Here is a 46,784-nt window from a genome sequence, read left to right as displayed (position 1 = left end):
GTACGAGGGGGGGTGGCCGGCAGATCTGCCGGCCTCCCGCCGTCGTGGTATAGCGGAGAGGGAGCTAGCCCGCCAGCCCGGCCACCAGGAAGATGACTGCGGCGATGGCGAAGCCCATGACGCCGATGAAGGTTTCCATGACCGTCCAGGTCTTCAGCGTGGTCTTGACGTCCATGCCGAAGAATCGGCCCACCAGCCAGAAGCCGGAGTCGTTCACGTGCGAGACCACCACGGAACCGGCGGCCACGGCGATCACCATGGCGGCGATCTGCATGCCGTTCAGTCCCGCGGATGCGACGGCGGGGGCGATGAGCCCCGCGGTGGTGGTCAGGGCCACGGTGGCGGAACCCTGGGCGATGCGCAGGATCGAGGAGATCAGGAAGCCGGCCAGGATGAGCGGAATGCCCATGTTGCCCAGCACGTCGGCCAGCGCGTCGCCGATGCCGGAGGTGCGCAGCACGCCGCCGAACATGCCGCCGGCACCGGTGATCAGGATGACCGAGCAGACCGGTCCCAGCGAGGATTCGAGCAGCTTCTCGAGGGCGCCGTTGTGAACACCGCGGCGGGCGCCGAGGACGAACATCGCCACGAGGACGGAGATCAGCAGGGCCACCGGGGTTTCGCCGAGGGTGCGCAGCACCTGGAACCACTGCTCTTCCTTGACGGTCTCGGGCAGGACGCCGGAGGCCGCGAAGGTGTTCAGGCCGGTGTTCATGAAGATCAGGACCAGCGGCAGGAGCAGCAGGCTGATGACGGTGCGGAAGCGCGGCGGGTGTGATTCGGCCTCGGCGGAGGCGTGGCCGAGGAGCTCCGGCACCGGAAGCACCAGCTTCTTGCCGGTCCACAGGCCGTACAGGTAAGCGGTGACGTACCAGGTGGGGATGGCGGTGAGCAGGCCGGCGATGGTCACCAGGCCGACGTTCGCTTCAAAGAAGGCCGACGCCGAGACCGGGCCCGGGTGCGGCGGCAGGAAGATGTGCATCACGGAGAATGCGCCGGCGGCCGGGAGGCCGTAGCGCAGCACTCCCCCGCCCAGCCTGTGGGCGACGGCGAAAACGACGGGGAGCATGACCACGAGGCCGGCGTCGAAGAAGATGGGGAAGCCGAAGATGAGCGAGGCGAGGCCCAGCGCGAAGGGGGCGCGCTTCTCACCGAAGATGCCGATCAGGTAGTCGGCCAGCACCTTGGCGCCGCCGCTGGTTTCCACGATGCGGCCGAGCATGGCGCCCAGGCCGACGAGCAGTGCCACGGTCCCGAGGGTCGTCCCGAAACCGTTGATCAGCACCGGCACCACCTGGTTGGCGGGGATTCCGGTCGCGAAGGCCGTGGCAAGGCTGACCACGATCAGGGCGAGCAGCGCATGCATGCGCAGCCTGATGATCAGGAACAGCAGGACGCCGATCGCCGCGGCCGCGATGAGCAGCAGCGGTCCTGCGCCCAGCGTTTGAGTCCATCCTTCGATGGTCATGGTTCTCCTTTGAAACAGATTTCTTGGGGGGTGGGGATAGAAAGAGAGTGAAGGGGCGACTAGTTGGCAGGAGGTGCCTGGTCCGGGGAGAGCTTGAGCGCGGCCAGGATGGACTGGATGAGTTCCTCCGGGGTGCGGGTGATGTCGAGGCGGAGGCTTCCGGCCTCCACTTCCGCGTCGGTGAGGGGCTCCAGCGTGGCGAGCTGGCTGGGCAGGAGCGTGGGCGGCATGAAGTGGCCCTCACGTCCCTGCATGCGCTCGCTGAGCAGGTCCGCCTCGCCGTGCAGGTGGAGGAAGATGACGCGGCCTTCGGCCTTGGCCAGGAGCTGCCGGTAGCTCTGCTTGAGCGCGGAGCACGTGAGTACGGTGCTGTGGCCGTCCCGCGCCTGGGCGGTCATCCAGTCCTGGATCTGCTGCAGCCATGGCCAGCGGTCCTCATCCTGCAGCGGAATGCCCTGGCTCATCTTGTCGATGTTGGCCTGGGGGTGGAATTCGTCGGCCTCGGCGCAGGCCCAGCCGAGGTGCTTGGACAGGGCCGCGGCGATCGTGGACTTGCCCGAACCGGCAACGCCCATGACCACCAGATGCGTGGCTGGATACTGCATGTTTTACCTCCGAAGAAGACGTCTTTGGCTTGTGGAAGAAGCTCAATCTGCAGCCCTACTCGGTCTGCGCTGGGAATAAGGTATCACCAATTCATCCAAAAGATACTATCTTTTCGTGTCACAGGTCATACCTTTTCTTTTTCTTCCGGTACTCTGGAGAGGCGCTCGGCGCGCTGAGGGAAGGCAGGATCATGTCGACGGCGACAGAAGACCACGCGGATAACGCGTCCGACGGCGGGTTGTCACCCGCCATGCATGAACGCGTGCTTGACGCTGTGGGCGTGGCCATCGCCTCCGGCAGCCTCGCGCCGGGAAGCCGCCTGACCCTCGAGGGCCTCCAGCAGGAGTACGGCATTTCCCGCACTGTTGCCCGGGACACCATGAAGGTCCTCGAATCGATGAACCTCGTCTACTCCCGCCGGCGGGTGGGCATCGTGGTGCAGGACCCGCAGCTCTGGAACGTCTACGATCCCAAGCTGGTCCGCTGGCGCCTCGCGTCGGAACGCCGCGCCCAGCAGTACGCCAGTCTCACGGAGCTGCGCATCGCCGTCGAGCCCATTGCGGCGGCCGGTGCCGCCCGCCGGGCCAGCGCGGCAGAGCGCAGCCAGCTCGTGGCCTTGGCCGCGGACCTGCGGCGGCTGGGTGAAGCGGGCGAGCTGGAGGCATTCCTCCAGGCCGACATCGCCTATCACCGGCTGCTCCTGAAGAGCTGCGGCAACGAGATGTTTTCGGCCCTCGACGAGATGGTGGCCGAGGTGCTGACCAGCCGGACGAAACAGGGCCTCATGCCGTTCAAGCCCCGGCCCGAAGCGCTCGACGCCCACGAGAAAGTGGCGGCGGCGGTGGCCGGCGGGGACGCCACGGCTGCCGAGGTCGCCATGCACCACATCCTCGACGAGGTGCGTGAGGCGATGGGGCTGCATCTGGCCCCCGCCGCTGGCTGAACTTTTGAAACCGAGCCTGTCGAATCTCCTGGGCCGGAACATAATTTAACCCCGCTCAATCTTTCACGTGCCGTGCACGCGGGCGGGTAATTCACCGGCTGGGCCCTAAGGGGTTGCCGGCATCCTGGCGAAGGTGGGCCGGGCTGGTCCACCGCCTCGCACCCTTACCGAAATGGAAACACCGGTCTCAGAGGGTTGGAAGAAAATGTTGTGCAGGACCAGAACAGGATTGATGTCCCTGGTCGCGGCTGCTGTCTTGGCAGCAGGATCCTTGCCCGGGACTGCCGCCGGCAGCTCCGTGCTTCATGACGATGATGATGATGACTCCAAGCTGACCTCCCAGCAGCGCGATCTCGTCGAGACGCTGAGGGATGTCACGGAGGACTACCGTTCGCTGGATGAAGCGATGGAGGACGGCTACAAGAAGGTGACGGGATGCGTCGAGAAGGCGCGTGTTGGCGCGATGGGATTCCACTACGCCAAGAACTCCCTGATCGATGCCAAGACTGACGCACACCATCCGGAAATACTCGTGTACATGCCCAACAGACATGGACGGTACAAGCTGGTTGCCGTTGAATTCCTTTCCACGGCGAAGAAGCGCCCCGTGATTGCGGGCGTGAAATTCGACAACGGGCCGTTCCCCAAGACTTTCGCCCTGCATGCCTGGGTGTGGCGGGAGAATCCTGACGGCATGTTTGCTGCCTACAATCCGGACCTTAAATGCCGCAAGTAGCCGAATGCCGTAAATAGCCGAGTGCCCTAGATGACCGAAACTGACGGGAGGCCGGCAATCTTGCCGGCCTCCCGCCGTCGTGCTTCCAGCTGGCCGGCGGCCGCGCTACCAGAGCCGTGCGCTGGAGTACGGAACGCTGGGCAGGTCACCGGCTTCCCACGACTTATGGGAGCGGATGCTGGGGCTGTGTCCCCGGCCGTCGGTGAGGACGGATCGGACGGTGGCCGTGACAACCCAGAGTCCGATGAGAAGCAGGATAACGAGCAGTGCCATGGTGTTTGTGCCTCGTGGTGTGGGCGGATGGGATGACTTCAGTGTCCGGAGCGGGCGTGTGAGCAAGCGTGTGAAGGCCCGCTGACGCCGTGGAGGGCCGGGGCTACAATGGCGCGTATGGCCGAAAGCACCATTCGGCTCCTCGGTCCGCCGGCGATCGAGTCCACTGAAACCGCTCCCCCGCAGCCCCGGGGCCGCAAGGCCTGGGCCGTGCTGGCCTACCTTGCGCTCCAGCCGGACGGCACGGGGCGGTCGCGGCTGGCAACCCTGCTGTTCCCGGATGCGGCGGATCCCCTCGGCGCGCTGCGCTGGAACCTCTCGGAGCTTCGGCGGACACTTGCCGGCGTGACGTTCGACGGCGATCCGGTCCGGCTGGCGCTGCAGCCGCCGTGGCGGTGCGACGCCGTCGAACTGGTCTCATCGGGTGCGCTCCCCCGCCCGGACCCGCGCAGCCTGAACGGCCAGCTGCTGGAGGGCCTGTCCTTCGCCGACTGCCCGGTTTTCGATTCTTGGCTGGCGGACCAGCGCTACCGGCTGGAGAACTGCGCGCAGTCTTTGCTGTACGAATCCTCGGTGTCGGCGCTGGCCTCCGGCGATCCGCGGGAGGCAGCTGAGCTTGCCTCGCGTGTGCTGCGGCGCGACCCCTTCCACACAGACTGCAACGCCGTGCTGGTCAAGGCACTGGTGGCGGCCGGCGAGCACCGGCGCGCACGGCAGCACGTGGCGCAGTGCGCCGACCTGTACCGCGACGAACTGAATCTGCCGCTGCCGCCCGAGATCCGCCGCGCTCTGGCAGGCGCGGAACCCGAGACCGACCCGGGGATCCCCGCCACGGCTACCACGGTGCGGTCCTACCTCGACGCCGGCGGAGCCTCGCTGCTGGCCGGGGCCGTGGACCGGGGGCTGGACCAGCTGCGGCTCGCCGTCGTCCTGGCCCAACGCACGCCGGACAGGCACCTGCTGGCCGAGTCGCTGGTGACGCTGGCCGGGGCGATGATCCACCAGGCGGGCGGCCGCGGTGCGGAGGTGGCGGATTTCCTGCACCGGGCGCTGTCGGCGGAAGCACCGGCGGCCGGCACGCCGCCGGGCAAGCCGCCGTCGGACGCGTCGCCGTCGGAAAAACACGACGGCGCGTCCCCCACGTCCGCGGCCGCCTACCGCGAGCTGGGGTACTTGTCCGTCCAGCGCGGCGTTCCGGACCGGGCAGCGGGCTGGCTGCAGCGGGCAAGTTCGGCCGCTGCCGGATTCCCCGAGGAGCAGGCACGGGTCCTGGCGATCCAGGGCATGCTGGCCTCGGACACCGCCAGGTACGGGGATGCGATAGATGTGCTGACTGCGTCCATCCGGCTGGCGCGGGAGCTGCGGAACCGCCGGCAACTGGCGTTCAGCAGCGCGCTGCTGGGGCGGGTGTGGCTGCTGCGCGGCGAGCTGGAACAGGCGGTCGAGCCGCTGGACCATGCACTGCAGTGGATTCTGGCCGAGCACTGGACGGCGTTCGAACCCTTTGTGGCAGGAGTGCGCGGAGAAACCTACCTGGCGGCAGGTGATCTCGAGGCCGCCGCGGAAATGATCGACAGGTCGTGGGTGCTGGCGGACCTGGCCGGGGACCACTGCTACATGGCCCTCGCGGCGGGGGCGGAAGCCCGCTTGTTCCTGGCACACGGCGACCTCGCCGCGGCGCAGCACTGGGTGGACAGAGGGATGCAGCCCAAACCCTGGTACCTCTGGTATTCGGCCCGGCTGCTGGACGTCGCCGCGGAAGTGGCCATCGCCGCAAGGGATGAGCGGACTGAAGAAGTGGTGGAGAGGCTCGGGGCACTCGCGAGCCGGAGCGGAATGCGTGAGTTCGTGGTGCGGGCGCAGTCCCACCGCGCCGTGCTCGGCGATGAGGCTGCAGCCCAGGCCGTTCCCTGGCTGGCGAAGCAGATCGACAACCCCGCCCTGACCGCATTCCTCGCGGCGCGCGGGCAGCTCTGAAGTCAGCTCAGTCAGCGGTCATTCAGCACTTGGCTGACTTCCAGGAAAAACTTCACGCCGCCGTCGGTCAGCAGCCGTTGCCGCCATCCGGTCTCCCGCGGTTCCATCAGTTGGAGGCAGCCAAGCGCACGCCTGACGGTTTGGTTGATGTCCGATGCCCACGCCTCGGGTATGGCGTGGCCGGAGCGGGTAACGAAACCGGCGGCCTCCAGGGCAGCGCGGATCGCTTCCACCTTTCGGTTCCAGGGCGGGGCGATGCCGGTGAGATGCCAGAACGCGTAGAGCCGGGTGACGAGGTAGACGGCGTCATGTTCCGGCCTGCCGATTTTGTCGATGACAAGATCCCACAGGTCTGCCGGCCGCTCCAGGGCCCGCCTGCCGGCGGGTGTCAGCACCAGCCGGCCCTTCAGTTTCCTGAGCAGCCGCCATTTGATGACGTGCTCCCGGAGCTCCATGACGGGTACCGCGTGCGCCTCCCGGTTCGCCTTGCCCACCACCAAGTCGCTCCAGCCGAGTTCCTCCAGGGCCCGCCGCACCAAGGCTGGTTTCAAGTAGCCGTCCTTGGTGAGTTCCACGCCGTCGGGCGACGCCTGCTCCAGCAGCCAGCGGACCGGCCGCAGCACGGCATCGCGGTCCTCGTCCGTGAGCGGCTGTGGCCACCATTGAAGGCTGAGGTTCCGCAGCTTGCGGTTTACGTTGTGAACGTCAAAGGCTGATGCATCGAATTGGCGGCCGCTCAGGCCGGTCAGCTGAAAGACCCAGCTGTCCGCGTCCGCGTACTCGGCATGGTTCCCGTCCGCCAGGATCTGCACCAGCCGTATGTAGCCGGCCGCACCACCCGAATCTTCCACGGGACCCCGGCTGGCACCCTCCAGGCAGACCAACTCCCCGGCAGCAAGGTCGACGGCGCCCAGAAGTTCCACCTCATGCGTCCAGCAGTCACCAAAGTCGTACTCGTACTCAATGCGGGACCTTCCCGGCTGTTTCGCGTCCAGAAGGTCCGAAAGTACGACGCGGGAAACCGCCGCGGCCTCAGCTTCTTCCGTTTCGTAGTCCGGCCCGGCGAGAACCGCTGGCTTGCCTTTTCGGTCCGCGTACCGGATGCCGTAGAGGTGCCGGTCCTCCCAGCCGAAGGCCGCCTGGACAGCGAGATGGAATTGGGGAACAGTCAGGTCCGCCGGCAGCTGAAGCCTGCGCCAGATCTCCGGGTCGGTGCCCTGAATACTGACGCGCAGGTCGAAGGCGGGGACGGCGTCGGTGGAGTGCATGATGGCCATTCTTCCAGCGAGATGACAGTGGCGTCGAAGCGCTCGATCAACGAAAACAGGGCCCGCCAAATTTGGCGGACCCTGTTCGGAACCTAACGGTCCGGGAACTCTAGGAAATTAGAGAGCCTGGATGTTCACGGCCTGGGGACCCTTGGGGCCCTGCTCGGTTTCGAAGGAAACCTTCTGGTTCTCTTCGAGGGAGCGGAAGCCGGAGGAGTTGATCGCGGAGTAGTGCGCGAAAACGTCCTGGGAAGAGTCGTCCGGGGAGATGAAGCCGAAGCCCTTTTCAGCGTTGAACCATTTGACGGTGCCAGTAGCCATTATTTTGTCCTTCGTGAAGGTGGAGGATGGTTCCCGACTTTCGGGTCCTCCGGTGTGGGGTGTTCAAAACCGCTACTTCAGAAGAACGCGGACTTTCGACCGCGCGTACTGCCTGAACTACCAAATGCAAACACAACAACGTGACTAACTCTACAGGAGATCCGCCCGCCACCGCGCCAAACTTGCAGGAACAACCTTTCGGCCACATCAGAGGTACTGCGTGAACCACTCGGCGGCCAACTCGGCTGCCTTGGCGAGCGTTCCCGGTTCTTCAAAGAGGTGTGCGGCCCCCGGGATGATCTCCAGGCGGGTGGGCGCCTCCATGAGGGCCATGGCCTGGCGGTTAAGGTCGAGGACCTGGGAGTCGGCTCCGCCGACAATCAACAGGGTGGGGGCACGCACCGCGGCAAGCCTCTCGCCGGCCAGATCCGGACGGCCCCCGCGGGAAACGACGGCGGCCACCTGCGCATCGGCTTCAGCCGCGGCCCACAGGGCGGCGCCTGCTCCTGTGCTGGCCCCGAAATAGCCGATCCGGCTCGACGACGTGGCCTGCCTCGCGACCAGCCACCGGCTTGCAGTCGCGAGGCGCCCGGCGAGCAGGGCAATGTTGAACACGTTTGCGCGGTCCGGTTCCTCGGCCGGCGTAAGCAGATCAAGCAGCAGCGTGCCCAGGCCGGCGTCATGGAGGACCGACGCCACGTACCGGTTACGGGGGCTGTGACGGCTGCTGCCGCTGCCGTGGGCGAAGACGACGACGGCCTCACAGGGTGAGGGCAGGTGCAGGCTGCCGCGGAGCCGGACCTCTCCGCAGGGTATGTCCACTTCCTCCTCGATTCCGGCATCCCCCGCTGCCTGAAGAGGCCGGCGCGGTGGCCGGGCCGCGGCGTCGAGCATCCGCAGAACCTCGTCGTCCTCCGTCGGCGCGAAGTCACGGTAGTAATAGCCCACGGAGTGGAACATCGTGGCCGGTACCAGGCACACGACGTCGTCCGGTTCAGTAAGCGAGGCGAGCACCCGGGCGGGAGCAACAGGCACGGCCAGGATCACCTTTGCCGCGCCGAGTTGCCTGGCCCTTTCGCATGCTGCGCGCGCCGTCGAGCCGGTGGCCAGGCCGTCGTCGACGATGATGGCCGTGACGCCGTGCAAGTCACTGTGCGTCCGCCCGCGGCGATACCTGGCCAGCCAGCTTTCCAGAAGCTTCCGCTCCTTGCGTTCGACTGCTCCCACATCCCGTTCAGTGAGCCGGTATGTGGCGATCACGCGCTGATCAAGTACCCGGGCGCTTCCCTCTCCGATGGCCCCCATGGCAACCTCGGGCTGGAACGGAACCCCCAGTTTCCGCACAACAATCACATCCAGCGGGGCATCGAGTGCTTTCGCCACCTCGACGGCAACCGGAACACCGCCGCGGGGCAACCCCAGCACCACCGTATCCTGGCCCCGCAGCCCGGCCAGCCTGTCTCCCAGCCGCCGGCCCGCATCGGCCCTGTCCAGGAACTCGAACATCGAGGGTGATCCCTCCCTTCAGAGGCGGCAACGCGAGTAACATCACCAGCACCAGCAATTCCAGTCAACGCCCTTCCGCCAATGCCTTCAAGGGAAGATCTGGAAGCCGGCCCTACCGGAGGGGGAACCATGGAAATGCCCAAAGCCACCGAGGCCGACAAGGAGCGCTTCCGGGCCGCGCTGCCGCCGGATCCCGAGGTGGTGGTGAAGCCGATGTTCGGGAACCTGGGCGCGTTCGTCAATGGCAACATGTTCGCCGGGCTGTTCGGGCCGACCATCGGAGTCAAGCTCTCGGACGAGGACCGTGAAATGCTCGAGTCGTCGGAGCGGACTGTGCCGTTCGGCCCGGCGGAGCGTCCGATGGGCGGCTATACCGGGCTGCCGGAAATCTGGAACGAAGAGGGCGACGGCGACACCACGCGGGCCAGGGCCTGGGTAACCAAGGCCTTCAATTTCGTGGCAGGGCTGCCGCCCAAGGAACCGAAGGCCAAGGCCCCCAAAAAGTAACGGAGCTAAGGCTGGACCACGTCCACCAGTTCTGAGCGGCTGCCGCTCTCCAGGTCCTCGATGAGGACCAGCGAGCGGACCTCGGGGCAGTAGTACTTGTGCTCCCGAGCGTTCTTCTCCAGCGGCGTCCAGTCGAGGACCTTCACGCAGTCGGTGTATTTGCGGGCCTTGGTGGTGACGGCCTGGCCGGTGGCGATGGTGTCCCTTATGTCCTCCGCGTTATTGATGTAAAACTCCTGGCGGTAGGAATCGCCGACGCGCTGGTCGGCCTTCATCCAGATGCCGGCTTTCGCCCCGTCCTTTCCGTGCAGGAAGCTGCCCGCATGGTGGATCAGGATCCCGTTCCAGTAATTGTTCACGTCCTCCCCGAAGTACCACACGTCCCCGTTTTTATGCTGCGCCAGGTAATCCCTGGTCTCCTCTACCAGCTGGCCGTTCTTGTACTCCTTGTCCAGATAGACCACAGTCTCGAAGCCCTCGATCTGCATCTTCTCCGGCAGGATCTCGATCTCGATCCGCTCGGTGACTCTGCCTCCCGCCGTCGTCTCATACGTCATTTTCTTGCCGACCGGGAGGGCGAAGTACTTGTTGGTGATGTCGGTGGTGAAATCCGCCGGACTGATCTGCGGGTTGTACTCCCCGGCCCTGCTTCTTTTGATGTTGTCGTTGTAAAAAAAGACCGCCCCGCCGGCAACCAGCAGCAGGACGAGAACACCGAGGAATATTTTGGTTCGCAATAACATGACCTTTTCCCACTCCTTCTGAGTAGAAATTCCTGTTCAGGGTCAGAGCACCGTTGCTTGCCCATGGCCATGGGAAAAAGGTAGTGCAGCCCGCCCGGAACCAGAAGACCCCAATGCGGACACCTCCCAGGCCATGATCCCGGCCGGCGCCCACCCCTTGCCTGCCACCCACGGGCATTCTAAAATTAGATAACTTAGTTTTAGAAGGTGCGCCATGGAACAGGCACAAGCACGCCGCACCGGCAAGCAGCAGGGCGGCGGTTGAGATGGACTGGCAAGGCTGGGCGCTGTTTGGGCTCCTCGCCACCACTGCCCTGACCGCGGTGCTGATCGCCTGCCAGATGGCCGGCTGGACAAGGCTCGACCTGCCGCTGGTCCTGGGCAGCCTCGTCACGCCGGATCCGGACAAGGCGCGGGTGGCCGGGTTCTTCATCCACCTCGCGGCCGGCCAGGTCTTCGCCCTCGGCGACGCGGCGGTTTTCGCTCTGCTGGGCCGAGCCACGTGGTGGATCGGCGCACTGCTGGGCCTCCTGCACGTCGCCGTCGCACTGACCGTCATCCTGCCCCTGCTGCCGGGCATTCATCCGAGGATGGCCAGCACCAGGGCCGGCCCGGCCAGCCGTTCAGCCCTCGAACCGCCGGGCCTGCTCGGCCTGAACTACGGGATCCAGACGCCGGCAGTAGCCTTGGCGGCCCACCTGGTGTACGGCTCGCTGCTCGGACTGCTCCTCACCGCTGGCTGACAGGGAGAAGGTGAAGCCACGTGGAAACCAGGATGCACTCCCCCGCCCTGGAGGACTACGGGCTGCTGGGCGACACGCGGACTGCCGCACTGGTCTCGGCCGACGGCGGCATCGACTGGCTCTGCGCGCCCACCTTCGACGGCGATCCCGTCTTCGGCGCGCTGCTCGGCGGCCCCGAAGCCGGCACCTTCCGCGCCGGCCCCGCCTTCCCCGCCGAACGCCTCGTCCGCCGGTACCGGCCGCACACGGCGACGCTCGAAACGGTCTGGGCCGCGGACGGGGGAACACTGACCCTCACCGAAGCGATGGTGGCCGAGGTGTCGGGCCGCCTGCTGCCCACCACCCTCCTGATCCGGCGGCTGGAGGCCGACGGCGCACCGGTCCGGGCCGCCGTCGACTTTAACCCCCGATTCGGCGAGCGCCATCTCCGCCCCCGCGTCCGGCGGGGGCAGCATCTGGTCTGCGAATGGGGCGCCCTGGCCATGTCACTCGGCTGCAGCGGCGGGTTGCGGGTTGAGCCGGGTACGACGGCGGAACTCACCGTTGAGCCCGGCCGTCCCGTGGTGATGGTGCTTGGGTTGGCATATACGGAACCGCTGATCTGGGTGGATCCGGAGACGGCGTGGGACCTTGTGGAAGCCGATGAGGACCGCTGGCGGGAGTGGACGTCGGGCATCAGCCGGGACGTTCCGTTCCGTGAACCGGTGCTGCGGAGCCTGCTGACGCTGAAGCTGCTGACCTACTCCCCCTCGGGAGCACCGGTGGCCGCCCCTACCACGTCACTGCCGGAGGACCCGGGCGGCATCCGCAACTGGGACTACAGGTACGCCTGGCCGCGGGATGCCAGCATCGGCATCGCCGCGTTCCTTGGTCTGGGCAAGGACGCCGAGGCACTGAACTTCCTGAACTGGCTCCTGCACGCCAGCAGGCTGGAGCGGCCCCGGCTGCCGGCACTGCTCACCCTGACCGGCGGGCATGTCCCCCGCGAGCGCACGCTGGAGAACTGGCCGGGCTACGCGGACAGCGCTCCGGTTCGGGCGGGCAACGGCGCCGCGCACCAGCATCAGCTGGACGGCTACGGCTGGGTGCTCGACGCCGCGTGGAACCTCGTGCGGCAGGGGCGGCGCCTGAACTCGGAGACGTGGCGGGCGATGCGCAGCTTCACGGATCTGGTGGCGCGGCGGTGGCCGGAACCGGACGCGGGCATCTGGGAAATCAGGGCCGATGCCGCGCACCATGTGCATTCGAAGATCATGGGCTGGCTCGCACTTGACCGGGCACTGCGGATTGCCGAAACCCACCGCATCAGCGCCCGGCGGCGGCGCCGGTGGGAGACGGCACGAAGCGAGCTCACAGCCGACATCAGGGCGCAGGGCTTCGACGCCGCCCGGAACACATACACGCGCTCCTACGGATCGGCCGATCTCGACTCGGCCCTGCTGATCCTGCCCGTGACCGGCTTCGAGGATTCCGGCTCTCCGCGGCTGCGGGGGACGGTGGATGCGGTGTGGGCTGAGTTGTCGGCCGGCTACCCCTTCCTCTACCGCTACCCGCCCGGCCAGGACGGGCTGCCCGGTGATGAAGGAGCTTTCCTCCCGTGTTCCTTCTGGCTGGCCCAGGCCCTCGCCCTGACGGGACGGGCAGCCGAGGCTGCGGAACTGTTCGAGGCGCTGCTGGGCTACGCGGGACCGCTGGGCCTGTTCAGCGAAGAAGCCGATCCCGCCACCGGAACGCTCCTCGGCAACTATCCGCAGGCGATGACGCACGCCGCGCTGGTCCAGGCGGCGCTGGCCCTCCGCGACGCGTCCCGCCAGCTGGCGCCCCTCCCGCAGACCGCGGGCCCGAAGGAAGCCTGACTCCTCCACCGGCACAGCCCTGACGGGAATTTTCGGGGTGAGCCCCCCGCAAAAGGGGGAACCGTCTATCGGATCCTAGGAAAATCCCAACGTCCGGGCGGCAGGCTCGGCGTGGGGGGCATCAACTACACAAACGCACCATGCGCCCCTCGGACAGGACATTTACCATCAGGGGGGACATCTTGAGTGTTCAAAAGCAGGACCAAAAAGAACGGTCGAAAGTCCGGGTGACGCGGCGCCGGCGGACGATGGGGATAGTGACCCTGGGAGCGGTGCTGGCGTCCGGGCTGACCGCCCTGCCGCCGGCTGTTGCGGCGCTGCCGGCAGGCGGTCCCGTGCTGTCGCAGTCCGCAGTGGCGGGCATGGTGCCAGCGGCGCTGCCCGCCGGCCCTGCGGGCGTGGGCCCGATCGATCCGACCAACGGTTATCCGTACTGGTACGCCGACGGCGGGGACGAGGCCAAGGGGCTGGAGCCCGTCCGGCTGGAGCTGTGCCTTGACGGCTCGGTCTGCCCGGTCATCGGCATCGACTACGATCCGACCCAGCCGCTGGCGATTCCCGGGAACTTCCCGGAAGAGTCATTCTGGTGGTCGGCCGAAACGTCGCTGACCATGCCGGGCGGGGCATCAGCACGGCTGATCATGGCCCAGGAGGCGGCGTTTTCCGGAGTCGGGGACGTGGCGCAGGGACAGCAGAACGGGTTCGCCCGACTGCGGATCCGGCTGGACGACGGCGTACCCAACCAGCGGTACACGTTCACCCACCCGTACGGTGTTGAGGTGCTGACCGCGGATGACCGCGGCCGGATCCGCTTCACCGAAGACATCGGCTGCATGCAGCAGCCGTGCAGCTGGGATGAGCCGTCGAAGGGACGGATCGGCCCCTTCCTGCGGTGGGACCCGGCCGTGGCACCGGCAGCACCGGAAGGTTTTATCGGCGACCCCCTCGTTGAACACAAGGTGGTGGGCAGCCCCAACAACACGGACTACTTCCAGGTCTCCGGACCGGCGGACGCGGGCGGCACTCCCGCGAGCGCCCGGACGGACCTGTTCGCCGTGCAGGGCAAAATCGCCACGCTGAAGGCAGGGGTGGACAAGCCCGGGGGCGTCTACAACTCCAAGCAAACGGTCAAAATCCAGGCGTCCCTGCCGGACAAGGCGAAGATCATCTACACCACGGACGGCACCGATCCCGGGTTCAACGAAGACGGCACCATTAACGGAACCGAAGTCGTGCCTGCCGCGGGCGACATGTCCGCGGTGGCCGCCGTCGAACTGGCCACACCGGGCCTGACCACGCTGAAGTACATGGCGGTGGACCTCGAGGACAAGGAGAAGGCCACCGCCATCTACACCGAAGAGTATGAACTCGACGCCACCCGGCCGTGGCTTGAGGCCAGCCCGGACGCGGCCGCTGGTCCCCTCGCGGGACCGCAGACGGTCACCCTCACAGGGACCACGAACGACCCCTCCGTTGCGCCGGACATCTACTACACCACGGACGGATCGGCCCCGGGCCTGACGGAGGATGGGGAACCGGCCGGCTCCACCCGCGAATACAACGATCCATTCCGGCTCGGGATGTCCACCACCATCCGGGCCGTCGCCATCGACCCGGCCACCGGAACTGCCGGCGAGGTGCGTTCCTTCCCGTTCAAGGTCCGCAACCTCTCTGAAGTGGGCCCCCTCGGCGACCACGGCTTCCCGGTGTGGCTGAAGGACAACGGCTGGGAAGGGCAGGATCCGGTCCAGCTGGACCTGTGCCTGGATGACCCGCTGTGCCCGGTGGTCGATGACCGGCCAGACCCGACGCAGCCGACGTCGTTCCCGGACAACTTCCCGGGCGAGGCGTTCTGGTTCGCGTCCGACGCGGAAGTTCCCGTCGACGGCGGGGACGTCCGGCTGACCCTCGGTTCGGAGGCAGCGTTCGGGGCGGATGCCGTGCAGGACAACGCGCAGGTCGGCTTCGGCCGGGTCCGGGTCCGCGGCGACGCGGTCTTCGAGCCGGAGGCAACCTACCGGTTCACACACCCTTACGGGGTCCTGGACCTGAAAGCGGATCTCGACGGCAACATCAACTACACCGAGGACCTGGGCGCCCTGAACGCCACCGGCGACTTCTCCGGACTGCTGGAGAGCAGGATCGGGCCGTTCCTCCGGTGGACCGAAGGTGCTCCCGAAGGCTACCTCGGCGACGGCGCCACGCCGCACGCCGTGACCGGCAGCCCGTATGACACGAACTACTTCAAGATCGAGAAGATTGCTGCGCCCAGCGGCGATGTACTGGATCCGGAGCTCCTTGGCGAGACCGACCAGTTCGTGGTCCAGGGCCGCATGACCGGCGCCACCCCGCCGGAGCCCACCCCCACGGCAACGACGGCGGGCGGCGTGTTCGCCACCGACCAGCTCGTGGCGCTGACGGCCACCCCGGAGAATGCGCAGATCTTCTTCACCACCGACGGCACGGATCCGACGACGGCCAGCACGCTGTACACGGAGCCGATTCCGATCACCGCCGAGGGCACCACCACGGTGAAGTTTATCGCCGTGGCGTTTGGCATCGCCTCCGCAGTGATGACGGAGACGTTCACGGTGGACAAGACGGCACCGGGCCTGAGCGCCAATGTTGACGGCAGCGAGGTCCCGGCGGGCACCGCCGTGACACTGTCCGCCAGCGAGGACGCGGCCATCTTCTTCACCCTGGACGGCAGCGAGCCCACAGCCAACGGCACGCGGTACTCGGCACCGGTGACACTCGCGGGGGGCCAGACCCTGCGCGCAGTTGCCATCGATGCCGCCGGCAATGCCAGCAGCATCGGCAGCTGGACGGCGGCCGAAGGAACCGGCGGTGAGACCCCCGTTGATCCGCCGGTCGAGGAACCTGCCACGAGGGACGGCATCGGCCGGGACTTCAACGGCGACTCCAGCGCTGATCTCGTCTCGACGGACACGCTGGGCAAGCTGTGGCTGTACCCCGGCAACGGCAACGGCGGTTTCGCACCCCGGAAGCAGATTGGGTCGGGCTGGAACGGCATGACCAGCGTGGTCAGCGCCGGGGACACCAACAGTGACGGCAAGGCTGACCTGGTGGCCCGCGACGCGGCCGGCAAGCTGTGGCTGTACCCCGGCAACGGCAGGGGCGGTTTCGCCGCGAAGAAGCAGGTCGGGCAGGGCTGGAACGGCATGACCAGCGTCGTTGCCCCCGGTGACTTCAGCGGGGACGGGAAAGCCGACCTCGTGGCCCGCGACAAGGCCGGCTACCTCTGGCTTTACGCCGGTGACGGGCGCGGCACGTACGGCGCCGCAAAGAAGATCGGCCGGGGCTGGAACAGCATGGCGATTGTCGGCGTCGGCGACACCACCAGTGACGGCAAGGCTGATCTGGTGGCCCGCGACACCGCCGGCAACCTGTGGCTCTACGCCGGCAGGGGCGACGGATACGTGGCATCCAGCAAGCAGATCGGCACGGGCTGGAACAGCATGACCCTACTGATGGGACCCGGCGACTTCAGCGGCGACGGCAAAAACGACCTGATCGCCCGAGACAAGTCCGGCAACCTGTGGCTGTACGCAGGCAAGGGCGACGGTCACGTCTCTGGGAAGAAGATGATCGGCACGGGCTGGAACTCGATGAAGAACATCCTCTGATCCGTTCCCAGCCAGACTGAACAGCACAACAGTGGTCCCCGCCGGTTTTCCGGCGGGGACCACTGCTGGTTTAAGAACGCAGCGGAGCGTGCCCACACCAAGCCGAGAGTTTTTGTACAGATAATGGCTCCTGAAGCGCCTGGAGAGGCCATTATCTGTACAAAAGCTCCGGGTGCGGCTTCAGAGACGAACAGGCCATCGGCCATTTCGCCATTGGTGAGGCCCTTCGCGCGGGGACTCTTCCGACCCGGATCGCAAACGCCTGGCGGAAATTGGCCCCGCCATACCCGCGTGTGAAACCGATAGCATCTGTCCGGCGGGAAACCGCAAATGCTCGTTGACTTTGGGGGACAAAATGCTGGAACTGAAACGGATCTACTGGACACGGGTGGCCCTTCGGGCCGCTTACTTCGCTGCCACCATTTGGCTGGCCGCTGCCGTCGTCCTTTCCCTCCTGCCGAACGCAACCGCTGCCACCCTCAGTCAGCGGAGCACGTCTCCCAGCGACGTCCTCCGCGGAATGTTCGACGGCGTGATGGCGGCGGTCACGCTCCCGGGGCTCGTCATTCTTGCCCTGGTCGTCACGGTGCTCATCATCCGCTCCCGTGACGTCCGGCGGCGGGACCCTCTACGGCGCTTCACCCGCCAGCAACGCCGCGAAGGGATGGCCCGCGCCGGCGGCCAGTGCGAGATGGAGGCGGGCTTCCGCCGTCGTTGTTCACGTCCCGCCGAGCACGGCGACCACTTTTACCCCTGGTCCAAGGGTGGGTCCACCAGCCTGCAGAACTTCGTCGCGGCGTGCAGCAGGTGCAACCGCGCGAAGGGCGCGCAGATCCCCTCGCCTGCCCAGCAGCAAAGGCTGGAACGACGCCGGCTCTCTTACGTCTTGTCCGACGATGCAGTCCGCGTCGGCGAGCGCAGGGAGTTTCCTTGAGCACAGCCCCGTGCTGATCCGAACCGCACGGCTGGAGGACCTGGAGCGTCTGCGGACCATCGAGCGTGCCGCCGGCGAGGCGTTCCGTTCCATCGGCATGGACGCTGTCGCCGACGATGAGCCTCCCGGCGCCGACGAGCTGGCTGCCTACACGAGGAGCGGCCGGGCGTGGGTCGCCGCCGACGAGAACGACAAGCCCATCGGCTACATCATCGTTGAGGAAATTGATTCCTGCGTCCACATCGCACAGGTCTCCGTGCACCCACAGCATTCCCGCCAGGGAATCGGCAGCAGGTTGATCGATACCGCCGCCTGCTGGGGCGCAGCCAACGGGTTCACTGAAATGACGTTGACAACCTTTGAGCACGTGTCCTGGAACGCTCCCTACTACGAACGGCTCGGCTTCCGGGTGGTGCCGGAGGAGTTGTGGACGGAAGGCATGCGGCAGGTTGTTGAGCACGAAGCTGCCCTGGGTCTGGCCGCCTGGCCTCGCATCGTGATGAAGAAACGGATCTGACGATTCCTCCCGGGCGATGGGTATTTCTGCCCATCGCGGCTCTCGGCCCCCGATAGTAAATTCATTGGGTAAATACTTTCCGGCCTGACACGGCGCGCCACGTTCAGGAGCCGAAAGAGGGCCGCCCAACGCTCGCACCCAGGCAGCCCTCACACCCGCTCGCACACCTCCGCAAAAGGAACACCAATGAGTCACCCCAGTTACCCCCACGCGCCCCAAAACGGTCCATCAGCTCCGCCGATTCCGCATCCACCGTCCAGCTATGGCGGGCAGTACCAGGGCGAATACCAGGGCGCATACCAGCCGGGGCCCTATGGCGACGTTCCCTACGCCAGCGGGCCGGGGAAGTCGTTCATGACCACGTGGATTCTGTCCCTCCTGCTGGGCAGCTTCGGTGTGGACCGCTTCTACCTGGGCAAGGTCGGCACGGGCATCGCCAAGCTTCTGACCGGCGGCGGGTTCGGCATTTGGGCAATTGTGGACCTGATCATCACCCTGACCGGAAACGCACGGGACAAGGACGGGCGGCCGCTGGAGGGCTACCCGGAGAACAAGAAGAAGGCCTGGATCATCACCGCGGTCGTCTGGGTGATCGGAATGGTGGTCGGAGCCCTGTACATGGTGATGTCCTTTGCCATGGCTTCCCAGATGCTTGTGGGACGGAACACCCCGGCTCCGCCGCTACCCGCTGTCTCCGAGGCGGCACCGGCCCCGTCACCCGCTGCCTCCGAAGCGGCACCGGCCCCGTCATCCGCTGCCTCCGAGGCGGCACCGGCCCCGTCATCCTCGGCCACCGCCACCGCCACCGATGCGAACTCCCTGGTGGTTACCGTGTCCGAGGGCAATACGGTGAAAGTCGGGGTTCTGGACTCCCTCTACATCTCTGAAATTCCGCGCATGTCCTACATGAAGCCGCAGAACGGAGGGTTCCTCGCCATCAAGGTTTCCTGGGAGACGCTGACGGGAAGCAGCAGGACCAGCCCTTACAACTTCGAGGTCTACGACACGGACGGCAATGAGGGCGAGCTGATCTCTCTGGACGAGGGGCTGGGGAGCCTGCCCACTGAGGAAGTTGGCGCCGGTGATGTTCGCCGGGGAATGATCGTGTTCGACGTCAGGAAGGGCCCCGTCAAGGTCGTGGTCAAGGATGAGTTCGGGGACGCGGCATCCACCTTCACCCTGACCACTCAGTAATCTGTGACGGGAAAAACCGAGGTCCTGCCCTGTTGCAGCCCGATTGTTGATATTTTTTGATTGCCGCTCCGCAATGTGCGGGCCGGGGGACCCACCATTTGCCATCGAAAGGCAGCATCCATGAGCACACCTCAGTACCAGCCGCAATACCAGGGCTACGCGCCGGCACCGGCTTCCGCCAAGACCAACACGCTGGCCATCGTTGCGCTGATCTCGTCGTTCTTCATCAGCCTGCTCGGCGTCATTCTGGGCCACGTCGCCCTGGGCCAGATCAAGAGGACCGGTGAAGGCGGACGCGGGCTGGCCATCGCCGCCCTGGTCGTCGGCTATGCATCGATCGCCCTCTCAGTTGTCCTTCTCATCGTCGTCCTGGGATCGGCCGCGGCCTCCCAGGCCTGACAGCAGCGCGACAGACCCCCGCCGGGAACTTTCCCGGCGGGGGTCTGTTGCTTTCTGCCGCGGAAAGACGGACGACGGCGGCACTCCCCCGCCGCCGTCCGCTTCCGTTTTCTAAGACTCCAGTCCGCGAAGCGTCTCCCTCGCGCCGTGCTGGTGCAGGCTGGCCAGCGCTTCAGAGTAGGCGGCGACAAACCGTTCGTTGTCGATGAGGTCCCCGAAGACCTCCCGGTTGGAAATGAAGGAGAGCGGGTCCTGCCGCTGGCGTGCGGCCGCGGCCACCAGTGTGTCCTTCAGCCGGTCCACCACCTCGATTGCGTTGCCGTGTTCGTCAACGCCCTCGGCATAGCGTGCCCAGCTCGCCACAATGGCAGCGGACCGGCGGATCTCTCCCCCGTTCTCGAGGTTGATCCGCACCACGGGCAGCAGCCACTTCGGGATCCGGTCGGAGCTCTCGGCGCACAGCCGGGCCAGGGTGTCGCGGACGTATTCGTTGGAGAAGCGCTCGATCAGGGTCCGCTTGTACGTGCCGAGGTCGATGCCCGGCACCGGCTGCAGCGTCGGCGTCGCTTCCCGGTCCATGTAGTCCAGCAGGAACCGCGCGAACAGCGGGTCCTGCGCCGCCTCGTGCGCGTAGCGGTACCCGGCCAGGTGCCCGAAGTAGCACATCCCCTGGTGGCTCGCGTTGAGCAGCCGCAGCTTCATCAGCTCATACGGCTCCACGTCCTCCACGAGCTGCACGCCGGCCTTTTCGAAGGGCGGACGCCCCAGGCTGAAGTGGTCCTCGAGCACCCACTGCTCGAAGGGTTCGCAGACCACGGGCCAGCCGTCCTCAACACCGAACTCCTCCGCGATGGCCTGCCGGTCCTCGTCGGTGGTGACGGGCGTGATGCGGTCCACCATGCTGTTGGGGAAGGGCACGTGCTCGGTGACCCAGGCGCCGAGAGCCGGGTCCTTGAGCGAGGCGAAGGCCGTGAACATCTCCCGCGCCACGTCGCCGTTGCCCTGGATGTTGTCGCAGGACATGACCGTGAACGGCGCCAGCCCCCGGTCCCGGCGCCGGCGCAGCGCCTCGGTGATGAGCCCGAAGGTGGTCCGCGGCGCGGCACCGGGCTGGAGGTCGTGGACCACATCGGGGTTGTCGGCGTCGAAGCGGCCGGTGACGTGGTGGAAGTTGTACCCGCCCTCGGTGACTGTCAGCGAAACGATCCGGACGGCGTCGGACGCCATTTTTTCGATCACGGCCTCGGGATCGTCGGGCGCGAAGAGGTACTCGATGATGGAGCCGATCACCCGGCCTTCCCGCGTCCCGTCGGGGTTCTTCACCACCAGCGTGTACAGGCAGTCCTGCCGGTCCATGACCTGCTTCATCCGGGCGTCGCCGGGCAGGACGCCCACGCCGCAGATGGCCCAGTCGTGGGCGAGGCCGGCGTTCATCAGCTGGTCCAGGTACATGGCCTGGTGCGCGCGGTGGAAGCCGCCGACGCCGAAGTGGACGATGCCGGCGGTCAGGGCCGAGCGGTCATAGGACGGACGGGCCAGGCTGCCCGGGAGTTCGGTGAGTGTCGCATCGGTGAGCATTGCTGTTCCTTTCAGTGCGGGCTCAGCGGCCCGGGTAGACCACGGCTTTGAGCTGTCCGGGCTGCTTGCCCGCTTTCAGTGCTTCTTCGGCGTCGGCCAGGCCGAACCTGCCGGTGACCAGGATGTCCAGGTCCACCTTGCCGTCGGCTATGAGCTGGATGGCCAGGGGCCAGGTGTTGGTGTAGCGGAAGACGCCGGAGAGCCAGATCTCCCGGTTCTGGATGTACGAGACGGGGAGTTCGACGTCGTCCGCCCCCAGCCCCACGAGGATCACCTTTCCGGCGGGCGCCACGGCCTTGATCCCGGAACGGACCGCCTGCGGTGCGCCGGAAGCGTCAATGAACGCGTCGACGTCGAGCCCCTCCACCGTGTCAGTGCGGGCGTTGAGCGCGTGGGTGGCGCCGTGGTCCAGCGCGAACGCGAGGCGGTCCTCGGCGATGTCGCTGATGTAGATTTCGGTGGCGCCGAACGCGCGGGCGGCCTGGGCGGCGATGATGCCGATGGGTCCGGCGCCGGCGATCAGCACCCGGCTGCCGGGGCGGATGCCGGCGCGTTCGCAGGCCCACAGCCCCACGGAGAGCGGCTCGATCAGGGCGGCTGCCTCGTCGCTGACGCTGTCCGGGATGTCGTAGGCGAAGTCGGACTGGATGGTGACGTATTCGGTGAAGGCGCCGTCCACCGGCGGGGTGGCGTAGAACTCGATGTCCGGGCAGAGGTTGTACCGCCCGGCCCGGCACTGCTTGCAGGCGCGGCAGGGGCGCTGGGGTTCGACGGCGACCCGCCGGCCGATGCGGGCAGGGTCAACGGCGCTGCCGACGGCGGCGATCCGGCCGGAGAGCTCGTGGCCGAGGATCAGCGGGTGGTCCACCACGTAGTCGCCGATCCGGCCGTGCTCGTAGTAGTGCACGTCGCTGCCGCAGACGCCGACGGCGGCCACCTGCACCAGGACCTGGTCCGGCTCAAGCGCCGGGACGGGCAGGGTTTCCAGGGCCATGTCACCCTGGCGCTTGAGGACGGCGGCGCGCATGGTGTCCGGCAGGTCTGGTTGGCCTGCGGCAGGCTGGCCGAAGGCTGTCTGGCCCGCGGCGGGCTGGGTGGTTGTTGTCATGGAGGTCATTCCTTTGGAAGTGGAGGGCGTTACCTGGCCGCGCCGTTACTTGACGGCGCTGTTACTTGACCGCGCCGTTACTTGACCGCGCTGTTACTTGACGGCACCCAGCGAGAGGCCCTGAACGAGCTTGTCCTGCGCGGCGAACCCGGCGAACAGCACCGGGAGGGAGATGATGACGGCGGCCGCGCAGACTTTGGCGAGGAAGAGGCCCTGGCCAGAGACGAAGCCGGTGAGGAACACCGGGGCGGTGCCGGCGACGACGCCGGTGAGGACGCGGGCCAGCAGGAGTTCGTTCCAGCTGAAGATGAAGCAGATCAGGGCGGTCGCGGCGATGCCGGGCATCGCGACGGGGGCGATGATCTTGCGCAGGATGAGCAGGAGGCTGGCGCCGTCGATCTGGGCTGCCTCGAGCATTTCCTCGGGGACTTCGGCGAGGAAGGAGCGCATCATCCACACCGCGATGGGCAGGTTCATGGAGGTGTACATCAGGATCAGGAACCAGATGTTGTCCAGCGCGCCGACGGTCCGGGCGAAGAGGTAGAGCGGCAGGATCGCGGCGACCACCGGCATCATCTTGGTGGAGAGGAAGAAGAACATGACGTCGGTCCACTTCTTCACCGGCCGGATGGACAGCGCGTAGGCGGCCGGGATGGCCAACGCCAGGACCAGGATGGTGGAGAGGATGGAGGCGGTGGCGGAGTTGATCAGCGGCGGCCACGGGCTGACGCCGGAGGTGGCGCCGAAGAACTCCTTGTACGCGTCCAGGGTGAGGTCCGCGGCGATGGAGGGCGGGTTGGTGGCGGCGTCGGTTTCGGAGTGGAAGGAGGTGAGGATCATCCACAGCACCGGGGTGGCGAAGAGCAGGGCCAGCAGCCAGGCGGCGATCCCGGCGGCGGTGTTGTTCCGGGTCGGGTCCATCCGGGACTTGCTGCCGAACTTTCCGAAGCCGCGGCGGGACTTGCGGGCGTTCGCGGCGCCGGGCTGCGTGGGGCGGGGTGCGGTGAGGGTGCTCATCGTGCTGCTTCCTTCTTGAAGAGCGAGAAAACGGTGCGGAGGGCGAAGGTCGCCACGATGATGGTGCCGATGACCACCACGACGCCAGCGGCGGAGGCCAGGCCGTATTCGTTGGCGAAGTAGAACGTCTGGTAGATCGCGTAGGGCAGGTTCGCGGTGCCCAGGCCGCCGGCGGTGAGGGTGAAGACCGAGTCGAAGTTCTGCACGATGTAGATTGCGCCGAGCAGACCCCCGAGCTCGAGGTACTGGCGCAGGTGCGGCAGGGTCAGGTCGCGGAAGATGATCCACGGGCTGGCGCCGTCCATCTGGGCGGCTTCGATGGTGTCCATCGGGCGGGACTGCAGCCCTGCGAGCAGGATGAGCATCATGAACGGGGTCCACTGCCAGACCAGGGACGCGATCACAGCTGCCAACGGTGCCTGGGACAGCAGGTCCAGCTGGGGGGCGGCGTCACTGCCGAACAGGGACCAGATCCAGGTCAGGATGCCGTTGATCAGCCCGTAGGTCGGGTTCAGCAGGGCGTGCTTCCAGATCAGGGCCGCGGCCACGGGGACCACCAGGAACGGGGCGATCAGCAGGGTCCGGGCCAGGCCGCGGCCGATGAACTTCTTGTCCAGCAGCAGGGCCAGTCCCAAGCCGATGAGGAGGCTGATCAGCACCACGGAGACGGTGAGGACGATAGTGGTGAAGATGGCCTGGCGCAGGTCGGGGTCGGTGAGGACCGTGACGTAGTTCTCCAGACCGGTGAAAGCGGTCTTGTCAGGGCTGAGGCTGTTCCAGCTCATGAACGAGATGATCAGCGTGACGAGGAACGGGAGCTGGGTGACGATGATGAGGAAGATCAGCGCCGGCAGCAGCGGTGCGCGCCGCGCCCAGGCCAGGGCGCGTTCCCGCGACCGGGTATCCCGTGGGGACGGCGATTTGGGTGCGCTGTGCCCCGGACGGGAGATACGCGCCGTTGCGGTAGTCATGATGTTCTCCTGCGGTTGGGTTGAGGTCACTTGTACTTGTTGCCGACTTTTTCGGCGGCCTGCTGGCCCTTGGTCAGCGCGTCGGCCACGGTGCCCTGGCCCGCGATGGCCGAGCTGATCCCCTGCGAGACGCTGGTGCCCAGGGCCGCGAACTCGGGAATCCCGACGAACTGGATCCCGACGGCGGGCCGCGGCTGGGCGCCGGGGTTCTTCGGGTCGGCGTTCTCGATCGCGAAGCGCTCAGCCTTGAAGAACGGCGCGGCCTTCTGGAACTCGGCGTTCTCATAGGTGGAGATGCGCTTGCCGGAGGGGACCTTGGCCCAGCCGAGCTTGGCGGCCACCAGTTCCTCGTATTCCTTCGAGCTGGCCCAGGCGATGAACTTCCCGGCCGCGTCCTGTTTCTTGGAGGCCGCCTGCATGGCCCAGGACCAGGTCCACAGCCACCCGGAGGACGCCGTCTTCTTCACCGGCGCCTGCGCGTACCCGATCTTGCCCTTCACCGGTGAGGCATCGGCTTCGAGGGCGCCGGCGGCGGAGGTGGCGTCGTACCACATGGCCACCTTGCCCTGGCTCATATTGTTCAGGCACTCGGTGAACCCGGCCTGCGCCGCACCGGCCTCGCCGTGCTTGCGCACCAGGTCAACGTAGAACTCGACCGCTTCGGTGAACTCGGGGGCGTTGACCTTCGCATTCCAGTCCTTGTCGTACCAGGTGCCGCCGTACGTGTTCACCACCGTGGTCAGCGGCGCGAACACCTGCCCCCAGCCCGGCTGCCCGCGCAGGCAGATCCCCTTCATCCCCTGTGCCGCCCCGTCGGCCTTCGCCGCCAGCTCGGCCACCTGATCCCAGGTGGGCTTCTCCGGCATGGTCAGCCCCTTGGCGTCGAAGATGTCCTTCCGGTACATCAGGAACGAGGACTCGCCGTAGAAGGGCTCGCCGTAAAGCTTGCCGTCCGCACCGGTCAGCGACGCCGTGTACGCGGGCAGGATGTCCGCCTGGTTGAACTTAGGGTCCTTCGCCACAGAATCCAGCGGCGCCAGCCACTTGTTCGCCGCGAAGAACGGGATCTCATAGTTGGACAGGGACGCGACGTCGTACTGGCCGGCCTGGCTGGAAAACTCCTGGCTGATCTTCGCCCGGACATCGTTCTCCGGCAGGACCGTGTAGTTGACCTTGATCCCGGTTTCCTTGGTGAAGTTGTCCGCCGTCAGCTTCTGCAGGTCCTCCATCTGCGGGTTGTTCACCATCAGGACGCTGATGCTGTTCGGGTCACCCGCGCTGTTGCCGCCGCCGGCTCCCGCACAGGCGGAGGCGGACAGGGCGATGCACAGCGCACCTGCGGCCAGCGAGGCGGCACGCATCTTGGGACGCATAAGAACTCCTTTGTGCTCAAAAGTCAGGACACCGGTCCGGGCCGCAGCCGCGGACCCGGTGGTATGGGCTGCTCGGCCCGTTGCAGCTTCGGCTCTCATCTGGGCTTGCTCATCTGAGCGAACCGTTACTGCTCATCTGTCATGTGACTCTAGTCATATATACTCGTTTGAGCAAGAGGCAATACTCAAATGATCGGATGTGCGAGAGGTGACGGGCATGAGCGAGCTTTCCCATGAAGAGCTTCTGGCGCGCATCAGCAGCGAGTACTACCTGGAGAACCGGTCCAAGGTGGAGATCGGCAGCAGCTACGGGATCTCGCGATTCCAGGTGGCGCGGCTGCTCACGGAGGCCCTCGAGAAGGGCATCGTGGAGATCAAGGTGAACTTCCCGTCCCGCGTCTCCGCTGCCGACATCCGCCGCATCGAGAAGTTCCTGGGGATCGGCGGGATCGTCGTGGCGGACACCAACGGGGACGTGATCCAGGCGCGCGGCATCCTGGCCAAGGCGGCCGCCGTCGAAATTTCCCGGCAGGCGCCCGCGGGCGGGACCATGGGCATCTCCTGGTCCCGCACCCTGGACGTGGCCTCCCGGCTGGTCCGCGAGCTTCCCAAGTGCGACGTCGTCCAGCTCGCCGGCGCGCTCCCCACGGAAGGCGAGAGCAATCCCCTCGAGCTGATCCAGCGGCTGGGGCACGTGAGCGGGGGGCTCACCTGGCCGCTCTGGGCACCTTTGGTGGTGGAAGATCCGACGACGGCGGCCGGCTTGCGCCGCCAGCCGGAGATCGCCGAGGCGCTGGCGAAGGCGGACTCACTCGACCTGGCCGTCGTCGCCATCGGTGCGTGGAAGCCCGGCACCTCCACCATCTGGGACCGGGCCGACGCCGACGTGAGGCAGGCGGCAGTGGAGGCCGGCGCCGTCGGGGAATGCTCCGGCCGGCTGATCAACGCCAAAGGCGTTGCGGTGGAGTCGGGGCTGGACGAGCAGATCATCGCCGTCAGCATCAAGCAGCTGCAGCGCACCCCGAAGGTAATTGCCGTGGCCCAGGGGGAAGCGCGGGCTGAAGCGGTGCTGGCGGTGGCGAAGGCCGGCTTCGTCACCACCCTGATCATTGATTCGCCGCTGGCCAAGGCCCTGACTGACCTAATCGATGAGGAGAAGAGTCAATGAGCGTTGTTATCGGGGTGGATTCCTCCACCCAGTCCTGCAAGGTCCTCGCGGTGGACGCCGACAGCGGTGACGTGGTCGCGTCCGGCGCGGCCTCGCACCCGGACCTCACGGCCGTGGACCCGCATGTTTGGACGTCCGCGCTGAAGGAAGCGTGGCATTCCGCCGGCGCCGACCGGCTGGGCAGTTCCGTCGCCGGTGCCGGCATCGCGGCACAGCAGCACGGGATGGTGGCGCTCGACAGTTCGGGGACACCCGTGCACGATGCGCTGCTGTGGAACGACACCCGCAGCGCCCCGGACGCGGCGAGGTTGCGGGACGAGCTGGGGCCGGAGGCATGGGTGGACGCCGTCAACCTGGTCCCGGTGGCGTCGTTCACCATCTCCAAGCTGGCGTGGCTGGCGCGGAACGAGCCCGACGCCGCCGGCCGCGTGGACCAGGTGGTCCTCCCCCACGACTGGCTCAACGGCGCGATGGCCGGCGAGTTCACCACGGACCGGAGCGACGCCTCCGGCACCGGCTACTTCTCCCCGGTGACGGACAGCTACCGGCCGGACCTGCTGGAACGCTTCTTCGGACGGGCTCCTCGGCTGCCGCGCGTCGTGGCTTCGGGTGAGGCGGCCGGCACCGTGCAGAGCGGCTGGGGCATCGACGGCGCGGTCCTCGCCGCCGGCGCCGGGGACAATGCCGCCGCGGCACTGGGCCTGGGGCTGCGGCCGGGCGAGGTGGTGGTGTCGATCGGCACCTCGGGAACTGTTTTCACCGCGTCACCTTCCGCGATGCCGGACGTGAGCGGCGAAGTGGCGGGGTTTGCGGACGCCGCCGGCGGGCACCTGCCGCTGCTGGCGATGCTGAACTCCGCCCGCGTGATGGCCGCGACCGCGTCCATGCTCGGCGTCGATCTGGCAACGTTGGATTCCCTGGCACTCGCCGCGGGCAACGATGCCGGCGGGCTGACGTTCCTGCCGTACCTGGACGGCGAGCGCAGCCCCAACCTGCCGCACGCGAGCGGGAGCCTGGTTGGTCTGAGCCGGAGCAACATGTCGCCGGAGAACCTCGCGCGGGCCTCCGTGCTGGGAGTGCTGAATTCGCTGGCGGATGCCATCGACGTGCTGCGGCAGCTGGGCGGGACGCCGGACAAGGTGCTCCTCATCGGCGGCGGCTCAAAGTCACATGCCCTGCGCCAGGCTGCGGCCAGCGTCTTCAACCTGCCCGTCGAGGTGCCGGCAAGCCGGGAGTACGTGGCGCTCGGTGCTGCGAAACAGGCGGCATGGGCGGCCACCGGTGACCTTCCGGAGTGGAAGCGCAGCATCGAAGCGGCCTACGAGCCCGACGGCGACTGGGGCTTCAGCGTCCGCGAGCGGTATGCAGAAGCCCGCAGGAACATCTACGGCGTCGGCTGAGCTGGTCGCTGGTTGAAACCGTCGAAGCCAGATCAGTCGCTGTCGTAGCGGGCGAGTGCCTCGATGTAGACAGCGGCAGTTTCCTGGTCGCCCTTCGCGGTGTACTTGGCGATGATGTTCGCCAGGTCGCGCTTGATGACCCCACGCGCGTCGTACGGTTCACGAGGACGGGGAACGTAATCGTTCATGATGCCCCGCCCAACTGAGCCTCTTCACGCTCCAGCAGATAGCGCAGAAATGCCGCCTGGTTGTCGATCTCCCGCTGCTTGCGCGGGGAGACCCAGTCCAGCACTTCTTTGTCGTCAGCCATGATGTTCACCCCTTTCCAGGTTATGGATTGATGGTGAACCCGCTCCGGCAAGATCCGCGAAAGTTTCCGGCAAGATCGGCGAAGGTCTTCCTCCCTCGTTGCTTGGGATGTCGGCGGTGCCCCGTAGAGTGAACTGACGGTAAGTGAGGCGCCACACCCCGAGGACCGGATGGACTACTACGCAATCAACGCCCTGCGTGAGAACCATGCAGGCTGGTCCTTGCTGCGCGCCCAGAACGCCCCGCTGGCCATCTCGTTTTTCATGGCGGCGTTCACCGGACCGAACCAGCGCAACCTCGGCCGCCAGCAGCTCATCGACAACCTCGACGATGTGCTCTTCGGCCTGAGGGATGCCTACGGCGAGGACAAGTTCCCCCGCCAGGCAGCCGAGTACCTGGACGACTGGGCCGCCCCGGAACGGGCATGGCTGCGGAAGTACTACATCCAGAACGAGGACGAGCCCCGCTACGACCTCACCCCCGCGGCCGAGGACGTGGTCCGCTGGGTGGAGAGCCTCAAGGGCAGGGACTTCGTCGCCACCCAGTCGCGGCTGACGAGCATCTTCGCGGTCCTGGAGCGGCTGGTCCAGCAGTCGGAGACGGATCCCGAGGTTCGCCTCAAGGAGCTCCAAAGCCAGCGGGACGCCATCGACGCCGAGATGCAGCGCATCCGCGACGGCAACATCCGCGTCATGACGGCCCCCGAAGCGCTGGACCACTTCCAGCAGCTGCAGGCACTGGCCAAGGACCTCCTCTCCGACTTCCGCGAGGTCGAGCAGAACTTCCGCAAGCTGGACCGGCAGGTCCGCGAGCAGATCGCCACCTGGGACGGCACGCAGGGCGAGCTGCTGGAATCGATCTTCGCCAACCAGCAGGACATCAGCAGCTCCCTGCAGGGCCGGACATTCCAGGGCTTTTGGGACTACCTCATGTCCCCAGAATCCCGGCGGAAACTGCAGGAACTCCTCCAGCGCGCCACCCAAATCGAAGCCCTGGCCAGCACCGAGAACCTGCACACCGTCACCAACCTGCACCAGGACTGGCTGCCCGCCGTCGAACAGACCCAGGCCACCGTCCGCCAGCTGTCCCAGCAGATGCGCCGGCTGCTGGACGACAAGGTGTTCCTCGAAAACAAGCGCATTATGCAGCTGATCCGAAGCGTCGAGTCGGGCGCGCTGGCAACAAGGGAACAACCGCCGTCGGGCGACTTCATCGCCATCGATGGCCCTCAGGTGGAGATCACCCTGCCGTTCGAACGCCCGCTGTACGAACCAAGCCGGCGGGTCATGGTCGAGGACCACATCGAAACCGCCGACGACGCGGACGTGGACGCCGGCGCCCTGTTCAGCCAGTTCCACGTGGACAAGGAGCGGCTCAAGGCCAACATCGACGCCGTCCTTGCCGAAGCGGAACAGGCCACCCTGGCGGACATCACAAAGAAACACCCTTTGCAACAGGGTCTCGCGGAGATTGTGGCCTACTACCAGCTGGCCACGGAGTCCGACTGGGCCACCATCAACGCGGAGACCGAGCAGCACATAGCCTGGCAGCTGGAAGACGGCAGCATCCGCGAAGCCACCCTGGAACAGATCATCTTCGGAAGGCCCACATGAATCCGGCAGCGAATTTCCCGGCCACAGCAGAAACGGAAAGCCGCACGCCCGAGGAACTTCCCGGCGTCGTCACCCGGCTCTTCAAAGGCGTGCTGTACGCCGAAGCGGACGAGAAGGTCTGGCAGTCGCTGCTGGGCCTGTCCTCCCAGGTCCGCGACTACGTGTCCGTACTGGGGCTGGACCTGATCCTGGACGAGTCCGAGGGCTACGCGTTCCTGAAGTCGCGCGAGGATCCGGACGGCACGCTCCCCCGGCTCATCGCGCGCCGCACGCTCACCTTCAACGTCAGCCTCCTGCTGGTCCTCCTCCGCCGCCGCATGCTGGAGTTCGACATCAACAGCAGCGAGGTCAGGCTCATCATGACCGAGCAGGACATCGTGGACATGGTCTCGCTGTTCCGGCCCGAATCCAGCAACGAGGCCAGGACTCTGGACAGGCTCCGGGCAGACGTCAAGAAAGTGGTGGAGCTCGGCTTTCTGCGGAAGCTCAAGGGGCAGGCGGACACGTATGAGGTGGCCCGCATCCTCAAGGCGTTCGTGGACGCCCAGTGGATGGAGGAGTTCGATAGACGGCTGGCGGACTACCGGGCGACACTGGACGGAACGCTGGGCGCCGATCCGTTGAGTACCGGAACCTCCGGGGAGGACAGCAAGTGACCGCTGAAGTTCAGGACACGCTTTTCAGCCTGGAGGAAAAGGCGGACGACGGCGGGACTCCCCCGGGCTTCCGGCTGCACCGTTTGGAGCTGCTCAACTGGGGCACGTTCCACCAGGGCGTGCGGACGTTCCGGCTGGATGGTGCCAACAGCCTGCTCACCGGCGATATCGGCTCGGGCAAATCAACGGTGGTGGACGCGATCACCACCCTGCTGCTGCCGGCCCACAAAATCGAGTACAACAAGGCGGCGGGCGCGCAGAAGAAGGAACGCTCGCTGATGTCGTACGTGCGCGGCTTCCACAAGAGCACGCGCAGCATTGGCGGCGAATACTCCAAGCCGGTGGCGCTGCGCAGCACCGGAGCACTGACCGTGGTGCTCGCGGTCTTCCACAACGCGGTGCTCGGCAAGTCGGTCACCCTGGCCATCACGCTGTGGGCCACGCAGGAGGCGGGGCAGCCCAGCCGGTTCTATTCCCTGGCCGAGGCGGACCAGTCCATCGCGGCCGACTTCTCCAACTTCGGCCAGGACCCGGCGAATCTGAAGAAGAAGCTGCGTGCAGCCGGTGCCGCCGTGCATGACACCTTCGAGCCCTACGCCGCGGCCTTCAAGCGGCAGTTCGGGATCAGCGGCAACCAGGCCATGGAGCTGTTCCACCGCACGGTGTCCATGAAGCAGGTGGAGAACATCACCTCCTTCGTGCGCACCAACATGCTGGAAGAGGACAACGTCGCCGAGCGGATCGGCAAACTGATCCACCACTTCGACGACCTGAAAAAGGCCCACGAAGCGGTGCTGCGGGCGAAGGACCAGATCGCCCTGCTCACGCCCATCAGGGACGGCGCCGCCCAGCACGCGAAGCTGAGCCGCGAGGACGAGCTGGCCCGGCAGCAGCGGGATCAGCTGCACCCTTGGTTCACGGACCGGAAGCTGCAGCTGAGCCTGGAGCATCAGCAGGAGCTGGAGCGGACCGGTGAACGGCTGCAGGAGGACAGCAGTAAGCTCCGGACCGAGATCGCGGACAAGCGGCGCCAGCTGCAGGCCGTGCAGGAGGACATCCGCACCAACGGCGGCGGCCGGCTCGCAGCGATCGACGCCGACATCGCCCGGCTGGCCAGTGAATCGCGGATTCAGCGGCAGCGCTTCGACACCTACACGGAGGCCGCGAAGGATCTGGGGCTGCGGCCGCCCGAGGACAAAGTGCTCTTCGATGGCAACCGTGCCCGGCTCGCCGACGTCGAGAAGCAGCTCGCCGAACAGTCCGATGAGCTGCAGGAGGACCGGACTCAGCTGACCATTGCCCGCACCGGACTGAACAACCGGCTCACGGAAATCGGCGCCGAGCTGCGCAGCCTGCAGTCCCGCCCCAACCTGCTGCCGATCCCCCAGCTCGAGCTCCGCCTTCGGCTGTGTGACGGGACGGGCATCCCGGAAGCGGCGCTGCCGTATGCCGGCGAACTGCTGCGGGTCCGGGACGGTGAGGGCGCGTGGGAGGGCGCGGCAGAGCGCACGCTGCACGGCTTCGCGCTGTCCCTGCTGGTGCCGGCCGAACACTACGCGGCGGTGAGCAGCTGGGTGGATGCCAACAACCTGAAGGGCCGGCTGGTCTACCTCCGGATCGGCGAATCCCCGGCGGCCAAGACGGCGGAGCCGGGGACGCTGGCTGCGAAGATCGCCATCAAGCCGAACACACCGTTCCGCAACTTCCTGCTGGACGAGCTCGCCGACCGGTTCGATCACTACTGCTGCGACACCCTCGAGGATTTCCGCCGCTATCCCAAGGCGCTTACCGTGAACGGGCAGCTCAAGGGCGGCAGGGGCAGGCACGAAAAGGACGACCGGCGGGAGCTCACGGACCGGCGCAACTACGTGCTCGGCTGGGACAACCACGACAAGATCAGCCGCTTTCTCGCCGAGCAGGACGAGCTCAGGGGCCAGCTGTGGGTCACGGAGGCGCAGCTGGCCAAGGTGAACGGGAACCTCGGCGCGCTGGGCCGGCAGAACCAGCAGCTGGGCACGGTCCGGTCGGTGGCGGACTTCGGTGAGATCAGCTGGCAACTCACGGCGCGGCGGATCGAGGAGCTCAAGGCCGAGAAGCTTGAGCTGGAAACCGCCAGTGACGTGCTCAAGCAGCTGACCGCCAAGGAATCCGCCGTCAGCAAAGAGCTGGAGCGGCTGGAGGAAAGATCCGGCAAGCTGCGCGAGCGCCTGGGCGCGAACGAGAAGGACGCGAGGGACATCGCGGAGGCGATCGAGGAATGCCGCGGCATTCTCGCCGAGACTCCCCTGACGGACGACGGCGGGGTGCTGGCCGCCGTCGAACAGCTCACCCAGGCGGCGCTCGGGGACAAGACACTGACGTACAAGAACACGGGCACGGCGGAGAGCTCGGTCCGCGCCGGCCTGACGGACACCATTGATGCCCTGTCCAAGCGGATCGCGCGGGCGGCGGAGGGCACAGTCCGGCTGATGGCTGACTTCCGCAACAAGTACCCGAACGAGACCACGGACATCGACGCCGCGCTCGAGGCCGCGGCGGACTACAACCGGCTGCTGGAGCAGCTGGTCAGCAACGACCTGCCGCGGTTCGAGGCGCACTTCAAGGAGTCGCTGAACCAGAACACCATTCATGAGGTGGTGGCGTTCAACGCGTTCCTGGACAGCCGGCGGCAGGACATCGTGAACCGGATCGGCGAGATCAACCAGTCGCTGGCCGGGATTGAGTACAACCCGGGCCGGCACATCCAGCTGGAGCACCAGAACAGTTCGGACCAGGACGTTCGTGAGTTCGGCGTCGATCTGCGGGCGTGCTCAGAGGGCACCATCGGCGACGAGGACCAGTACTCAGAGCAGAAGTACCTGCAGGTGGAGCGCCTGATCGAGCGCTTCCGGGGACGCGAGGGCCTGACCACCCTGGATGAGCGGTGGACGGCCAAGGTCACGGATGTGCGGAACTGGTTCACGTTCTCGGCGTCGGAGAAATGGACCGAGACCGGCGAGGAGTTCGAGCACTTCACCGATTCCGGCGGCAAGTCGGGCGGCCAGAAGGAGAAGCTGGCGTACACCATCCTGGCTGCGGCGCTGGCGTTCCAGTTCGGGCTGGGGTCGGGTGTTACCGCCTCCAAGAATGCGAAGAGCGGCCGGAGTTTCCGGTTCGTGGTGATCGACGAGGCGTTCGGGCGCGGCTCGGACGAGTCCGCGCGGTACGGGCTGCAGCTGTTCCAGCGGATGAAGCTGCAGCTGCTGATCGTCACGCCGCTGCAGAAGATCCACGTGATCGAGCCGTTCGTCTCGCACGTGGGGTTTGTGGCGAACACCAACGGCGACGACTCGCAGCTGCGCAACATGACCATCCAGGAGTACCGCGACGAACGGGACCGGCGTGCCGGTTGAGTCCTGGACTACTGTTTCCGGGCTGCGGGCGCTGTCGCTGAAGGCGTGGAACAGCGGGGCGCTGCTGCGGGAATTGTTGGAACCGTCGGGCGCGTATCCGCGCCGCCGTGTTTTGAAACGTCCGACGGCGGCAGCCCTGTTGAGCGATTACGCTGCGGCCCAGCGGTGGGCGGCTGAGCTGTTCGCTGGTGCCGGCCCGTACGAGCTGGAGACAGCGGAGGTGGGGCGCCGGACGGTGGGCTCCAACCGAATTCCGGCTGCGGCGGTGTTTGGGACTGTCGAGGACGAGATCGGGTTTGTCGGGAAGTCCCGGGAGGCGGCGCAGTTACGGGCGCTGGCGTCGCAGCTGGGTGAACTCGATCCGCTGCTTCTGACCTGGGCAGCTCGGCGTCCCCTGAAGGTTTTGGAGCTGGGCGCTGACGCCCTGACCGCCGCGCGGGTGGCGCTGTGGCTACGGGACAATCGGGAGCCGGGAATCTACGTCCGGCAGCTGGGACTGCCCGGAGTGCACACCAAGTTCATCGAGCGGAACCGGCAGGTTATTGACCAACTGCTCGCCGCCGTCGTACAGGATGCTGACGGTGGTGACGATGAGGACGGCGCGGAAGCTGTCCTGGGAGACCCCGCGGAAGCACCCGTTGAGGCAGATAGCCCAACCGTTGCGTTGGACGACGGTGCCGGCCGCACCCCGGCGGCACGCTTTGCCCGACGCCACGGGTTCCTGCATCCACCCGAGCTCGTCCGGTTCCGCATCCTCGACCCCGCGGTTCCTGCGCTGGGCAACGCCCGGGACATCACCGTCACGGCGGAGGCATTCAGCACGTTGCAACTGCCCGTGCACACCGTGATAGCGACCGAGAACCTGGTCAACTTCCTCGCGCTTCCGGAGCGCCCCGGAACGCTGGCGCTCTATGGAGCAGGCTACGGATTCTCTTCCCTACGTGATGCGGCGTGGCTTCGCGACCGCGGGGTCCTGTACTGGGGCGACATCGATACGCACGGTTTCAGAATCTTGGATCAGCTTCGCGCAGTGCACCCGCACGTGGAGAGCGTGCTGATGGACGAGGAAACCCTGCTCGCCCACCGCCATGCGTGGGGTGAGGAACCGTCGCCGTCGAAAGCTGCGTTGACCAGGCTCACTGCGGAGGAGTTGGCGCTCTATGAAGCGCTGAGCAGCGACACCCACGGTTCAGCCGTACGCCTCGAACAGGAACTCATCCGCTGGGACTGGGCGCTGGAGCGGCTCCGCTAGTGCTTTTTGGCTTTGGAGCGTCTCTTCTGCACAGGAGGAACATCTAAGTCCGGCACAGCTCGGAGCATGAAGCGGTCGAAGTGAGGCACAGTGAACCCCGCGTAGCCGTGGGAGGGGGTATAGAGGAGCCCCATGTTGATGAGCTCAGATCTGGTGGGGGCTAGCTGGGTCGACTCTCGTCCCATGACAGCAGCCACATCTGCGGCCTTTTGCGAGTCAGGGCCGAGCTGTGCCATTGCTCGCATGTAGGCAATCTGCAGTTGAGTGGCCCTATCCAAACGGACGCGGAAGAAGGAGGAATCAAGCTTGGCCTCGTACGCGTCCTTTGCATCCTCTACGTCTTCAAGCGTGATGACATCGCCGTCAGCCACTGCCCATACCTGGTACCCAAGCTCTTGAACGAAGTATGGATAGCCCTCCGTAAGCTCAAACGCCCGGTTCAGGGCGTCGTCGCTGAACGACACACCTTCAATGTGAGCAGGCTCGGCGAGAGCCTTCTTTGCATCTTCCACATCGAGCGAGCCGATTTTTGGAAACTTGAAAAGCCGCTCGGCGTAGGATTTTGCATCACCTGCGAGCTCCGCGATCTGGGGCAGGCCGGCTCCTACAAAGGTTACTGGGAGCTTTCGTTGAACCGTCTTATGTATTGCCTGAATAACGGCTTCCAGCTGCGTCTGGCTCAGGAACTGGACCTCATCAAACAGCAAAACTAGCCCTGTCGCATGTTCCCGCGCAGCTTCGCCGATGGAAACCAGGACGTCCGTCAAATCCAGGGTGAGGTTCCCGTGATCGGCAAACCCCTCGGCGGGGTCGACGTCCAAGGACAATGTCGGGGCCCCTGACGACGGGTCGATGGAAAGGCTGAAGGACTGGAGGACTTGAGCTGCTTTCCTGGCCTTCTCTCCCCACTTGGCCTTGGGCGAAATCTGAAAAAGCGCTGCCCGAAGCTGCGACTAAACCGTCTGCCGGAAGTGACTGTCGTCATGCTTGCTGGCCTCCAACTCAAGGACTCTCCACTTGAATTCCTCGGCTATCTGGCGGAACTCTCCCAGCAGCACAGTCTTCCCAACGCCGCGCAGACCAGTGACGATCATGGATTGATTCGTCCGTCCGCGGCCCAGGCGGTGGAGGAGCACTTTGAAGTCCTCCAGCAACTCGTCTCGTCCGATGACGATCTCGGGAGTAGCACCGGCATTGGGCGTGTAGGGATTGCTTATGGGGTCCACACGACCGAGCTTACAACTTTTATCCCGCTTTATTGGATTCTAATAAAGTGACTAAAAATCAATAAACCCGGGGCAGACCTGTTCTGGCTCGAGGCCGCGCCGGACTACAACCGGCTGCTGGACCAGCTGGTCAGCAACGACCTCCCCCGGTTTGAGGCGCACTTCAAGGAGTCGCTGAACCAGAACACCATCCACGAAGTGGTGGCGTTCAACGCGTTCCTCGCCACGCCTACGGACCGGCCGTACGCCTCGAACAGGAACTCATCCGTTGGGACTGGGCGCTGGACCGTCTCCGGTGACTGGACCTGGCAAATTCAGCGCCCCAGCCCGAGAAAGACGGCAAGGGATTGTTCAACTGCAACCATCGTTTTGGAATCTATTCGGCCTATCCGCTGCCCCAGGTTACTGCGACGGACTGTTGTCAGCTTGTCCACCATAATCTGGCTGACGAGTTCCAAACCGGTGAGCTGCCCCGGTTCCACCGTCAGCCTCAGGAGCGGGGCGTCAGTCAGATGGGACGTCAGCGGCAGGAGCGTGACCGACTCCGACGCTTCGAAAAGGTCATCCTGAATGATGAGTGCGGGTCGGGGCTTCTGCGCATACGTTCCGCCGGACACCGTCCACAGCTCACCGCGATTCACTCCCGCCAGTCTTCCGCAATCTGTTCGACGAAATCCTGGTCGTCCGTCGCCCGGTCCGAAGCGGCAACGGCCAGCGCCTGGCGTCGCGCTTCGTCCCTAAACTTCTCCGTGCGCACATCCGGCACCCACATCTGAATCTGCCGGAATCCGCGCTCACGCATGGCAATCCGGTGCCGTGCAACCCGATCCCTTACGCTCATGAATCCATGTTACATGTAACGTTCTTGCGTGTGCCCGTGATCCGGCATAACGGGGCTTGTCCAACAAGCCCGTACCACTTGCTACGCTGGAAGTTCCCAAAACAAACCCAAGCGAGGCATAACGTGCACGAGGACGCCGTCCGGTTCCTGTCCCAACCGGTGGAGGCCCAGCCCGGCTCACCGCTCCGGGTCGCCGTCTACTCACGGATCGCCGAAGCCATCCGCAACAACCTGCTCCAGCCCGGCTCCATGCTCCCCACCGAGACCGAACTCGGCACCGACATGAAGGTCAGCCGCACCGTCGTCCGCGAGGCCCTCATGCTGCTCGAGGAGGACGGCCTCATCCGGGCCCGCCGCGGCGTCGGCCGGTTCGTCTCCGACACCCTCCCCCGCATCGGTATCGAACGCATCCGCCCCTTCGAGGAGGTCCTCGGCGGCCCCGGCCACCAGGTCCAGATCAAGCGCATCCAGGTGGAAAAGCAGCCGGCCTCCGAGTTCGTGGCCCCCGGCGTCGGCGTCGATCCCGGCAGCGACGTCTGGCTCTGGGAATCCGTCCTCATCCGCGACGGCGAACCCATCGCGCACCTGCAGGAAAACATCTCCGCCCTCCCCGTCAGCTTCGCCGGCAGCACCCCCAAGCCGTTGGAAATTAACGACGACGGCGGCACCACCTTGCTCACGGCCCTCAACAAGGCGGCGGGCCGGGGACTCGGGCCGGGCGAGTGCCAGATCAGCCTCAGCCAGGTCGGCCCGAGCCGCGCCAAGCTGCTGGATCTGCGGCCCTCGGACCCGGTACTCGTGCTCACCCAGTACGTCCGGCATGGCAACCGGCCCTTCTACCTGGCCAAGTGCCTCATCGCCGACCGCGCCGGACACCTCTCGGTCATGCAGTCGCTCCCGTCCTGACCCACCCCGATCCGGCTCACACCAAACATTGACGCTACTAAGCGTCTCCTTAGATGAAGCTGGTGCAGTCTGAGGAGCTTTTACAACTGGTGCAGTCTGAGGAGCTTTTACAACAGGCATTGCCCCGGCCGCGAACGGCCGGGGCAATTTTTTGTGCCTTTTTATACCTTGAAGCTGCACACTCCAATGACGGCCAGGTTCCTCCCAGGCGCCTAGAGACCAGTCTTGCTTACTCCGTACTCGGCCTGCGCCGGGGTGTAGCCCTCGAAGATCAGCTGGTCGACAAGCCCGGAACGCGAGAAGGCCTGGTAGTCGAGGTAGTCCTTGGCTTTTTTGGCTGCCTGCTCATTCCAGTTGACCGTCACACGGTCAACGGCCCAAGTCGAATCCGCCGTCGAGAACCCCTCAAACTCCAGTTGTCCAATCAGGCCCGTGCGCGAGAAGGCCTGGTAGTCGAGGTAAGACTCAGCTTTCCGCAGGGCGTTCTGCTGACTAACCGTCCCAGCCTTGGCAGCGGCCTCAGCAGCAGCTTTGGCAGCAGCCTCAGCTTCCGCCTTCGCCTTGGCCTCAGCTTCGGCCTTCGCTTTGGCATCCGCCTCGGCCTTTGCCTTGGCCTCAGCGTCAGCCTTAGCCTTGGCTTCCTTGGCGGCGGCTTCCGCCTCAGCTTTTGCAGCAGCGTCGGCCTCTGCCTTGGCAGCAGCGTCCTCCTCAGCCTTCGCTTTGGCCTCGGCCTCCGCCTTGGCCTCCGCTTCAGCCGCAGCCTTTTCGGCGGCGGGATCCGGAGCTGCAGTCTCTGTCGGGGCCGCAGCAGAGTCAGCCACGGTGGAAATGGACGATGGGGCAGCTTCCCCGCGGGTGGCGTTGAAGATAAGGCTGAGGAGAACGAAGACGCCCGTGACGATCAAGGCAACTTTCTTGTGCCGGTCGTAACCCTCCAGCGGGAGACCGTGCTTGTCCCTGGTCTTGTTCGCCAGCACGAGGATGAGGTCGATCAGTGCCCAAATGCCCAGGCCACCAAAGGTGATCAGCTTGAGGGCGCCGGTTCCCACTTTGCCCAAGTAGAACCGGTCGATGCCCAGAATGCCGACGAGCAGGGAAAGCAGCCATGTCACAAGGAAAGACTTAGTACTCTGCGGTGACTGTCCGTAGCCGTACGCAACGGGATAGGGGGAGAAGTTCTGGGGTTGGCTCATTAGAGTCCTTTCATAGGAAGATGACAGACCCGCAGAACGTCCTTTCCAGGACGTCAGCCGGCCGGCGCTTGGGCTCGTCTTGAGGGCATCTGGATTTCCCATTGAAAGCCGGCTTCCCCACAAGCCGTTTACTCCGCTTCCATGCTTATGCCGCACGCTCAATTTCTGCTTAGATTTGGCCATGCTGAACGCAAGGTTCTGCGCAGGATTAGCAAAGGTGTGGCGTGCGTCAGACTCGTAACGATGCAAAAGACTCCGCCAGCTGACGTGCTGGCGGAGCCTTCTTGGTTAGAGCTTCGGCTAACGAACAGCCTTGTCTGCATTTACGCGACCATAGGCCCAGAAGGTGCCCGATCCGGAAATTTTGTCAGCGGTTGACTCCACAATCGCGCGGACTGACGTGTTTGTCGCCCCCGGGTGGGAGCTCCAAGCAAGGGCCGCAGTTGCAGCGACGATAGGCGAGGACATCGAGGTCCCGTTGCCCACGTCGTAACCGAGGGAGCGGTTGTTCTGTGTCCCGATGACGAACTTGTGGTTCGGGAACGTCGAATAAACATTGACTCCGGGAGCTGCCACATCCACCCAGCTGGCCCCGTAGGTCGAGAAGGATGCCTTGGCGTCCTTGTTGTCCGTAGCTGCGACGGCCATGACGTTGGGGTATGCAGCCGGGTAGATCTTGGTCTGGTTGCCGCCGTTGCCTGCTGCGGCAACGAGCACCACGCCCTTGCTCCAGGCGTTGTTGATGGCAGCTTCGAGGGTGCGTGACGCCCGGACGCCGATGCTCATGTTGATGACCTTCGCACCGTTAGTGACGGCCCAGTTGATGCCGTTGGCAAGACTGGAGCTGGATCCTACCCCGCTGTCGTTGAGCACCTTGCCGGCAAGAATCGAACAACCCGGGCACGTTCCGGCAACACCGACCGTGTTGTTGTAGCTGGCTGCGACAATGCCGGCCACATGGGTGCCGTGGCCGTAGTTGTCTTCGTTGGTGGCAGCGCTGCTGAAGTTGGCCCGCAGGACAACCTTCGGGTTGATGTCGGGGTTGTCGCTGGCTACGCCTGAGTCGAGAACAGCGACTTTGATGCCGCTGCCGGTGGTGACGTTCCATGCTTCGACGGCGTCGACGTCGGCATCAGCTGTTCCCGCGGGCACTGTGAGCGTGCTGGCAGTGTTGGTGAACGACTGGGCGGTGTTCTGGAGGGCATATTGCCGGGGGAAGTACTGGTCAGAGGTGGCCGCCGTGACTACCTCGTCCGGCTCTGCATACTCGACGGCGGGGTTGCGGTTCAACGTTTCGATGAGTGAGGCTTCCTGGCCCGCCCGCACCTTGATCACCTGAGCTCCCGTGCTGCCAATGCTGGCACCGTTGCTGAGGCCTTGCTGGCGGAGTACGTCGGCGGCGGTGTCGTGATCCCGGAACTTGACGATGATCTGGCTCGTGGCCTGTTGCGGCTCCGTTGCCGCGTTGCCTGGGCCTGCTGCGGTGACTGCACCAAACCCGAGGAGCACCGTGGCGAGGCCAGCTATAACTACCTTTTTCATAGGCAGAATTTTCCGTCAATCCGCACGGGCGAGGTAGCGTCTGCCGGAAAATTACACCCGCGTGTGTGCCAAGGGTGCCGCGGCAAGCCCTGCCTCAGTAACTCAATACAAAGGTGCTCCGCCGGTTCACCGGCGGAGCACCTTATCCAATTGCAGTTATTGCCGACGCCTTTGCAGTCGCTCCGGTCCTACTGCTGTCTCATTGGCTGGTCGCAGACTCCAACCACAGCCCGGCACGCGTTCACGCGGCCCTTAGCCCAACTGCTGCCTGTGCCGATAATCGGGTCAGCCGTCGATTCGACTTTTGCGCGGACTGACTTGTTGTCCGTGCCGGCAGGCGTGCTCCAGACAAGCGCGGCAATGCCGGCAACAACTGGCGAGGCCATGGACGTGCCGCTGGCAATGTCATAGCCCATTGACCGGCCGTTCTGCTTGCCCAGGACGAAGGGATGCTTCGGAAAGGTCGAGTAGACATTGACGCCCGGCGCTGCCACGTCCACCCATTTGCCGTAGGTTGAGAAGGAGGCTTTGGCATCGTTGTTGTCGGTCGCGGCCACGGACAGGACGTTGGTGTAAGCGCCCGGGTAGATCGGTGCCTGGGTACCGGCGTTACCGGCCGCGGCCACGATCACCACCCCGCTCTTCCATGCGTTGTTGACGGCAGCTTCGAGGGCCCGCGATGAAACGCGCTGTCCAAGGCTCATGTTGATGACCTGGGCGCCGTTTTCAACCGCCCAGTTGATGCCATTCACGATGGACGAGGTGGAGCCGGAACCGTCGTCGTTCAGGACTTTGCCGTCCAGGATGGAGCAGTCCGGGCAAACACCCGAGACACCCTCCGTGTCCCTGGTGGCGGCGATAATACCGGCCACGTGCGTACCGTGGCCGTAGTTATCTTCGCCCGTGGCCGCGGTGCTGAAGTTGGCACTGAGAACAACCTTCGCCGCGATGTCGTCGTTGTCGCTGGCGACACCCGTGTCCAGCACGGCAACCTTGATGCCGCCTCCCGTGATGCCGCCTCCCGTAGTGACGCTCCACGCTTCGACGGCGTCCACATCGGCGTCGGCCTTGCCTGCGGTGACGGTCACCGTGTCGTTGGTGCTGGTAAACGACTGGCCCTCGTTGTGCAGTGCATACTGGCGGGGAAAATAGTCCGGGTCGGGTTCATCGACGGCGGCGGTAACGAGCTGGTCCGGCTCGGCGTATTCAACGTTGGGGTTCCGGCTCAGGGATTCAATGAGCTGGGATTCCTTGCCGGCAGGCACTTTGATGAGGTGCGCCCCGGTGCTGCCGATGCCAGCGCCTTCGCTGAGACCGTTCATGCGCAGCAGGCCGGCTGCGGCGGCGTTGTCGCGGAACTTGACGATGATCTGGCCTGGGATCTGCTGCGGCTCCGTTGCCGCGTTGCTTGGCCCAACTGCGGTGATCGCGCCAAAACCTACGACTACGGCGGCGAGGCTGGCCATAACGTGTTTTTTCATGAGGAGCATCTTGCTTCAATCTGGATGAGCTAGGTAGCACCTGCCGGAAAATTACCTGTGAATTTCCTCCTTACCCGGTGGCTTCCGCTGGCGGCGCGCCTCCGCCACCTAAGACTAAAAGGGCGACGGCGGCACGGCGTAGAGCGCGTCAGAACGCCCGCGGCCACGTCATTTGAGAGACTGGCTGAGTTCGTATAACAAGGAAGAGGGGGCTCCCTTATGGAGGCAGCAGCAGTAACCACGTGGATGTTCGTTGAAGAATGTCCTATTCCACATGACGTGATGGAATTGATGCTCCCTGGCGAGCAGCCGGTTGCCGCCTACCGGACCTTCCGGGACAGCGCCATCTTTACGACCAAACGCATGATTGTGCGCGACGCGCAGGGCCTCACCGGGAAGAAGGTGGAGGTGTACTCGCTGCCGTACACCGCCATCAACATGTGGTCCTCCGAGAATGCCGGAAAATTTGACCTCGACGCCGAACTGGAGCTGTGGACTCGAGCAGGCCACGTCAAGATCAAGGTGGGCAAGAAGGTGGACATTCGTCGCCTCGACATGCTGATCGCGCATTCAGTCATTGGGTCGCAGCACTAAGACTGCACAAAACGGAAACGGCGGGGAGGACAACGCACTCCCCCGCCGTTTCCGCATTTGAGCAGTCGGTGGTTTCGAAAAGCTCAACCAACGGCCAACGGCCCCGCGGCGGCAAATGCCGCCGTCGAACCCTCCGAATCAAACAGCCCGCGCCGCGCCGCAGCCATGCCTACTCCGGCGGGTTCACCCGATGGTTTGGCTGCTGTCGTACCCCAGTGCACGGCTGGCTTCCAGTCCCGCACGGGCTACCACCGGCCCCAGCCGCTCGACATCGGCGGGCCCAATCCGCTGGGTAGGGAACCCCAGGCCCACAGCGCACGCAAGCCGTCCGGCATGGTCGAACACCGGCGCGCTGATGGAACCCACATCCGGGTTGCGTTCCCCGAAGGCCGCAAAAAACCCTTGCTCGCGGGCAACAGCCGCCTGCTCCCGGAGCGTCTGCAGGGACACCGGGGTATCCGGCGTAAAGCCCTCGAGCCCGTGCTCGTCCAAAGCATCCCAGGCCCCGGGGTCGAACGCCAGGAAAACCTTGCCAGGAGCGCCTGCGTGCAGCGGCATGACCATGCCCACCATGAACGGCCGCATCACCACATGCCGCGTCTCGGCCACCGCAACGATGGTCCGGAAGGCCCCGTCCCGGACGTACAGGCAGGCAGTTTCGCCGGTGTCGTCGCGCAACTGCTGCAGGACCGGTTTCACCAGCCGGACCACGTCCAGCCCGAACGTCCCGGGAGTAGCCCAGCGGACCAGTCCGATACCGATCCGGTACCGGTCGCCGTCGCGGTCCAAAAACCCTTCCCGCAGCATGTTCTGCACTAGCCGCTGGCAGGTGCTGGACGGCAGCCCCGTCTTGCGGATGATCTGCTGCAGCGTCGGCTCGGGCTCCGCCACCGAGAAACAGTCCAGAATCTCCGCCACCTTGTGCAGGACCAACAAGGGGGAAGCCCCAGCTCCCGGTTCCTTGACCACTGTTCAAACGCCCCTTCGATCTTCTTACTCCGGCAGCCTCCAGCTTAGTGAGCCGGGAGCAGCGCCAGGCACGTGATCCATTTGACATCCCGCGCAGGTGACCCACATCATGGGATTAGAACCCACTTTATGGGTTTACCCGATGATCCCCAACACAACGACGTGGAGAAGCCATGAGCACCCCCGCTGTAACCTGCGAAACCGCCCCCGAGCCGAAGCGCCCCGGTGCCAGCCGCGTGGGACTGATCGTTCCCAGCTCCAACACCACCATGGAGACCGAGCTGCCGGAACTGTTCCGGCGCCAGGCCGAGGCCACCGGCCACAAGTACACCTTCCACTCCGCCCGCGCCGGCATGAAGAAGGTCACCAAGGAAGAACTCCTGGCCATGGTGGGCAAGGCAGCCCAGTGCGCCGAAGCGGTCTCCGACGCCGACGTGGACGTCATCGCATACGCCTGCCTGGTGGCCGTCATGGCCCAGGGCCCCGAAGCCCACGAGGGCTCCGAGAAGGTCATCGCCGACGCCGCAGCCGGCAACGGACACCCCGCCCCGGTCACCAGCAGCGCCGGCGCCCTGGTCCGCACCCTGCACGAAATCGGTGCCCGCAAGGTCGCCATGATCACCCCTTACATGAAGCCGCTGACCAAGATGGTGGTGGACTACATCGAAGGCTCCGGCATCACTGTGCTGGACGCCATCAGCCTCGAAGTAGCGGACAACCTCGAAGTTGGCTGCCTCGACCCGCAGAACCTGCCCGCGCTGGCCCGCAGCCTGCAGCGCGAGGGCGCGGACGCCGTCGTCCTGTCCGCCTGTGTCCAGATGCCGTCGCTCGCCGCGGTCCAGGCAGTGGAGGACGAGCTGGGACTCCCGGTCATCACGGCGGCCACGGCCACCACCTACGAGATCCTCAAGGCCCTGGGCCACCAGCCCGCCATCAGCGGCGCGGGCAGCCTGCTGTCCGGCGCCGGCGTCCTCACCCCGGCAAACGCGTAGGCGGTTGGCACCATGTCGCTGTCACTCATCGCGTTCCTGGTGCTGGTGGCGGCCTTCGCCGTCGGGTCCTTCACCAAGATCAACGCCGGGCTGCTGGCCACCGTCGCCGCGTTCGGCGTGGGCACCCTCCTGGCCGGCATGTCCATCAAGGACGTCATCGGACAATTCCCCGCCGGGCTTTTCTTCATCCTGGTGGGCGCTACCCTGCTGTTCGCCATCGTCCGGATCAACGGCACCATAGACCTGCTGGCCTACTGGGCTGAACGGCTCGCCGGCGACCGGAAGATCCTGGTCCCCATCCTGATGTTCCTGCTGACGGCAGCCCTGGCTTCTGCCGGTGCTTTCACGCCCGCCGCCATTGCCATCGTGGCGCCGGTGGGCCTGGCGCTGGGCACGCGGTTCGGCATCAGCACCCTGGCCATGGGCCTGGTCATCGTCCAGGGCGCGAACGCCGGTGCATTCTCTCCGGTCAACCCCTTCGGCGTGCTCGGCAACAAGATGCTGGACGGCGCCGGCGCCGCGGACGGTTCATTCAAGCTCTACGCGTACTGCTTCGTCTTCAACGCCATCCTTGCCGTGATCGCCTACGTCCTGGTGCAGGCCATCATGAAGCGCCGGGCGGCCAAGGCAGGTGTCGCCGGCGGCGACAGTGCCGTGAAGAACGACGGCGGCGCTGACGCACCCCAAGGGAGCGGCGTTTCAGGTTCCGGGGGCGCCGGAACGGCGGTGCTCACCGCACCGGCACAGACCGCTGTGGCCGCCGGGACCAGGACCAGCCCGGAGAAGGTGGCCGCAACCCCCATGCGCGTCCTCACGCTGGTGGGCATCGCCTCCCTGCTGGTGCTCACCACCGTCCTGGGACTTGATGTGGGAGTTGCCTCGCTGGTCATCGCCGCGGTACTGATCATCCTGGACTCCAGCGTCCAGAAGCCGGCGGTGGAAAGCATGCCGTGGTCGGCCATTATCCTGGTGACCGGCATCGTCACCTACGTGGGCATGCTGGAGAAAATGGGTGCGCTGAAGGAGCTCCAGGAAGGCATCGCGGGCCTGGGCAACAGTTCCCTCGCCGCGCTGATCGCCAGCTACGTGGTGGCCATCGTTTCAGCCTTCGCCTCCACTACCGGAACCCTGGGTGTCATCAGCCCGGTGATTGAGCCCATCGCCATGGACCCGCTGCTCACCCCCGTGGGAGTGGTGACGGCCATCGCCATCAGCTCCTCAGTGGTTGATGTCAGCCCCATGTCCACCAGCGGCGCCCTGCTGATGGCGAGCGCCCAGCCCAAGGATGAGCGGATGTTCTTCCGCGCGCTGCTGCTGTGGGCTATCGCGATGATCGGTGTGGTGCCGCTCCTCGTCTGGTTCCTGTTCGTCCAGCTCGGGCTCGGCTAAGAGTCCCGGGCTGAAGGGGAAGGGATGTCCTGGCCGGGCATCCCTTCCCTTTCTCTTTCCCACACAACGCGGGCCGGCTGGCCCTAGGAGACTGCTGAACTAGGGGCTTTTTGAGGGGTTGGGCGGGTGCGTGAGCGCTTTGCCCGGCTTCTCAGGCATGTGCGGGTGGTCGGAGC

At 65.7% G+C, this 46,784-nt stretch carries 43 protein-coding genes; 21 read left to right on the top strand and 22 right to left on the bottom strand.

All coding sequences use genetic code 11. From position 1 onward, the window contains the following. Window positions 1-64 precede the first annotated feature (64 nt). On the bottom strand, window positions 65-1,468 hold the full coding sequence (locus ACFTR6_RS20570; protein ID WP_377959286.1) for a GntP family permease: 1,404 nt from the start codon (window positions 1,466-1,468) through the stop codon (window positions 65-67). A 59-nt stretch (window positions 1,469-1,527) separates the two neighbouring features. Then, window positions 1,528-2,073 (bottom strand): gluconokinase, encoded by a 546-nt coding sequence (locus tag ACFTR6_RS20565; protein WP_076798508.1) that lies wholly within the window; start codon window positions 2,071-2,073, stop codon window positions 1,528-1,530. Between the two features lie 191 nt (window positions 2,074-2,264). Here ACFTR6_RS20565 and ACFTR6_RS20560 point away from each other — a divergent pair, with 191 nt between their 5' ends. Beyond that, window positions 2,265-3,017, top strand: coding sequence for a FadR/GntR family transcriptional regulator (locus tag ACFTR6_RS20560; protein ID WP_087872914.1), 753 nt, complete (start codon window positions 2,265-2,267; stop codon window positions 3,015-3,017). Window positions 3,018-3,249: 232 nt separating this feature from the next. After that, on the top strand, window positions 3,250-3,753 hold the full coding sequence (locus ACFTR6_RS20555) for a hypothetical protein (protein WP_377959285.1): 504 nt from the start codon (window positions 3,250-3,252) through the stop codon (window positions 3,751-3,753). 105 nt (window positions 3,754-3,858) lie between these two features. Here ACFTR6_RS20555 and ACFTR6_RS20550 read toward each other — a convergent pair whose 3' ends face one another. Next, window positions 3,859-4,026, bottom strand: coding sequence for a hypothetical protein (locus ACFTR6_RS20550; RefSeq protein ID WP_377959284.1), 168 nt, complete (start codon window positions 4,024-4,026; stop codon window positions 3,859-3,861). A 117-nt stretch (window positions 4,027-4,143) separates the two neighbouring features. Between ACFTR6_RS20550 and ACFTR6_RS20545 the strand changes: the two genes are divergently transcribed. Further along, window positions 4,144-6,003 (top strand): tetratricopeptide repeat protein, encoded by a 1,860-nt coding sequence (locus ACFTR6_RS20545; protein WP_377959283.1) that lies wholly within the window; start codon window positions 4,144-4,146, stop codon window positions 6,001-6,003. Between the two features lie 11 nt (window positions 6,004-6,014). On the opposite strand, the gene ACFTR6_RS20540 is transcribed toward ACFTR6_RS20545, so the two are convergent. The 3 genes from ACFTR6_RS20540 to ACFTR6_RS20530 form a co-directional block, all read right to left on the bottom strand. Further along, the gene (locus ACFTR6_RS20540) at window positions 6,015-7,271 is read right to left on the bottom strand and encodes a plasmid pRiA4b ORF-3 family protein (protein ID WP_377959282.1); all 1,257 of its coding nucleotides are present in this window, start codon (window positions 7,269-7,271) and stop codon (window positions 6,015-6,017) included. A gap of 117 nt (window positions 7,272-7,388) precedes the next feature. Continuing rightward, the gene (locus ACFTR6_RS20535; protein ID WP_076798513.1) at window positions 7,389-7,592 is read right to left on the bottom strand and encodes a cold-shock protein; all 204 of its coding nucleotides are present in this window, start codon (window positions 7,590-7,592) and stop codon (window positions 7,389-7,391) included. 207 nt (window positions 7,593-7,799) lie between these two features. Then, window positions 7,800-9,098, bottom strand: coding sequence for a phosphoribosyltransferase family protein (locus ACFTR6_RS20530; RefSeq protein WP_377959281.1), 1,299 nt, complete (start codon window positions 9,096-9,098; stop codon window positions 7,800-7,802). 129 nt (window positions 9,099-9,227) lie between these two features. Between ACFTR6_RS20530 and ACFTR6_RS20525 the strand changes: the two genes are divergently transcribed. Beyond that, window positions 9,228-9,605: a TfoX/Sxy family protein gene (locus tag ACFTR6_RS20525; RefSeq protein ID WP_377959280.1), complete on the top strand. Its 378-nt coding sequence runs from the start codon at window positions 9,228-9,230 to the stop codon at window positions 9,603-9,605. A gap of 5 nt (window positions 9,606-9,610) precedes the next feature. Here the strand turns inward: ACFTR6_RS20525 and ACFTR6_RS20520 are convergent, their stop codons facing one another. Then, complete coding sequence (locus ACFTR6_RS20520) at window positions 9,611-10,348, bottom strand: hypothetical protein (protein ID WP_377959279.1); 738 nt, start codon at window positions 10,346-10,348, stop codon at window positions 9,611-9,613. Between the two features lie 266 nt (window positions 10,349-10,614). Here ACFTR6_RS20520 and ACFTR6_RS20515 point away from each other — a divergent pair, with 266 nt between their 5' ends. The 7 genes from ACFTR6_RS20515 to ACFTR6_RS20485 all read left to right on the top strand — a co-directional run bounded on the left by ACFTR6_RS20515 (window position 10,615) and on the right by ACFTR6_RS20485 (window position 19,638). Then, window positions 10,615-11,091: a hypothetical protein gene (locus tag ACFTR6_RS20515; RefSeq protein WP_377959278.1), complete on the top strand. Its 477-nt coding sequence runs from the start codon at window positions 10,615-10,617 to the stop codon at window positions 11,089-11,091. A gap of 20 nt (window positions 11,092-11,111) precedes the next feature. Further along, window positions 11,112-12,947 (top strand): glycoside hydrolase family 15 protein, encoded by a 1,836-nt coding sequence (locus tag ACFTR6_RS20510; RefSeq protein WP_377959277.1) that lies wholly within the window; start codon window positions 11,112-11,114, stop codon window positions 12,945-12,947. A 257-nt stretch (window positions 12,948-13,204) separates the two neighbouring features. After that, the gene (locus ACFTR6_RS20505) at window positions 13,205-16,594 is read left to right on the top strand and encodes a chitobiase/beta-hexosaminidase C-terminal domain-containing protein (RefSeq protein ID WP_377959276.1); all 3,390 of its coding nucleotides are present in this window, start codon (window positions 13,205-13,207) and stop codon (window positions 16,592-16,594) included. Window positions 16,595-16,949: 355 nt separating this feature from the next. Further along, entirely contained in the window at window positions 16,950-17,528 is a 579-nt protein-coding gene (locus tag ACFTR6_RS20500) for an HNH endonuclease (protein ID WP_377959275.1), read from the top strand. 10 nt (window positions 17,529-17,538) lie between these two features. Continuing rightward, window positions 17,539-18,045, top strand: coding sequence for a GNAT family N-acetyltransferase (locus ACFTR6_RS20495; RefSeq protein ID WP_377959274.1), 507 nt, complete (start codon window positions 17,539-17,541; stop codon window positions 18,043-18,045). A 186-nt stretch (window positions 18,046-18,231) separates the two neighbouring features. Beyond that, window positions 18,232-19,239 carry a TM2 domain-containing protein gene (locus tag ACFTR6_RS20490; RefSeq protein WP_377959273.1) on the top strand — a complete coding sequence of 336 codons (1,008 nt, stop codon included), beginning with the start codon at window positions 18,232-18,234 and terminating at the stop codon, window positions 19,237-19,239. A 120-nt stretch (window positions 19,240-19,359) separates the two neighbouring features. Further along, window positions 19,360-19,638, top strand: coding sequence for a DUF4190 domain-containing protein (locus ACFTR6_RS20485; RefSeq protein ID WP_377959272.1), 279 nt, complete (start codon window positions 19,360-19,362; stop codon window positions 19,636-19,638). Window positions 19,639-19,749: 111 nt separating this feature from the next. Here ACFTR6_RS20485 and ACFTR6_RS20480 read toward each other — a convergent pair whose 3' ends face one another. The 5 genes from ACFTR6_RS20480 to ACFTR6_RS20460 all read right to left on the bottom strand — a co-directional run bounded on the left by ACFTR6_RS20480 (window position 19,750) and on the right by ACFTR6_RS20460 (window position 25,685). Further along, window positions 19,750-21,216: a mannitol dehydrogenase family protein gene (locus ACFTR6_RS20480; protein ID WP_377959271.1), complete on the bottom strand. Its 1,467-nt coding sequence runs from the start codon at window positions 21,214-21,216 to the stop codon at window positions 19,750-19,752. Between the two features lie 22 nt (window positions 21,217-21,238). Continuing rightward, window positions 21,239-22,243, bottom strand: coding sequence for an NAD(P)-dependent alcohol dehydrogenase (locus tag ACFTR6_RS20475; RefSeq protein WP_377959287.1), 1,005 nt, complete (start codon window positions 22,241-22,243; stop codon window positions 21,239-21,241). A gap of 174 nt (window positions 22,244-22,417) precedes the next feature. Continuing rightward, window positions 22,418-23,341, bottom strand: coding sequence for a carbohydrate ABC transporter permease (locus tag ACFTR6_RS20470; protein WP_377959270.1), 924 nt, complete (start codon window positions 23,339-23,341; stop codon window positions 22,418-22,420). Beyond that, a complete protein-coding gene (locus ACFTR6_RS20465) occupies window positions 23,338-24,312 on the bottom strand; it encodes a carbohydrate ABC transporter permease (protein WP_377959269.1) in 975 nt (324 codons plus the stop codon). Before ACFTR6_RS20465 ends, ACFTR6_RS20470 begins: the two co-directional genes overlap by 4 nt. Before the next feature lie 26 nt (window positions 24,313-24,338). Then, a complete protein-coding gene (locus tag ACFTR6_RS20460) occupies window positions 24,339-25,685 on the bottom strand; it encodes an ABC transporter substrate-binding protein (protein ID WP_377959268.1) in 1,347 nt (448 codons plus the stop codon). A gap of 217 nt (window positions 25,686-25,902) precedes the next feature. On the opposite strand from ACFTR6_RS20460, the gene ACFTR6_RS20455 reads away from it, so the two are divergent. Then, window positions 25,903-26,853 (top strand): sugar-binding transcriptional regulator, encoded by a 951-nt coding sequence (locus ACFTR6_RS20455; protein ID WP_377959267.1) that lies wholly within the window; start codon window positions 25,903-25,905, stop codon window positions 26,851-26,853. Beyond that, window positions 26,850-28,253: a xylulokinase gene (xylB, locus tag ACFTR6_RS20450; protein WP_377959266.1), complete on the top strand. Its 1,404-nt coding sequence runs from the start codon at window positions 26,850-26,852 to the stop codon at window positions 28,251-28,253. The genes ACFTR6_RS20455 and xylB overlap by 4 nt, the downstream gene beginning before the upstream one ends. A gap of 32 nt (window positions 28,254-28,285) precedes the next feature. On the opposite strand, the gene ACFTR6_RS20445 is transcribed toward xylB, so the two are convergent. Together ACFTR6_RS20445 and ACFTR6_RS20440 are read right to left on the bottom strand one after the other, a co-directional pair. Next, window positions 28,286-28,441, bottom strand: coding sequence for a hypothetical protein (locus ACFTR6_RS20445; protein WP_172411679.1), 156 nt, complete (start codon window positions 28,439-28,441; stop codon window positions 28,286-28,288). Next, entirely contained in the window at window positions 28,438-28,563 is a 126-nt protein-coding gene (locus tag ACFTR6_RS20440) for a hypothetical protein (protein ID WP_301178656.1), read from the bottom strand. Before ACFTR6_RS20440 ends, ACFTR6_RS20445 begins: the two co-directional genes overlap by 4 nt. Window positions 28,564-28,732: 169 nt before the next feature. Here ACFTR6_RS20440 and ACFTR6_RS20435 point away from each other — a divergent pair, with 169 nt between their 5' ends. The 4 genes from ACFTR6_RS20435 to ACFTR6_RS20420 are packed head-to-tail and all read left to right on the top strand — an operon-like array spanning window position 28,733 to window position 35,475. Further along, on the top strand, window positions 28,733-30,175 hold the full coding sequence (locus ACFTR6_RS20435; RefSeq protein WP_377959265.1) for a DUF3375 domain-containing protein: 1,443 nt from the start codon (window positions 28,733-28,735) through the stop codon (window positions 30,173-30,175). Then, window positions 30,172-30,831, top strand: a complete 660-nt coding sequence (locus tag ACFTR6_RS20430; RefSeq protein WP_377959264.1) for a DUF4194 domain-containing protein — start codon at window positions 30,172-30,174, stop codon at window positions 30,829-30,831. The genes ACFTR6_RS20435 and ACFTR6_RS20430 overlap by 4 nt, the downstream gene beginning before the upstream one ends. After that, on the top strand, window positions 30,828-34,223 hold the full coding sequence (locus tag ACFTR6_RS20425) for an ATP-binding protein (protein WP_377959263.1): 3,396 nt from the start codon (window positions 30,828-30,830) through the stop codon (window positions 34,221-34,223). Before ACFTR6_RS20430 ends, ACFTR6_RS20425 begins: the two co-directional genes overlap by 4 nt. After that, window positions 34,213-35,475 (top strand): Wadjet anti-phage system protein JetD domain-containing protein, encoded by a 1,263-nt coding sequence (locus ACFTR6_RS20420; RefSeq protein WP_377959262.1) that lies wholly within the window; start codon window positions 34,213-34,215, stop codon window positions 35,473-35,475. Before ACFTR6_RS20425 ends, ACFTR6_RS20420 begins: the two co-directional genes overlap by 11 nt. Here the strand turns inward: ACFTR6_RS20420 and ACFTR6_RS20415 are convergent. From ACFTR6_RS20415 to ACFTR6_RS20400, 4 genes are all read right to left on the bottom strand, one after another. Next, entirely contained in the window at window positions 35,472-36,296 is an 825-nt protein-coding gene (locus tag ACFTR6_RS20415) for a hypothetical protein (protein WP_377959261.1), read from the bottom strand. The two genes, ACFTR6_RS20420 and ACFTR6_RS20415, sit on opposite strands and share 4 nt — an antisense overlap. 132 nt (window positions 36,297-36,428) lie before the next feature. After that, complete coding sequence (locus tag ACFTR6_RS20410; protein ID WP_377959260.1) at window positions 36,429-36,701, bottom strand: ATP-binding protein; 273 nt, start codon at window positions 36,699-36,701, stop codon at window positions 36,429-36,431. Window positions 36,702-37,015: 314 nt separating this feature from the next. Then, window positions 37,016-37,342, bottom strand: a complete 327-nt coding sequence (locus ACFTR6_RS20405; protein WP_076798531.1) for a type II toxin-antitoxin system PemK/MazF family toxin — start codon at window positions 37,340-37,342, stop codon at window positions 37,016-37,018. Further along, window positions 37,339-37,542 carry an antitoxin MazE family protein gene (locus ACFTR6_RS20400; RefSeq protein WP_087872928.1) on the bottom strand — a complete coding sequence of 68 codons (204 nt, stop codon included), beginning with the start codon at window positions 37,540-37,542 and terminating at the stop codon, window positions 37,339-37,341. The genes ACFTR6_RS20405 and ACFTR6_RS20400 overlap by 4 nt, the downstream gene beginning before the upstream one ends. A 123-nt stretch (window positions 37,543-37,665) precedes the next feature. On the opposite strand from ACFTR6_RS20400, the gene ACFTR6_RS20395 reads away from it, so the two are divergent. Next, window positions 37,666-38,448: a GntR family transcriptional regulator gene (locus ACFTR6_RS20395; RefSeq protein ID WP_377959259.1), complete on the top strand. Its 783-nt coding sequence runs from the start codon at window positions 37,666-37,668 to the stop codon at window positions 38,446-38,448. 212 nt (window positions 38,449-38,660) lie between these two features. Here ACFTR6_RS20395 and ACFTR6_RS20390 read toward each other — a convergent pair whose 3' ends face one another. The 3 genes from ACFTR6_RS20390 to ACFTR6_RS20380 all read right to left on the bottom strand — a co-directional run bounded on the left by ACFTR6_RS20390 (window position 38,661) and on the right by ACFTR6_RS20380 (window position 42,664). Next, window positions 38,661-39,641: an Ltp family lipoprotein gene (locus tag ACFTR6_RS20390; RefSeq protein WP_377959258.1), complete on the bottom strand. Its 981-nt coding sequence runs from the start codon at window positions 39,639-39,641 to the stop codon at window positions 38,661-38,663. Between the two features lie 300 nt (window positions 39,642-39,941). Then, entirely contained in the window at window positions 39,942-41,183 is a 1,242-nt protein-coding gene (locus ACFTR6_RS20385) for a S8 family serine peptidase (protein ID WP_377959257.1), read from the bottom strand. Window positions 41,184-41,371: 188 nt separating this feature from the next. Further along, a complete protein-coding gene (locus ACFTR6_RS20380) occupies window positions 41,372-42,664 on the bottom strand; it encodes a S8 family serine peptidase (protein WP_377959256.1) in 1,293 nt (430 codons plus the stop codon). A 219-nt stretch (window positions 42,665-42,883) separates the two neighbouring features. Between ACFTR6_RS20380 and ACFTR6_RS20375 the strand changes: the two genes are divergently transcribed. Continuing rightward, window positions 42,884-43,258 (top strand): PH domain-containing protein, encoded by a 375-nt coding sequence (locus ACFTR6_RS20375; protein WP_076798536.1) that lies wholly within the window; start codon window positions 42,884-42,886, stop codon window positions 43,256-43,258. A 183-nt stretch (window positions 43,259-43,441) separates the two neighbouring features. Here ACFTR6_RS20375 and ACFTR6_RS20370 read toward each other — a convergent pair whose 3' ends face one another. Then, complete coding sequence (locus ACFTR6_RS20370) at window positions 43,442-44,194, bottom strand: IclR family transcriptional regulator (protein WP_377959255.1); 753 nt, start codon at window positions 44,192-44,194, stop codon at window positions 43,442-43,444. 206 nt (window positions 44,195-44,400) lie between these two features. Here ACFTR6_RS20370 and ACFTR6_RS20365 point away from each other — a divergent pair, with 206 nt between their 5' ends. Together ACFTR6_RS20365 and ACFTR6_RS20360 are read left to right on the top strand one after the other, a co-directional pair. Continuing rightward, window positions 44,401-45,219, top strand: coding sequence for an Asp/Glu racemase (locus ACFTR6_RS20365; RefSeq protein WP_377959254.1), 819 nt, complete (start codon window positions 44,401-44,403; stop codon window positions 45,217-45,219). Between the two features lie 12 nt (window positions 45,220-45,231). Continuing rightward, entirely contained in the window at window positions 45,232-46,608 is a 1,377-nt protein-coding gene (locus ACFTR6_RS20360) for an SLC13 family permease (protein WP_377959253.1), read from the top strand. Window positions 46,609-46,784 lie beyond the last annotated feature (176 nt).

The organism is Arthrobacter sp. NPDC057009, assembly GCF_042673905.1.
Classification (GTDB): Bacteria; Actinomycetota; Actinomycetes; order Actinomycetales; family Micrococcaceae; genus Arthrobacter.
Note: the sequence above shows the minus strand (reverse complement) of the source record. Positions and strands in the feature narration are given on the sequence as shown.

Excerpts from the sequence above, each read along its gene's own strand:
- ACFTR6_RS20570 (WP_377959286.1), bottom strand. The coding sequence starts at position 1,468 with ATGACCATCGAAGGATGGACTCAAACGCTGGGCGCAGGACCGCTGCTG.
- ACFTR6_RS20565 (WP_076798508.1), bottom strand. The coding sequence starts at position 2,073 with ATGCAGTATCCAGCCACGCATCTGGTGGTCATGGGCGTTGCCGGTTCG.
- ACFTR6_RS20560 (WP_087872914.1), top strand. The coding sequence starts at position 2,265 with ATGTCGACGGCGACAGAAGACCACGCGGATAACGCGTCCGACGGCGGG.
- ACFTR6_RS20555 (WP_377959285.1), top strand. The coding sequence starts at position 3,250 with ATGTCCCTGGTCGCGGCTGCTGTCTTGGCAGCAGGATCCTTGCCCGGG.
- ACFTR6_RS20550 (WP_377959284.1), bottom strand. The coding sequence starts at position 4,026 with ATGGCACTGCTCGTTATCCTGCTTCTCATCGGACTCTGGGTTGTCACG.
- ACFTR6_RS20545 (WP_377959283.1), top strand. The coding sequence starts at position 4,144 with ATGGCCGAAAGCACCATTCGGCTCCTCGGTCCGCCGGCGATCGAGTCC.
- ACFTR6_RS20540 (WP_377959282.1), bottom strand. The coding sequence starts at position 7,271 with ATGCACTCCACCGACGCCGTCCCCGCCTTCGACCTGCGCGTCAGTATT.
- ACFTR6_RS20535 (WP_076798513.1), bottom strand. The coding sequence starts at position 7,592 with ATGGCTACTGGCACCGTCAAATGGTTCAACGCTGAAAAGGGCTTCGGC.
- ACFTR6_RS20530 (WP_377959281.1), bottom strand. The coding sequence starts at position 9,098 with ATGTTCGAGTTCCTGGACAGGGCCGATGCGGGCCGGCGGCTGGGAGAC.
- ACFTR6_RS20525 (WP_377959280.1), top strand. The coding sequence starts at position 9,228 with ATGGAAATGCCCAAAGCCACCGAGGCCGACAAGGAGCGCTTCCGGGCC.
- ACFTR6_RS20520 (WP_377959279.1), bottom strand. The coding sequence starts at position 10,348 with ATGTTATTGCGAACCAAAATATTCCTCGGTGTTCTCGTCCTGCTGCTG.
- ACFTR6_RS20515 (WP_377959278.1), top strand. The coding sequence starts at position 10,615 with ATGGACTGGCAAGGCTGGGCGCTGTTTGGGCTCCTCGCCACCACTGCC.
- ACFTR6_RS20500 (WP_377959275.1), top strand. The coding sequence starts at position 16,950 with ATGCTGGAACTGAAACGGATCTACTGGACACGGGTGGCCCTTCGGGCC.
- ACFTR6_RS20490 (WP_377959273.1), top strand. The coding sequence starts at position 18,232 with ATGAGTCACCCCAGTTACCCCCACGCGCCCCAAAACGGTCCATCAGCT.
- ACFTR6_RS20485 (WP_377959272.1), top strand. The coding sequence starts at position 19,360 with ATGAGCACACCTCAGTACCAGCCGCAATACCAGGGCTACGCGCCGGCA.
- ACFTR6_RS20480 (WP_377959271.1), bottom strand. The coding sequence starts at position 21,216 with ATGCTCACCGATGCGACACTCACCGAACTCCCGGGCAGCCTGGCCCGT.
- ACFTR6_RS20475 (WP_377959287.1), bottom strand. The coding sequence starts at position 22,243 with ATGCGCGCCGCCGTCCTCAAGCGCCAGGGTGACATGGCCCTGGAAACC.
- ACFTR6_RS20470 (WP_377959270.1), bottom strand. The coding sequence starts at position 23,341 with ATGAGCACCCTCACCGCACCCCGCCCCACGCAGCCCGGCGCCGCGAAC.
- ACFTR6_RS20465 (WP_377959269.1), bottom strand. The coding sequence starts at position 24,312 with ATGACTACCGCAACGGCGCGTATCTCCCGTCCGGGGCACAGCGCACCC.
- ACFTR6_RS20460 (WP_377959268.1), bottom strand. The coding sequence starts at position 25,685 with ATGCGTCCCAAGATGCGTGCCGCCTCGCTGGCCGCAGGTGCGCTGTGC.
- ACFTR6_RS20455 (WP_377959267.1), top strand. The coding sequence starts at position 25,903 with ATGAGCGAGCTTTCCCATGAAGAGCTTCTGGCGCGCATCAGCAGCGAG.
- xylB (WP_377959266.1), top strand. The coding sequence starts at position 26,850 with ATGAGCGTTGTTATCGGGGTGGATTCCTCCACCCAGTCCTGCAAGGTC.
- ACFTR6_RS20445 (WP_172411679.1), bottom strand. The coding sequence starts at position 28,441 with ATGAACGATTACGTTCCCCGTCCTCGTGAACCGTACGACGCGCGTGGG.
- ACFTR6_RS20440 (WP_301178656.1), bottom strand. The coding sequence starts at position 28,563 with ATGGCTGACGACAAAGAAGTGCTGGACTGGGTCTCCCCGCGCAAGCAG.
- ACFTR6_RS20435 (WP_377959265.1), top strand. The coding sequence starts at position 28,733 with ATGGACTACTACGCAATCAACGCCCTGCGTGAGAACCATGCAGGCTGG.
- ACFTR6_RS20430 (WP_377959264.1), top strand. The coding sequence starts at position 30,172 with ATGAATCCGGCAGCGAATTTCCCGGCCACAGCAGAAACGGAAAGCCGC.
- ACFTR6_RS20400 (WP_087872928.1), bottom strand. The coding sequence starts at position 37,542 with ATGAGCGTAAGGGATCGGGTTGCACGGCACCGGATTGCCATGCGTGAG.
- ACFTR6_RS20390 (WP_377959258.1), bottom strand. The coding sequence starts at position 39,641 with ATGAGCCAACCCCAGAACTTCTCCCCCTATCCCGTTGCGTACGGCTAC.
- ACFTR6_RS20385 (WP_377959257.1), bottom strand. The coding sequence starts at position 41,183 with ATGAAAAAGGTAGTTATAGCTGGCCTCGCCACGGTGCTCCTCGGGTTT.
- ACFTR6_RS20380 (WP_377959256.1), bottom strand. The coding sequence starts at position 42,664 with ATGAAAAAACACGTTATGGCCAGCCTCGCCGCCGTAGTCGTAGGTTTT.
- ACFTR6_RS20375 (WP_076798536.1), top strand. The coding sequence starts at position 42,884 with ATGGAGGCAGCAGCAGTAACCACGTGGATGTTCGTTGAAGAATGTCCT.
- ACFTR6_RS20365 (WP_377959254.1), top strand. The coding sequence starts at position 44,401 with ATGAGCACCCCCGCTGTAACCTGCGAAACCGCCCCCGAGCCGAAGCGC.
- ACFTR6_RS20360 (WP_377959253.1), top strand. The coding sequence starts at position 45,232 with ATGTCGCTGTCACTCATCGCGTTCCTGGTGCTGGTGGCGGCCTTCGCC.